This is a genomic window from Pseudoalteromonas sp. TAB23 (assembly GCF_000498075.1).
GTDB lineage: Bacteria > Pseudomonadota > Gammaproteobacteria > Enterobacterales > Alteromonadaceae > Pseudoalteromonas > Pseudoalteromonas arctica.
On the sequence record NZ_AUTP01000172.1, the window covers coordinates 1 to 40,633 of the forward strand.

A 40,633-nucleotide genomic window follows, 5' to 3' on the forward strand; every position below is an offset into this window, starting at 1 on the left:
TTATACCAATTGCATTAAATTAGTGATCTATTATAGCGATAAGAAAATAGCTCAATAACAAGGCTAAAATTATGATACATAGTTGTTCTATATAAATAATTTTTAACGTCGTTAGTGAGTTATTTAATACGCTAGAATGATCATGTTTTTAATAAAATTGGTATTATAAACCCAGCTATAGGCTGGGTTTTTACGTTTAGCCATAAGGACATTATGCTTTATCTCACGTTATTTATTAGCGCATTTATATCTGCCACATTACTGCCTAGCTCTTCTGAGGTGATAATGGTGGGGATGATTGCCCAAGGTAAAGTTAATTTATGGCTTATGTGGTGCGTAGCAACACTTGGAAATGTATTGGGAAGCTGCGTTAATTACTGGTTAGGTACACAAGTACTGCGTTTTAAAGATAAAAAATGGTTTCCGGTATCGCAAAAAGGGCTTGATAACGCACAAAAGCAATTTAATAAATATGGTGTATATAGTTTGTTATTTGCTTGGTTACCGGTTGTGGGAGACCCATTAACGGTGATTGGAGGCATATTTAAAGTGCGATTTAACACCTTTTTACTGTTAGTAACACTAGGCAAAGGCGCGCGCTATTTAGCGGTTATCGCCCTTGCCGTAGGATTCGAAAAGCTTTTTTAAATAAGTTTTTTAAGGCCTTATTTAGCCCAATCAAGCGTTAACGACACTGAGTCGGCAAAACGCAGTGCATGCGGTTTATCAACACGTGCTTTAGCGTAATGAACACTTGGGTGTGAGTGACAAACCGCAAGAATTTCAGCCACTAATTTTTCGAGCAGTAAAAAGTGGCCTTGCTCTACTAAGCTAATTACTTCTTTGGTGATCACTTTATAATTAAGTGCTTGGTCAACTTCATCCGTTTTACACGCGTCATCAGCAGGGTAGTGAATCTCTAGGTTGATCACTACATCTTGCTTTTTTTCACGCTCATCGGGGTTAAAGCCAATAAACGTACGCAGGCGCAAATTAGTAACGTTAATAATTGCATTAGCCATAGGGTTAACCTTTTATAAGCTGCAAAAATTCGTTGCGTGTTTTAGGGTCGCTTCTAAAGTTACCTAACATTACTGATGTACGCATGCTTGAATTTTGCTTTTCTACACCACGCATCATCATACACATGTGTTTTGCTTCAACAATAACGCCCACACCTTTAGCGCCAGTAACTTCTTCAACTGCTTTAGCGATTTGATGCGTTAGCTGTTCTTGAATTTGAAAACGGCGTGAAAACATATCAACAATACGTGCAAATTTAGACAAGCCCAATACTTTACCGTTTGGAATATAAGCAATATGGCAACGGCCAATAAAAGGTAGTAAATGATGCTCACACATAGAGTAAAGCTCTATGTCTTGCACTAACACCATGTCGTCAGCGTCAGATGTAAATACCGCTTTATTAGTTATTTCATCAAGCGTTTGACGATATCCTTGCGTTAAATATTCCATTGCTTTTGCAGCACGTTTTGGCGTATCAAGTAAGCCTTCGCGGTTAGCATCTTCGCCTACTGCGGTGATGATTTTTTCGTAACTTTCTTTTAATTCATTGTGCATAAATATCTCAGTTTATTTATATTTACTTTAAATGACGGCCGCCATCAACAGGCAAAGAGCGCCCTGTGATGTAGTGGCTTTGTAATAGTAAATCAATGCTATTGATAATTTCTTGGCATCCGGGTTCAATGCCCATTAATGATTTTTTAAGGGTCTTAGCTCGATATTGCTCATCGTCATGTTCATTAAAAATAATGAGTGATGGAGCAACCGAGTTCACTTTTATGTTTGGCGCATATTTAGCGCTAAACGATTTAGTTAAGTTATCGAGAGCTGCTTTACTTGCTGCATAAGCTAAGTGTTTAGGGCTGCCTGTTTCAACTACATAATCAGTAAGGTGAATTATATCAGCAGGTACTTTTTCACTTTGCTGATAGTTTATAAGCAGCTCAGCGCACATTAAATTAATTAAATACGGTGTTTTGGCGTGTATACGCATCATATTATCGAACAGTACTGCAAAGTCAGGATTGTTAGCTTCGCAGTCCCAGCTTGATGCATTGTGAACAATAGCGCGCAGCGATGTTGTATGCTCTTTAAGCGTATTTATAAATGCACTTATACCGTCATCGGTACTAAAATCGGCATAAATACATACAGCGCCTAGTTGCTCTAATTTATCAACAGCGTTGTGGCGAGTACGATACGTAATAATAACAGCCTGCCCTTGGGCTATATAATGCTGAGCGAGCGCTAAACCAATACGTTGGCCTGCGCCGGTAATTAAGATGGGCGATGTCATATAAGGCAGTGTTCTCTTTGGCGGGTAACTTATACCAATATTGTTAAAACATGATCGATCTATCGCTATTTTCTTAGGGCTATAATAGATCACTAATTTAACGCAATTGGTATTATAAAATTTAAAGCGTTAATTTACTAAAATATACGCAGTTTCTTAATCTGTCGATCAAAAAAGCAATTAATCCTCAAAGGCGTTAATTGCTTTATTTTATTTACTAAAACATTAATCGTAAATTGTCGGAATTGGTTGGCGCTTATGTTGTGTACGCATGTAAATACTTACAAGCTTTTGTTCAACGTCTTTAGAAACAGATTTACCTTCTAAAAAGTCATCAATTTGCTCATAGCTCAAACCAAGTGCTTCTTCATCTGTTAAGCCTGGGCGGTCGCTTTCTAAATCAGCTGTAGGTGCTTTATCTACTAATAAAGCTGGGGCACCGAGTGCAGTAGCAAGTGCACGCACTTGGCGTTTTGATAAACCAAATAGCGGAGCTAAATCGCACGCGCCGTCACCAAATTTAGTATAAAAACCAGTAATGTTTTCAGCACTATGATCGGTACCCACTACTAAGCCTTGGCAAAAGCCAGCAATTTCGTACTGAGCAACCATACGTTGGCGTGCTTTAACATTACCTTTAATAAAATCTATCTGAGCTTGCTCAGGCAGTGCTTCACCACAGCCAACTACAGCAGCTATCGCTTGCTCATGCAGTGCATCAGCAGCCGGTTGTACGTTTACGGTCATACGTTTACTTGGCTGGATAAAATCAACCGCCATTTNCTTGTACGCCATAAGGTAAGCGCACAGCAATAAATTGGTATTTGTCAGTATCGTGTTCTTTATTTAGCTCGTTTACGGCAAGTTGACATAAGCGGCCGCAAGTTGATGAGTCAACACCACCACTAATACCCAATATTAGTGATCGTGAGTGAGCTGCTACTAAACGTGCTTTAATAAAAGCAACCCGGCGAGTTATCTCAGCATTTACATCAATAGTTGGCTGAACCTTCATTTCAGCCATAATTTCGGCGCGCATTGCCAGCTCCTTATAAAATTTAATATGTGATACGCAATAAACTTATTATGTGATTTAGTCTTAATTAATTAAAGTTTTAAATGAGCTTTTATTTTGCGAAGCTCTACTTTTAATTCTTCCACTTCTGCCAGTAAATCACTTAATTCTTTATCTTTAATTACTTCGCTTGGTAGAGCAACAAAGGCATCGGCGGGATTATTTTGTTGTTCGCCAAATAAATGAATGTATCGGCTGTCGCGTTTACCTGCTTCTCGTTCTAATTTACGGGCGTAATCGCTTTCAATCAGTTTATTGAGCGCTGTTTCTACTTCATTTACGTTATTAAAATCAGCAAGCCTAGCACTGCGAGTTCTTAATTCACCTGGGGTTTGGGCACCACGTAAAAGTAATAAACAAACAATGGCACGTTGCTGAGCAGAAAATTGCAGATTACTAAACTCAGTGTTGCAAAAGCGGTGGTCGTATTTATTTACGCGACCAGAAAGCCCTTCATCTATAGTTACCAAACGCATGTCTATTAGTTCATCAAGTGCGTTTTGCACGTCACTATCTGTAAGATTTAACACAGGATCGCGATTAGACTTTTGGTTACATGCGTTCACTAGAGCGTTTAACGATAGCGGATAATGTTCTGGCGTTGTGCTTTGTTTTTCTAGTAAGCAACCAAGAATACGTTGTTGATTTGCTGATAACTGCATAAATAATCTCAAATTAGTAAGCGTATTTTATTAGCTTACACCTTTATTGGATACCAAGCCATTGCTGGAGTTTAGGTTTTAGTGCGGCTAAATCGAGCGGCTTACTTAAATAGTCGTTCATGCCTGCTGCTAGGCATTTTTCTTTATCGCCCTGCATGGCATTGGCTGTAAGTGCAATAATAGTAATATTTTCATTATCCTTACCTGCATCGCCTTCTCTAATGGCTTTAGTGGCTTNGCTTGGTAGCCATCCATTTCAGGCATTTGGCAATCCATTAAAACTAGCTTATATGGCTTACCTTGTTTTGCATTGAGTTTTACAATTGCCTCAAGCCCATTTTCAGCAATATCAAAAGTCACACCTGCTTGCTTTAATAGCGCCGAGGCAACTACTTGGTTTATTTTATTGTCTTCAACGAGCAGTAGTTGTGGCTCTGATGAATCGAGTACTGGTGCTTTAGTTAGTTTATTTTGTAGTTGTGCTTGTTGCTGCTGTTGTTCAATGTATTTATCGTTAGTGAGTGAGTCAAACAAATCAGAAGGTGTGAGTGGTTTGAAAATCATACAGTCGACTTCCATACCTACTTTAGACTCCTCAGGTGAATAACTCATTGGCGCCATAAGAACTAACTTGCAACTATGCATATTTATAAAGTTTTTAAGCGCAGTTATATGCGTTTGCGGCGCTTTTTCAAAAAAGTAGTAATCAACTAAAATAGCTTCAGGGTGGGTGGTTACATTATTTAAATAATCATCAACCTCAAGATAGTCATGTACGCAATTAACTTTTGCGCCCCATACTGTGAGTTGTTTACTGGCTGTATTTGCATTTAACGAACACTCATCAATAATTAAAATATGTTTGTTTTTAATTAAATGACTCGGTAAATCTTGTTCTTTACTTAAGCGAGGCTGTATTTGTATTGTGAAAGAAAATGTACTTCCTTCGCCTTGCATGCTGTTTACACTTACTTCACCGTTCATCAGCTCACACAGTTGTTTTACTATGGCAAGGCCAAGCCCTGTGCCCCCAAACTGGCGTGTAGTTGAGGCATCTGCTTGTGTAAACGAATCAAATAATGACGCTTGTTTTTTAGGGTCAATACCAATGCCAGTATCAATAATCGAACATTGTAGGAACGAGCCATCTGTTGTTTCATCCACTTTGGCGGTAATAACTACTTCACCATCAATAGTAAATTTAACGGCGTTGCCAATTAAGTTATTCAAAATTTGGCGTAAGCGGTTCGGATCACTAATTATTTCGCTAACTGTAATTTGAGTGGCATCTAAAATAAGTTTTGTATTGTTTTGCTCTACTTTTAAAGCAAACGACTCAACCACTTCTCCTAATAACCGAGGTAGGTTAAATTGCACGTTTTCAATATCGAGCTTACCGGCTTCAATTTTAGAAAAGTCTAATATGTCGTTAATTATATTAAGTAAAGATTGAGCTGATGACTGAGCAAGTTCGATATGATGCTTTTGCTGTAGGTCTAGTTGCGTTTGCTTAATTATATTAAGCATGCCTAAAACACCATTCATTGGTGTGCGAATTTCGTGGCTCATACTCGCTAAAAATTCACTTTTAGCTTCAACAGCTTGTTCTGCAGTTTCTTTGGCGGCAACCAGCTTTTGTTCAGTTTCAATTCGTTGCTGGCTCGAGTGCAAGCTGCCTATTAACGCTGCAACGGCAATTAAAAAGCTTTCTTCGTTTTTAGACCAGTGGCGCTTGGATTGACATTGCTCGGCGCAAACAACGCCTATAGCACCACTTCCCGCAGGAATAATTACGCACAGCATTGATTTAATCTCGAGTGGCATTAAATACTGCTCTTTAATTGGTGCGAGTATTGGGTGTTCTAGTGCATCGGGTGCATTAAATACTGCTTGATGATCTATTGCATTAAAAAAGCTGGGGTTGTTTTTTCTTAGCCAAATAGAGTCAATTTTGTCACTAGACGAATGTTTGCTATGTATGGCAAAGGGGCTTAGTTGAGACTTGTCTTCATTAAAAAACCAAATACTGGCACGTTTAATATCGAATGCTTGGCAGATTGCTTCAGTGATAATATCTTTCGATTGGCTAAGTTGCCCATTTAATATTAATTTATTAACGGTAAGAGAAGCTAAAATTTCGTTATGTAATGCGGTTTTATTATTTTCTAATTCAATCTTTTTACGGGTATCAATATTCTGTAATGAGCCAAAAATACGTGTGCATCGTCCATTCTTTTGTTCTGCTTCACCATGTACGAGTACCCAAACAGATCCACCTTCTGCATCCATTACTTCTAATTCAACTTCGTAGCTTTCACCATATTTTATGGCTCGTTCAATTAAAGGTTTAATTGTTTCTCTGCTAGTGCCTTTTTTAAAGTAATTTAAATCTTTAGGCCATTCTGGTTGGTTATTTAATGGGTATTTAAATAGTTTTTTGGTCATATCAGACCAATACACTTGTTTAGTTTCTAAGTTAAATGACCATGCGCCTATTTGAGCTAGATCACTCATTGCTTCAAGCATTTTTTCATTTTGTTGCTGACGATTAAGCATTTTCAAAAAGAATAAAAAGGCCCAAATTAATAATCCGCAAATAATTATAATTGATAACCGAAGTGGCCACACAGCTGAATTTGGTGGGCTCCAACCTATTCTAGGTGCTACATATAACTGCCAGCTGCCGCCTTGAAAATTTAGAGTGAACTCAAGAGGATCTTGCTGAATAATATTTTGATTGCCGAAAAAAAACTCGCCTTTTTTACCTAAACCATTACGCCCTTGAATGGCAACGTTGTACTGTTTTTCTAATTCATAAACGCCAGAATTGATATAAACTTTGTCAATATCGAGTACAACCGACAACAACCCCCAAAACTCATTATTAGGAGGGGTATACACCGGAACCCTGGCGATTAATGCTTCCCCCCCCTGAACTAATGTTAGCGGTCCTGCCATAATAATTGTGTTGGTATCGCGGGCTCTAAGTGCATCAGTACGCTGATTTTTATTATCTAAAAAATTAAGGCCAATTGCTTTTTCGTTCCCTTTTAAAGGATAGGTCATTTGAATGACCATATTGGGAGCGCCACCAATATTACGAAGTTCATTTGATGTATCAAAAAGAGGAGCTGCGATTTGTTCAAAGCGTTCTTGTTCTAAACCCGGTTCTGCGGCAACGGCAACACCTAAACCCCGTACTAGTTGAATATTAGAAACTAAGGTTGATTCGAGTTGAGCTCTATAAGTACTTACTTCTGAAAGAATTTGTAGGCGGTGAGCATCTTTTACACGATTATAGTTAATACGATCAAGAACAACACCAACTAGTACAGTTAGCGTAAGCGATAACCAAAAGGTCAGCTTAAAGTTATGAACATTCGTTTTTTTGTTATTACTAGACGGTGGCATTAGCTACATCGTGGCGTTAATTTAGGCAAATTAACTATAGCTAATTTATGACATAAATGAAAACGGCGCATTAACAAATGCGCCGTTTATTTTTTATAATTAGTAGTTTAGCGAGCTACGAATCGCTAACTTCACGTGCCCAATGATTTTGCTTTGCTACGTGTAGCTTGCGGTAACCATCAAGTAGTGCCGCATGCTTTTTAAAGCCTTCAAGCGATAAACCTGGAAAAGTTAAACCGTTAAATTGCTTTTTACCTTCGGCAATTTCTATAGCCAGCGCTACATTATTAGCACCAAACATTAAGCCTAATGCATCTTGGTAATCAGCGTATTCGCGCTCGTCATCGTATTTAATTTCAAGAATCGCTTTTAAACAGCGGAAGTGGCGCATTGCATCTTCGTTTACTTGGCCCGTATGAAGTATCCAATCAACCCAATCAATGGCTTCTTCGCTGCCTGCGGCTAAGCATAGGTGCGCTTTAAGCTCACCTATACGCAGTGTGTGCCATGGTGTGTCGGCATCAGTTGCTAAGCCAATAAATTCTGCGGCGCGGATAATATCGCTATGACCGGCTTCTTCTAGGCTGTCGTAAATTTCCATCCATTGCTCTGCATCGTACTGATCAAGCGATAGGAATGCTTCGCGAAATTTTGCGCCTTCGTTGTTGTTGCGCCAAATAAGCTCATCAACTGGATAAATGTCTGACATGCCCGGTACTAAAATACGACATGCGTATACGTTTAGGTGCGTGTAATCCATGATGTAGATATCATGATCCATGCTGTGAATCAGGTCAGTACAGAAGTTATATTCTTGCTCTGTTGTGCCGCTAAAGTCCCAGTGTACAAATTCAAAGTCAGGTTTTGCACGGAAGAAATCATGCGAAATCAAACCGCTTGAATCAATAAAGTGCAGTTCAATGTTCTCTGGTGTTGCTACTTCATCGTTATCAAATGTTGCAGGTTGGAATACATCTAGTTGATCTAAACGACGACCTTGTAGTAACTCAGTAACGGTACGCTCAAGCGCTACTTCAAATGAAGGGTGAGCACCAAAAGAGGCAAACACAGAACCATCAGTTGGGTTAATAAGCGTTACGCTCATTACTGGGTAAATCCCCCCAAGTGATGCATCGGCAATACGTAAATGAAAGCCATGGCTGCGAAGCTCTTCACACGCTTCGTGAATTTTAGGATATTGCTTAACAACGTCTTCAGGCACGATTGGTAAACAAATGCCTTCGGCGATGATGCGGTTTTTAATCGCGCGCTCAAATACTTCTGATAAACCTTGTACGCGAGCTTCAAATTTTGTGTTACCTGCGCTCATACCGTTAGATACAAAAATATTACCAATAACGTTTACCGGAATGTATACGTCTTGGTTATCGCGTTGGCGAGTGTAGGGTAGGGTACAAATGCCACGATCAATATTGCCAGAGTTAAAATCAAAAAGGTGTGATGCGTTTAGTTCGCGCTCTGGGTCAAAGTAATCCCATAAGCTTTCATCCATAATACCTTGTGGTACTTCGTCGCCTTCAACTTTAAACCATTTTTCGGTTGGGTAATGAGTAAACTCGCCATTGGCAAATTCTTCACCTAGATAAAAGTCTGCAAAAAAGTAGTTACAGCTTAAACGCTCAAAGTATTCACCGAGTGCTGAGGCAATAGAGGCTTTGTCGGTTGCGCCTTTACCATTGGTAAACATAACACCGCAGTCACTGTCTTTTATATGAACCGAATAACAGTTAGCTACAGGGTTAAGCCAAAGCGCTTCTTCAACATTAATGTGTAGGGCTTCAAGCTTGTTTTGCATGGTAGAGATTGACGATTCTAGGTCGCGGTCTTTACCTTTGATAAATGTTTTTTCAGTCATATTGATCTCAACTAGTTCTGCACGATGTGTGGAGCTGACATTATCGTGGATTTTGATGTTTATTTCACCCTTTGCGAGCAAGAACATTATTATTTAATAAAACTGTGGTTATTATATGTCCTTAACGCTTGGTCAAAACGTGCAAAGGAAAGGTTGATGTTTAAAGTAATCAAACGCTTGTTATTATTAATTGTGATTTTAGGGCTGGCAAGTACCGCCGTTGTTTATGGGGTACTTAGTTTAAGTTTACCTGCCCTTGATGGAAACGGACGTAGTAACGCGGTAGTAGATCCTGTAAAAATTTCGCGCGATGCACTAGGGCAAGCAGTAATAAATGCAAATAGCCGAAACGATGCAGCCTATGGTTTAGGTTATGTGCATGGGCAAGACCGATTTTTTCAAATGGATTTACTAAGACGTAATGCCGCAGGCGAGCTAAGTGAATTATTTGGCGAAGCCGCGTTGGGACTCGATAAAAAGATGCGTTTTCATCAATTACGTAAACGCAGCCAAATTATTTTACAAACGCTGCCTGAGACCGATAAGCAATTACTTAAAAGTTACGCTCAAGGTGTAAACGAAGGTTTAGCGCAAGTAGGGTATTCAAGCTTTGAATATTTACTAACAGGTGCAGCACAAAAGCCATGGCAAAGTGAAGACAGCTTACTTGTGATATTTAGCATGTACCTTGATTTACAAAGCGCCACATTTGAGCGCGACCAAGCACTTATTCAAATTGAGCAAGCGTACACAAAGCAAATGGTTGATTTTTTAACGCAACCGAGTAAGTACCAAGCCGCACTTGATGGCAGTAAATTAGCGCCTTATAGCGGCGGCATACCTACTTTGCCAACTCAAACACAGCATACAGTTAAAAGTATTGAAGCCAACCAAGAGCGCGGCAGTAATAACTGGGCTGTTACGGGAACGCTAACTAAAACAGGCGCCGGTATGGTGTCTGATGATATGCATTTATCGATGGCAGTACCTGTAATTTGGTACAGAGCTCAGCTAAATTATATACAAAATGGAAAACCTGCTCAGGTAACCGGTGTATCGCTGCCCGGGGCGCCGGCCATTGTTGTTGGCACTAACAACAATGTTGCATGGGGATTTACTAACGGTTATTTAGATACAGCCGATTGGATTGCATTAAACGATGATAGTAAAACATGGCAAGTAGATGAACCTATTGCATTACCCGATGGGGAGGTTGAAAACTATTCATTACTACTCAGCGAGTATGGCCCTGTAAAATACATTAACGGAAAACCTTATGCATTGAGCTGGGCTGCACATCAGCCTTACGCCGTTAATATGCAACTATTAAAGTTAGAGCAAGCCAAAACAGTAGATGATGCACTTGCCGTAGCAAGCGATGTAGGAATACCTGTGCAAAACCTAATGGTGGTAGACAGCCTTGGTAACGCCGCGTGGAAAAACATGGGCGGTATACCGGCGCGTAAAACGCCAAGTGAGCTTGGCGTAAATGCCGATGACTACTCAGCGCTTTGGCAGCAAAATGAATTAGAACGTCCCTTTATTAAAAACCCACAAAACGGTCGATTATGGACTGGTAATTCTCGCGTGGTATCGGCTGAAGATAANGCCCGTTTTGGCAATGGTGGCTATGCACTCGGTGCACGTTCGAGCCAAATTCGCGATAGATTATTTGAAAAACAAACATTTGCAGAGAGCGACTTTTACGCACTACAGCTCGATAATCAAGCTCGCTTTTTAATGCCTTGGCATGCTTTGCTATTAAAGCAATTAAAAACAGATCAAACCAAAAATCAGCAATATATAACAGCGCTCGAAAATTGGCAGCAATGTGCGTGTTCAACCTCCATAGGGTATACCTTAGTTAAGCGCTACCGCGATGAAGTGATTAATATTTTATTTAGTAATATTGAAAGCCAATTAAATAAACAACAAGGCACACTTAAATACGTAAAACGAGATTTAGAGCCCGCAGTGTGGCAGCTTATTAACAACAAACCCGACACGTGGATAAACCCACAATTTAAAAGCTGGGATGCACAATTACACGGTGCGTTTAGCCAAACTATCACTAAACTTACAGAACAATTTGGTAATAACCTTCAAAGCTGGCAGTGGGGCAAGGTAAATGAGTTAGTGATAGAGCATCCGTTTGCAAAGCAAATACCGTTACTTGCTAAGTTATTAAATATGCCCACAGCAGCGGGCTTTGGTGATAGTTATATGCCCGCAGTACAAGGGCGTAGTTTTGGTGCATCACAGCGTTTTATTGCGCAACCAGGGCATTTAGAACATGCGATTTTAGCTATTCCCGGTGGGCAATCGGGGCATCCTCTTTCTGAATTTTATAGAGCGGGGTTTAGTGATTACGTAGAGGGTAAACATACACCTTTATTGCCGCAAACACTTATGCATCAAATAGTCATAAGTCCTATTAAATAACGTTTAAGTGATAAGTGAGTGAGCTTAAATAGTGATAAAAACGTTCTATATTAATTACTTCATACAACAGAGAACAAAAATGAAAAAAATACTACCCGCATTAATAACAGGTTTATTACTAAGTACAGCAGCGCAAGCAGATGAAGGTCCAGTAACAGCACAAAAGCTAAGTGAGCATGTATACGTACTATTTGGGCAAGGCGGTAATATTGCAGCGAGTGTAGGTGATGATGGCATTTATATTATTGATGATCAGTTTGCCAAGTTATCAGACGACATAAAAAAAACGATTAGCGATTTAAAACCAGGCAGTGCAGAGTTTGTTATTAATACGCATCATCATGGCGATCATACCGGTGGCAACGAGAACTTTGCTAAAGCAGGTGCGCACGTTATAGCGCACGATAATGTACACAAACGTCTAGAAGAGCAGCACGGAGAAGGGTCAGACTTTTTACCACGCATTAGTTTTGGTCACGATTTAAAACTGCATTTTAATAACGAACACGCTCATGTAGTGCATTACGAACATGCACATACCGATGGCGACTCGGTTGTTTTTTTTAGTAACGATAACATAGTGCACATGGGCGATATTTACTTTAATTTTGGCAGCTTACCGTTTGTTGATGTAGATAGTGGCGGTAGCGTTGATGGTATTTTAGCGGCAGTAGACGATGTAGTTAAACAAATTGACGACAACACTAAAGTAATACCAGGACACGGTAAGGTAAGTGACCGTTCAGGACTGATAGCGTATGGTAAACTAGTTCAAAACGCGAAAGATGTGATGCTAAAAGCAATGCAAAATAATGCAAGCTTAGAGCAAGTACTTAAAGCCGATCCATTGGCAGAACTTGGTCTTGAATACGCAGGCTGGTTACCAAAAGAGAAAGTAACCACACTCTTTTATCGCAGTTTAAAGTAGTACATCTAAAGTAAAAAACATGATACAAAGCTGAGTGTATTCTTGATTTAATCGAGCGTACATTCGGCTTTTATTTTCTTATGCCTAAAGGAGTTGTGTATGTCGGCAGAAAAAACCCATCTTGAAATTTGTAACTTAACCAGAGAGCAATATCCGCAAATTAAAACCTTGATGGATCAAGCGTATCCCGACTTAGGTGGTGCGTGGCCAAGTCATACCATTTTTAGATTAATAGACCAATTTCCTGAAGGGCAAATCGGTATTGTAGATGACGGCGTGCTGGTGGGCTTAGCGCTGAGCGTACAAGTTGATTACACACGTTTTTCAAACCCGCATACATACGAAGACATTGCAGATGGTCACGACCGTGTATTTAGCGATACCGATGGCGATGCGCTATATGGCTTAGATGTGGCCATTAGCGAAACTCACAGAGGCATGCGCTTAGGTCGTCGCCTTTATGATGCCCGTAAAGAACTGTGCCGCCAATATAACCTACGCGCTATTTTAGCGGGTGGTCGTATTCCACGTTATTACAATCACAGTAGTGAAATGACGCCAATGGAATACATTGCAAAAGTAGATCAGAGAGAGCTATACGATCCTATTTTAAGCTTTCAGTTATCTAACGATTTTCAGGTAAAGCGTTTACTTAAAAAGTACCTACCGGAGGATCAAGAGTCAGTTGGTTACGCCACTTTACTTGAGTGGAATAACATTATGTATGAGCCAACCGACACGGTACTTGAGTCAACTAAATCAATTGTGCGTGTGGGTGCTGTGCAATGGCAAATGCGCTGTGTTGAATCAGTTGAAGAAATGCTAAAACAGGTTGAATACTTTGTAGATACCGTATCTGACTACAAAAGCGACTTTATACTATTCCCTGAATTTTTTAACGCGCCATTAATGGGCTTAGGAAATCAAAGCAACCAAACTGAAGCGATTCGTTATTTAGCGGAATATACCGAAACGTTTAAAAACGCGATGTCGCGTATGGCAATAGAATACAACGCCAATATTATTACCGGCTCTATGCCGCTTGCCGAAGACGATAAAATTTATAACGTAAGTTATTTATGCCACCGCAGCGGTAAAATAGACGAGCAACGTAAAATACATATTACCCCGCATGAACAAAACGATTGGGTTATTCAAGGCGGCGACAAAATTGCTGTATTTGAAACCGATGCTGGGCGTGTAGGTATTCAAATTTGTTATGACGTAGAGTTTCCTGAGCTTTCACGCATATTAGCAAAACAAGGGTTAGATATTTTGTTTGTCCCATTTTGGACCGACACTAAAAACAGCTACTTACGTGTGCGCCATTGTGCACAAGCGCGTGCAATAGAAAACGAATGTTATGTGGTTATTGCAGGCTCGGTAGGTAACTTACCACAAGTAGAAAGCCTTGATGTGCAGTACTCACAATCGGCTGTGTTAACGCCATCGGACTTTTCGTTCCCGCACGATGCAACACTTAACGAAGCCACACCTAATACAGAAATGCTGTTATTTAGTGACCTTGATATGGATAAGCTTAAAATCCTTCATAGCGAAGGTACAGTGCGTAACTTAAAAGATCGCCGCGAAGATTTATATGAAGTTATATTGAAAAAGAGAGATGTTTAATGGCGTGGATTTATTTGGTTATTGCCGGTTTACTTGAAATTGGCTGGCCGATAGGTTTAAAAATCTCACAAAACTCAGATACTCGCTGGCAAGGCATAGCAATAGCGGTGGCATTTTTAGTTGCTAGTGGTTTTATGTTGTGGCTTGCTCAAAGGCAAATATCAATGGGCACCTCATACGCGGTGTGGACAGGTATTGGCGCTGCGGGTACGTTTTTAGTAGGTATATTGTTTTATAACGATGCAGCTACATTTGGTCGTATTGCGGGAGTATTAATGATTATTAGCGGTGTGATAACACTTAAAATAAGCTCTTAATTGGTAATTTGAATAAACGCTTAATTATGAATAGCGCAGGTATAAAAGCCTGCGCTTTTTTATGTTGCCATTAATTCGGCAACATAACCAAAACAGCGGCAATGGCTATGAGTATTAAGCCTGCAGTATCTTGTTTTTTAAGTGGCTGCTTTAACCAAAGTACGGCAATTAGCATGGTAAAAAATACTTCAACCTGTCCAAGTGTTTTAACGTAAGCAACATGTTGTAAGCTCATTGCACTAAACCAGCNCGGCTGTAGTGCCTTTGTATTGCCACAGTTTACTGAGTGTTTGCGGTTCTTTTAATAATAAATAGCTCAGTAGTATTAGTGTTTGTAAGCTAATTACAAACAGCAAAACCCAAGCGGCTGAGTGTGGAAATAATAATCCTGAGTTTAAGCTCGCTTCACGTACCCACAGTGAGGTAAGAGCAAAGCAAGTGCCACATGCCAGTCCTAGTAATGCAGTTTTAGCATTAAAGTGTTTAACGCTTGTTATACCGCTGAGTAGCAATACGGCAATAGCGCCAAAAAACACACCAAGCCAGCCGAGTAAAGAAAGTGCCGAGCCAAAAAATAATACACCTAAAATAGCAGCTACTAATGCCTCGCTTTTGGCAAGACCAGCACCTACAGCGTAATTATTCATTTTAAATAGCTTAACCATTAAACCAGTGGCAAGTATTTGCATAACACTTGCGCCTACAATGAATCCCCAAAAGGCATTATTAAACGTAGGCATGGCTGTATCTTGATATTGATACAAACTATATAAATACACGGCAGCAATAGGACCTGCAATAATAAAGCGGGAGAGGGTTACGCCAGCAACACTCACATCGTTGCTTAATTTACTTTGCAGGGCATTACGCCATGCTTGCATGAAGGCGGCTAAAAAAGTGAAAAATATCCAGGTCATGGTCGTCATCGTTAAAATCTAAGGCAGTAAAGTTAACAAGCTTTGTGAAGTAAAGCGATGCATTAACTATGATGTTGAATATTCATCATCTGCGACATTATGTCGCATGGGTTTGAGGATATATTTAGCTATAGTAAGCCTGATGTTATTGTTAGCCGCCAGCGTTTGTCATAAAACGTATCTGGCGGCTTTTTTATTGCGCTTATGCTAAATTATCCGAAACATCAAAAGGATAAATTATGACAACATTAGTTGTATGTGCATTACTGGCGGTATTAATGCCTTACTTTGCAAAAGTGCCGGTTGCTATAGCAATGGCAAAATTAGGTCGATACGACAATAAACACCCAAGGGCGCAACAAACAAAATTAACCGGCTTTGGTGCACGGGCGCTTGCTGCTCATCAAAACTGTTTTGAATCGCTTGCTGTTTTTGCTGTCGCTATTGCAGTTGTACTGGGCACTAACTCTGTAGGTGCAGTAACCGAAATGCTAGCTGTTACGCATATTGTGTCGCGTATTTTGTATTGCGTATTTTACTATATGAACCTAGATATAATTCGCTCATTAGTGTGGTTTATTGGTTTGGGTACAGCCATTGCCATGATTGTGGTGAGTTTGTAGGTTTATATTTTAAAACCACAAAGCAAGCAGCCTAAAAGGGCGCTTGCTTTGTAGTCTTGAAGAACTCGTGGCGTTAATGCGATACTTTAATTCGCTCAATTAAATCGGTAGGTGCCACTTCACTATTAATCGCAAAATCGAGCTGTACAAGTACGTTTTGATAACCCATTGATGAGGGTTTGTATTGCCACTGTCTTAGCGCCTTTTTAGCTTCACGGTCAAATATGGCTTCAGGCTTTGCACTAACAACAGAAACATTAGCGGTTTCACCATTGGGAGTTATATCGTACTTTAATACAACAGAGCCGCTGATCCCTTGTTGAGCTGCTTGTATTGGATAAGCAGGTTCAATGCGTATTGTTGGTGAAATATGTTCCTCTTGCGTTTTATTTACTTCTGGTTGCTTTGCAATGGCTAAGCCGCTTAGCATGCTTGCGGCTACAAGTAATAAGCCACCCTTAGCAAGCTTTGAACGCTCCCCGCTGTGTTTTATATTAGTAAGTCGTTGTAACATGGTTTTTTTATCTCCGTAGTGTGAATAAGCCATAAGTCCTGTGGGCGCATTCGCCGCGCAGTTTATTAAGGCTTTGCTATATAGAATGTGTTGTTGTGTGGTTTTATTGACAAGTACCCGTTCATCACAAGTCAGCTCTTGTAGTCGGCGCATGCTTGCGTAACAAAACCAAGCTAGTGGGTTAAACCAAAGTAAAATAGTAGGCAGTAATATAAGTGCGTTTGTTAGGTTGTCTTTGCGTTTAATGTGTACGTTTTCGTGCTCTAAAATAAGGGCTAATGTGGCTTTATCAAACTGGGTATTGTAGTTACTCGGTAACACCAGCTTGCTGTTTAAAATACCGACCACCATTGGCGTGGCTACATGTTGGCTGGTATAAGTTTTAACATCAGCGGTAAGAGTGCCTTCAAATTGGGTTAACTCAGTTAACTGCAGGCTTTTAACAAAGCGGGTATGCGTAATAAAGCTAGCTATTAATAACCCTGCGGTAATAAGTACATACATGAGCGCCCAGCTAATACCCATTTCATGTGTAAAAGACTGGTTAGGGGTGATTAAGTAATGGCTAATATTGCTATTTTGCAGTGGTTTAATCGCATTTGGTAAATTAGCAATAACCAATGCTGCAGGTAATAGCCATGCTAATTTATATACAAACCGCGAGCCAAGGGCTTTTAAACCAAATCGCTCGAGTAAAATAAATCCACAAAACAAAATGCTTAATAGTAATTGCTGCTCAATCAACCAATTAAAACTAGTTTGAATAACCATGTTAATCCCTTACTTTTGGTTTTTTTCCCAGTCATCTATAACTTTTTTAAGCTCGTTTATATCTTGCTGAGAAAGCTGCTCCGATTTAGCAAAGCCGCTTACAAGTGGCGCAATACGTCCACTAAAAAAGCGCTCAATAAAGTTTTGGCTTTCTTTTAAGGTGTAGTCGGCGCGCTCCATACACGGCATATAAATATACTGACGACCTTCTTTTTCAAATGTAAGTGCGCCTTTTTTTACTAGTCGACCTAGTAGGGTTTTAATGGTTTTTTCGTGCCATTGCTTATCGTCGCTTAAGCGCTCAATTATTTGGCTCGCGGTGGCGGGGTAGTTAATCCAAAGTGCGTCGAGCACGTCAAACTCTGCTTTTGATAACTCAATCATGCTATTGCCTACAAATGTAATCTTCAATTAAAGACTACACCTGTAATCTTTAATTGCAAGTTTATTTTTAACTTTTTGAGATGTAATTAAGTGACTTGGTATTAGATTTTTGAAATATCGTTTTTATTAATTTGTATATATTGGTTTTCAGGTAGGTTTAGTTTTGAAAGGGTGAGGTCACTAAATTGCACTCTAAATAAATCAATTACTTTATATCCGCAGTAATGCGCCATTTTACGTATTTGTCTGTTTAGCCCTTGTTTTAAAACAATACTAAACTGATTGCTGGCTATTTTATTTACTTCACAAGGCAGGGTTATGTGTTTATCAACGGGTACGCCTGCTGTCATTTTTTTACAAAAAGCATCGTCTAAAGGCTTATTTACGGTGACTAAATAATGTTTAGGCTGGTGGAAGTCAGGATGTATTAGTTGATTACAAAAATCCCCATCGTTGGTCAAAATAAGCAAACCGCGAGAGTCTTTATCTAATCGACCAATAGGGTAAACACGGGTGAGTGTGGGCAAATGGTGAATAAGGCTGGCTGGGTCATCAATATTTAATTTACAGTCAATACCTACTGGTTTGTGGTACGCAAAATAAACTAAATCGGCAGCACCTTTAATTTCTTTTTCGTTCACTATTACAGTGTCTTGCTCATCAACGTGATCAATGTGATTAGCTGGGCGATTATTTACAGTCACAACGCCTTCGTCAATTAAACGCGAGGCTTGTTTGCGAGAACAAATACCTGAATGGGCAATATATTTAGCTAGTCGGATTTTTGTACTCATAACGTATGATGTCAGCGGCCAATAAAAATTTGATCGCGATTATAGCAAAGCTGCGTATCTATGAGGTTACTTTTAAAAAAGGTGGTTGTTATGGGTATGAAATTCTCAGAATTAAAAAAACATGAGCCATTACAAAAGGTGGTTGCGCATTCTCTTGAAATGGCATTATACCAAGTCTCTGTAATTATAAATAATGTTGAATATTACGTGACAGAGGAAAATGGTGAGTTTATAAAAGCACTAAGCCCACTGCATATTCAAAAGCGTTTTGAAAAAATAGCCTATGCACAAATGATGCTACGCCATACAAGTGCTTACGATGAAATGTGCGGTCAACCCGAAAAAACAGCCAGTAATATGCTTGAAGTCCCATTTGGTAAAAATAACCTGTATTGATTGAGCTAGTTTGCTAGTATCAGCTCTTTAAGGGCGGCACATGTATCAATTAACAGCAGATAATACCGATGCGTTAAACGTAGCGCTTCGCGCGCAAATGGTTGAATTTAACGCCCAGCATTTTGATGCGCAAAGAGTGCCATTAGGCTATAAATTTACTGATGAGCAAGGCGAGCTTGTTGCCGGTATTAGTGGGTGTGTGTTTGGAAATTGGCTGATGATTAGTTGGCTTTGGTGTAGCGATAGTGCGCGAGGCCAAGGGCTTGCCGATAAACTGCTAACAGCACTTGAACAAGCCGCTATTGAACTAGGTGCAACAACTGCTCAACTTGATACGCTCGATTTTCAGGCAAAACCTTTTTATGAAAAGCGCGGTTATAGTGTTAAGTATCAGCTTAATAATTATCCGCGCTCTGGAACTCGTTACTTTATGGAAAAGCCACTTTAATATTTTTGCTGGCTATTTTACTTTTAGTGGCTCGCCTTCAAAGGTAATACCTAAAAAAGGTATTGCCTCTGGCGCTAACATAAAGGTGCGAATGTTCATGTGATCATCGCCTTTTGGGTTTTGCAGCACGTCTTGTCGGTAAAACTTACCAAAGCAATCTAAGGTATTTTGTTTACTTAAATCGTTTAGTTTAGCAAATGCAAAAATTTTACACGAGCCATTGTTCTCACTTGCAGAGCTTAGTAATCCATGATTATTAAAGCCGCACGCGGTAAACGTGTAATTTGCCTCTATAACAGCAATAGTATCTGTAAATTGAATGCTTTTTGGATTTTCTGCAAGGATTGCTAAGTAGTCATTTAATGTCATGTTTTATTCTTATGTTTTATAATTATTTAGCGCTTAACTCTAGCTCATCTGTCTGCTGATTTATATTAAATTTAAATCGCGATAAAAAGTTCATTCCTAGTAAACCTTGTCCGCGTGTGTTTTCAATGCTCAACACTTCAAAACCATAAATAATTTGCGAACCTACTTTAAACGACTCAATTTGATAACGTTTTACAACAATTTGACCGTTAGCCGTATTTACCGTTACATCACCTAAATATAAAGGTTGTGGCGAAATTTGCTCAATAACATTTGTCGGTAGCGAGGTCACGCTTGCGCCTGTATCAATCATTAATTCGGTGGATAGATTATTATTTATTTCGGTGTTTATTAAGTAATGCACGCCGTAAGGCGTTAAGGCAACGAAGTCGTCTTGCGATTGCGCTTTATTGATCATAGCTTGCAGTGTTTGCACTTGGCTTTTTAGATTGTGCTGGCTTGGCATTCGATCAAGGGTTGCTTGTGCGCTAATTAAATCGCCTTGCTGATAGTAGGCGTTCGCAAGCGGATATAAAAACGGTGCGTTATCGCTTTTATAATCAAGCCAAATTTGCGTTTGCTCAATAATAGCTTGCCAATTTTGTTGATCTGTTAATGTGCGTAGCTTGTTTTGAATGAGCGTATTTAAACGTGTATTTACGTTACTTTGCTGATCAGCAGGCAGTAATGAATTCAGCTCAAATAAAGCAATAATGGCATTTTGTGTTTGCTCGCTATTTATTAAATACTCAATCTGTAAGTTAAGTAATTCTACGTTATAAGGGCTGTTATTTAATAGCGCATTGAGAGATGATTCGCTAAGTAATAAATTGCTATTTAGCCATATTTTAAGCTGCACTAGCCACGATGAATAAAGTTTTTTTGCACTTTCTGGGTTGCTGTTTTTGAGTTGTTGATAGCTACTAAGTGCGGCTTCAAATTGGTGTTGTTTAAATTGCTGCTTTGCCGTATTTAGTAACGTATCTTGCTGTTTAGGCGATATGCTTTGCTGGGCACTTTGCGTTTTTTGTGGTGTAGTTAACGCAGGCTGCGGCCATAATAAATAAGCGTTAAGGCTAAGCGAGCCAATTAATAGCAAGGTGATTAGCTTGGTATAGTGGCTCATTGTGACCTCTTATTTTTAAACGAGTAGGTTATTTAATAAAGTGCGTTAAAGCATGGATGTTGACTATTTCAATATCAGCCAGCCCTTTATAAGCATAATTGGCGCCTTGATCGTTTAACCATACCGATTGGCAACCGGCATTATTTGCGCCTTGTACATCGGTATCTAGGCTATCGCCAATGTGTAAAATATCGCTTTTAGCAACGTTTAAATGTGTGGCTGCTTTATCAAACAAGGTACTGTGAGGTTTTGCTTTACCGTGCATACCCGCTTGCAGGACGAGTTCAAATTTATCGTGTAAGTTAAAGCGTTCAATTTCAACGTTACCGTTAGTAATTGCAACAAGCGTAAAGTGTTTGGCTAGGTTATCTAGTAAGTTAAGTACGTCATCGCTTACCACTATGTTGCTGCGCGCATCGGCAAAGGCGTTATAGGCGGCATTTGCATGGCGCTCTACTTCATCTGCGGTAAACCCAAGTTTAGAAAGCGCTAAACGTAGGGTGTGTTTGCGCCATTTAGTTACATCATCCGCGAGATCTGGGTTTTGTATTACGGCAAGTTCGCGACATAGTTGCCAGTACTTTTGCCCTTGCTCTTGATAGCCAGGTAGTGCGTTTAAATAATTTTGTTGGGCTTTAACGGCTGCTTTTATAATAGGGTGATTGCTGTATAGCGTGTCGTCTAAATCAAAGCTCATGACAGAAAATGGCTTAATAGCACGATTAAATCGGATCATATTTATTTTCCTAATCAGTTCGTTTTTTTGCGCGAGGGTGAGTGTTGTCGTACACCTTGGCTAAATGTTGAAAATCTAAATGCGTATACACTTGTGTAGCCGACAAACTGCTGTGCCCTAGTAATTCTTGCACGGCGCGTAAATCACCAGACGATTCTAAAATATGTGACGCAAACGAGTGGCGCAGCTTATGCGGGTGAACCTGCGAGCTAATACCTTGTTTTATTCCCCACTCTTGCATGCGTAGGCGCACTTGGCGAATCGAAATACGGTTTTTTTGGCTACTTAAAAATACTGCTATTTCATCGGGCTTTGCAAACTGAGGGCGTATTGTGAGCCATTTTTTTAATGCGTCTAACGCTTTTTTGCCCACCGGAATTAATCGCTCTTTATTACCTTTACCACGCACTAAAATTTCACCATTGGCAGCGCTAATATCTTGCATGTTAGCGCCAACTAACTCGCTTATACGCAGCCCTGATGAATACATTAACTCCATCATTGCTTTATCTCTAATTGCGAGAGGTTCGTCGTCAGGTATTTCGAGCAAGCGTGCCATTTGATCCACATCGAGATTTTTAGGTAGGGGCTTTGCAAACTTAGGGCCTTTTATACCTATAGCCGGATTATGGTAATGCGATTGCTCGGCAATGTTTTTTGCTTTTAAAAACTTATACAAACTACGAATGCAGCTGAGCTTTAAACTAATAGTACGCCCACTTAATTGTTTTGATCGCAGTGCCATGCTGTAGCGGCGAATATGCTCGCCTTGCACGCCAAACCAGTCGTCACATAATTTGCTAAAATAAAGTGCTGCAAAGCCAAGCTGGCTTACATATTGATTAACTGTGTGCGCTGAATATTGCTTTTCAAACTTTAAATAATCGCTAAATAGCGTTATGGGTGTACGCCAATTGTCGCTTAACTGGGTAATATTAGGCGCATCGTCACTCATGCTAGTTTTTGCAACCGCAGGTGTAATGCGTTTATAAAGTCGAGCACAAACAGGTTATCTTGAGCGGGCTCAAAGTGGTTTACGTTACTGCTACCAAACGCCAAAATAGCGATAGGGTGCTTGGTGTCGCCAATTAAATAAATAGCGAAAGATTGTGTATCTTCACTAAATAATAATTCGCGCTCTTGCTGATTAATACGCCCTAAATAATGCCCAGAATGGGTAAGGCGATGTGAAATAAGTTCGTCGTATTCGGGATTATATTTCACTAATTTGCAGTCGTTAACATCTTCACTTGAGCAAATTATATTGCGTAGATTATTTGCAAGAGTGTCAAAATCGTCATGATTCCAAAGCTGGCGATGGCACTGGCTAAACAAACGATATACAAGCTCGTTTTGCGTTGCATGCTTGCTCATAGCGTCTATTTGGCTTTTTAAAAGCGTGTTGTGCTCGCGTAATTGGCGTTGCTGAATATGTACCAGCGACGTTGCACCTTGAGCTTGCTGTTGCAGCTCAAGTTGTGCGAGTAGCTCCGGGTGTTGAACCAAAAAATCAGGATGTTGATGTAAGTAATCAATAACCTGTTCTTTACTTAGCTCGCTCATAGCGCTACTTGCCCGTCGAACACATGCTCTGCGGGGCCAGTCATGCGTACTGGGTGACCTTCGCCACTCCAACGTACTTGTAGGCTACCGCCTGGTAAATCTACTTGAACAGTTGTTGATAACTTATTTTGCATATGACCAATCACCATTGCTGCACACGCACCTGTGCCACAGGCTAGGGTTTCGTTAACGCCGCGCTCCCACACTCTTAATTTAATGTGTTCATGCGATACAACTTGCATAAAGCCAATGTTCGCTTTTTGCGGAAAACGTTCGTGGTTTTCAAGTAATGGACCCAATATATCAACTTGCGCGGTGGTTACGTCGTCAACTTCTAGCACGCAATGCGGGTTACCCATAGATACCGCGCCACTAAATACAGTGTGTTCTTCGGTTCTAATAATATAAGTAAGCTCACGCTTGCTCGCTTTTAAAGGGATTTTACTTGGCTCAAAATTTGGATGACCCATGTTAACCGTTACTTGACCGTCTTTTTCTATGTAGAGCGTTAAGTTGCCCGACTTGGTCGACACAGTAATTTTATGCTTGTTAGTAAGGCCCTTCATACGTACAAAGCGGGCAAAACAGCGTGCGCCGTTACCGCATTGTTCTACTTCGGTACCATCGGCATTAAATATTCGATAATGAAAGTCGAGATCAGGAGAGTACGGCGCTTCAACCATCAGCAATTGGTCAAAGCCAATGCCAAAATGGCGATCTGCCAGTTTTTTGATTTGATCTCGCGACAAAAAAACATTTTGTGTAATGTTATCAATCACAACAAAGTCGTTGCCTAAGCCGTGCATTTTGGAAAAATTAACTAACATAGCGCTCTAATTCGGTTTTGCTCTGTGCTAATCATGCCACAGAGCAGCTAGTAGACAAAAACGTTTATGGTAAAACTTTCTCACCCTGATAAAGGCTTTCAATAGTTTCGCGTTCACGAATAAGATGATGCTGCTGACCATCTACCATTATTTCTGCAACACGCGGGCGCGAGTTGTAGTTTGAACTCATGGTAAAGCCATACGCACCAGCACTTCGCTGTGCGAGTAAGTCGCCTTGTTTAAGCGCTAGTTCACGATCTTTTCCTAAAAAGTCGCCGGTTTCGCACACCGGACCCACAATATCAAAGTTGTGAGTCGGTGTTTCGTCGTCGCGAACTGATACCGGAATGATTTTTTGCCATGCTTGATAAAGCGCAGGGCGAAGCATGTCGTTCATACCTGCATCTACAATGGCAAAAAATTTGTCTTGGTTTTGTTTAATAAATTCAACTTGAGTAACTAAAATACCTGCGTTAGCTGCAATAGCGCGCCCTGGTTCAAAAATAAGTTCAAGATGTTTGTAGTTAGCTAAGCGTTCGGTTACTTGCGCTGCATATTCACTTGGGTGTGGTGGTTGCTCATTGTTATATGGCACGCCTAAACCGCCACCAATATCTAAGTGAGTTAGCTCAATACCATTAGTTTTTAGCTCATCAATAAGCGCCATGAGTTTATCAAGGGCTTCTAAAAATGGTCTGACTTCAGTTAATTGAGAGCCAATATGGCAATCAACACCAATAATTTTTAAACCAGGTAAAGCCGCTGCTTGTTGATAAACACCTACAGCAGTTTGTATATCAATACCAAATTTATTCTCTTTTAAGCCGGTAGAAATATACGGATGTGTTTTTGCATCTATGTCGGGGTTTACGCGAATAGAAATAGGCGCTTCTAAGTTAAGCTCGCAAGCCACTTCAGAAATACGCTCAAGCTCAGAGGCTGATTCAACGTTAAAACATTTAATGCCCAGTTTTAATGCGTAAGCTATTTCGTCTGCTGTTTTCGCCACGCCCGAAAAAACAACTTTAGAAGCATCGCCTCCCGCTTTAATTACACGCGCAAGTTCGCCTTTGGATACAATATCGAAACCCGAACCTAGGCGCGCTAATATATTAAGCACGGCTATATTTGAGTTTGCTTTTACGGCGTAACATACCAAGCTTTTATGATTTTTAGTGGCGTTAGCAAACGCTAAGTAATGGCGTTCAAATGTAGCGCGCGAGTACACATAACACGGCGTACCGTATTGCTGCGCTATGCTTGCCACACTGACGTCTTCGGCAAATAATTGGTTGTTTTTGTAGTTAAAATAATCCATTTATTGCTCCTGACTTTGCGATGTTTTGGCTTGCTCAGCGGTAGTGGCTGGTTTAGCTGTATTTTGAGGTTGGTTTTGCTCTGTTTGTTGCTCTGGTAAATATAACGGACCGCTTTGTCCGCAGCCAGCTAAGGCGCTTAACAGTACAGTGCTTATTAATAGTTTTTTTAATTGTAAGGTATGTGTCGCTTTCATTAGATTAATACGGTTGCTGGCTTTATAATCGCAGAGTAACAGAATATCTAAAAAATGCAGCTATTCGCGGATGATTTTATTCCTGTTACACTAGGACTTGTTTATCTCTCGAGGTTGAATTTGCGCTGCCCGTTGGGTTCGTCCTAGGAACGATTTACTCTTTGTTGCTCGGTTTTAACTTAGTCCACTAGGTTACAAACCTCGCGCCGCGATTAAATCGCCCCTAGATAGAACAAATTTCAATCCTGAAAGGTTAACAGGCCCTAGCTGCACATTTTTAAAGCTAATTCAAAGCTAAAACGTACCCAATATTAGGCGGCTCGCCTGCAAAGGAAATAACAATGACTGAACACGAATATCACCAATTAGCCGAAGCTCTTATGTTCACTATTGAAGAGCAGGTTGATGATTGCGAAGCTGATTTAGATTACGAATCGGCACAAGGTATTTTAGAAATTATTTTTCCTGATAAAAGTAAAATAGTGATTAATAAGCAAGCACCTCTTCATCAAGTATGGGTTGCGACTAAGTTTAACGGACATCATTTTGAAATGCGTGATGGGTTATGGATTGATAACCGCTCTGGCGCTGAATTTTGGGCGTTTATAAATGAAGCCTCAACTCGCCAAGCAGGCCAAGAAGTTAAGTGGCAATCATCACTATGAGTTTAGAATTTGTAGAATATGCAGCCCAAAGTGAGCACAAAGCAACGGTTATTTGGTTACATGGTTTAGGTGACTCTGGGGATGGTTTTGCGCCAGTAGCTCCGCAGCTTAATTTACCAAGTGAGCTTGGTATACGGTTTGTTTTTCCGCATGCGCCAGTACAACCGGTCACCATAAATGGTGGTATGGAAATGCGCTCTTGGTACGATATTAAATCTATAGAATTAGATAAGCGTGCCGATGAACAAGGCGTAAGGGATTCGGCTGCAAAGGTAGAAGAGTTAATTAATAAAGAAATTGCTAATGGCATACCTGCTAATAAAATTATTTTAGCTGGTTTTTCTCAAGGTGGTGTTGTGTCTCTGCATTTAGCACCGCGCTTTGAGCAAAAGCTTGGGGGTGTTATGGCGCTTTCTACTTATATGTGTGTGCCGCAAAAATTTACTGATGAAGCAAAGCATACTGATTTAAACGTATTTATGGCTCATGGTAGCCAAGATAACGTTGTACCGCATAGTGCGGGAAGAAGTGCGTTTGAAGTATTAACAGCACATAACATGGATGTAAGCTGGCAAGAATATCCAATGGCCCACCAAGTTTGCGCAGAAGAATTGCAAGCTATTCGCCAATGGTTAATTGCTCGTTTAAGCTAATTTTGGAACCGCTGAGGTCAATATGAGTCAAAAAATAGTTATTAAAGCAAATGTTAAACGCGAACTACAAGAGAGTGTACCAACGGTAAGCTACGAGTGGAATTGGCGTCGTATTGTGAGTATTGCTATGTTGGTATTAATGACCTCTGCAGCAGTTGTGTATGGCTTAACAACGTCAGCCAGTGCAGAGCAAGGTGAGCATCCAAATGAGCAGGAGCAATTTTTAAGCTTTAGTAGTAACGCTCAAAACCAGACAAGCGTTGAAGTAACGGATGTTGAGCCTCAATCATCAGTAAACAACACTCCTAACGAGCCCGCAGAGATAACGCAACCGAGCATTGAACCGTTATTATTTGCGCAGAATGAGGTTGAGCAAAGCATATCAATTAATGCACCTGATAAAGCGGATCTTGTAAATACTGATACAGTTTTATTAGCTAACAACGATATTGTGATTGATCAAAGTGAGAGTATTAATACAGAGTTAAACTCAAACCTTGATAATGATGTGCAAGAAGAAACCGCAGAAGCTCAAAACGTAGCTGAGCCAGCCAGTCAAAGCGACTTACTTTTAGATTTAGAAAGTGATGATGGTGCATTGAGTGGCACTGAAGGTTTTTCACCTACAGCACAAGTGGCAAGTGTGGCATTGGGGGCGCAAATAGATACAGGTAAAATTAGCCGTGCAGTACTTACTCGCAAAGTAAGTAAGCGTGAACCTACTAATGTGTTTGCTGCTGATATTAGATTAAGTCAGTTTGATGAAGGACTATCGTTTTTTAGTGAGATTAAAAATCTTCAAGGCCAGCAAGTTAAGCATGTTTGGTCGTTTGAGGGTGAGACTATGGCTGAAATTACACTTAATGTTACTTCGCCTCGCTACAGAACGTACTCAACAAAAAATATCATGGACACACAGGCAGGCCATTGGCGTGTTGATGTAGTTGATGAGCAAGGCAATTTAATTGCCCAAAAAGAATTTAGAATTTTAGCTGACTAAAACTAGCTAAACGCAGTAATTAATTGGATACCCTTATGACAGAAAAAACAAAATTAGTACGCATCGCAACGCGCAAAAGCGCCTTAGCACTTTGGCAGGCCGAATTTGTAAAAGCAGAGCTTGAGCGTTTTCATGCAGATGTGCGCGTAGAATTAGTCCCAATGTCGACGCAAGGGGATATAATTTTAGATACGCCATTGGCTAAAATTGGCGGTAAAGGCTTATTTGTTAAAGAGCTAGAGCAAGCCATGTTAGATGGCCGAGCTGATATTGCCGTGCATTCTATGAAGGACGTGCCAGTAGAGTTCCCAGAAGGATTAGAGCTGTATACTATTTGTGAGCGTGAAGATCCGCGTGATGCGTTTGTATCAAACAATTTTGCAAATTTAAACGAGCTACCACAGGGCGCTATTGTCGGTACTTCAAGCTTACGCCGCCAGTGCCAAATTAAGGCACTTCGCCCTGATTTAGATATTCGTGATTTGCGCGGTAATGTAAATACGCGTTTAGGTAAATTAGATGACGGCCAATATGATGCTATTATTTTAGCGGCTGCAGGGCTTATTCGTTTAGAAATGGAGTCGCGTATTGCTGACTACATTGAGCCAGAAGTGTCATTACCGGCAAATGGTCAAGGCGCTGTAGGTATCGAATGTCGTATTGATGATGAAGTAACAAAGGCATTACTTGTACCACTTGAGCATACCCAAACACGTATTCGCGTAAACGCAGAGCGTTCGATGAACCGCTATTTAGAAGGTGGTTGCCAAGTTCCTATTGGTGCTTATGCATTAGTTGATGGCGAGCAGGTACATTTGCGTGGTTTAGTTGGTGCTGTTGATGGCAGCGAAATTTTACGTGACGAAGTAACAGGTCATGTAAATGACGCAGAAGAACTAGGTATTGAGCTTGCTAAAAAATTACTAGCTCAAGGCGCAGACAAAATATTAGCTGAAGTTTATAGAGACGCATAAATGACACATATTCTGATAACTCGGCCCGAAGGAAAAGGCGCAGCCCTTGCACAGCAACTTGAGCAAGCGGGTTATCAGGCGTCTTTATTTCCGGTATTAAAAATAACGCATTTAACACCCTCCAGCACTGAACTTAGTCCGCTGTTAAATGCAGATAAAATAATATTTATATCGCAAGATGCAGTTAGTGCACTTTCGCAATTAAAACCCGATATAAATACCAAAGCGCAGTTTTATGCGGTTGGACAACAAACAGCCGATATTATATATGAGCAATTTGGTGTGCGCGCAGCAGTACCAAAGCAGTATGATTCAGAAGGGTTACTTGCGCTCAAATCACTCGCCGAGGTTGATGGCAGTAATATAGTGTTAGTTAAGGGGCAAGGTGGCCGCCCTGAGTTAGCTAAAACGCTAAAAGAGCGCGGTGCTTTTTTAAATAATTGTGTTGTGTACAAACGTGAACCCACAGAGAGTATCACCCCCAACTGGACAGACCACTGGAAAAGCCAGAATGTACACGGTATAGTCATAACAAGTAATGCAGCAGTTGATGCTATATTTAAAAGCCTTACTGCACACCAACTACAATGGTTACAACAGTGCCGATTTTATGTTGCAAGCGAGCGGATAGCCGCTTATTTAAAGTTGCAACAGGTAAGTTCGGCTAATATACACATTGCAGCAGGGGCTAGCGATAATGCTATGTTTACCTGCATAAATCAGCAAGGTAGCAACATGAGCGAACAGTCAAAGCCAGTTACGGCAGAAAAAGCCACACCAACAATAGCTAACACGGCCTCAGCTAAATCAGCTAAGCAAGAGCCAGCAGCTACAAAAAATACGACAGAAAAAAACAAACAAAAGGTAAGTAAGGTTGCAGCACTTGCGCTTCTTATTTCGTTAATTGTGGCCTCTGGTGTTGGATACGAGTTTTATCAAAAATTAAATGCTGGTAAGGCGCAAAACCTAGCCGTTAATGAGTTAAGCGAGCAAAATAAGTTACTCGTTCAAGAGCTGCAAGCACTTAAATCGGCGCAATCTAATTTGCAGCAAGCGCTGTTTAATAGTGAGAAAAAAGTAGCCGCAACCCTAAGTGAAAGTGCAGTTCAAAATCAGCAAGAGCTAAAAGCAGCCTTGCAAAAAGCGCAGCAACAAGGCTCGTCTTTAAACCCACAAGAAGTAACCAGCTTACAGCGTATGGCTGAATTTAAACTATGGGCTGAAAAAGATTACCAAGGCACTAGTGCTGTTTTAAAGCGCTTAGATGCATTACTTAGCGAACACCCAGGAACAGTTGAAGTTCGCCAAGCTATTATGCAAGACATACAAACACTTGATAGCCTTAAACCTATAGCAACCGAGGCTATTTATTTACAGTTAAACAGTGCACTTAATAGCGTTGATGATTTAGTTTTTAATGCGGTTAACTTGCCAGAAGAAGCGGCTGCAATAGATGAAAATGCTTTAAGTGATGACGTGAGTGATTGGCAGCAAAACCTGAGTAATAGCTGGAATAAGATTGTGGATAGCTTTATTACTATTCGCCAGCACGAAGGTGTTTCTATTGAGCCATTACTTACAGATCAAGAGCGCCATTTAATTAATCAACGTATAAAGCTTAATATAACTCAGGCACAAGATGCACTTATGAGTAAGCAGGCGAGTATTTTCTTTAGCGCCTTAAGTGAAGCAAAGCGTTTAGTTGGTGAGTACTTTAAGCAAGACGATGATGCAACCAAAACGGTACTTAAAGCGTTGTCTAAACTCGAAAAAGAGCAGCTTAATTTTAATCCAAAAATAACCTTAAATAGTACACAAAAGGTTAAGGAGTGGGCGCAATGATAGGGCTAATTATTTTAATTGTAGCTATTGTTGTTGTACTAGCGGTTACTCCATTTGTGCTAGATGAAAAAGGTTATGTACTTATTTCATTTAACAATACGACGATAGAAGGCACGATAGTATCGTTTTGTATAATGGCAGTCATTACCGCTGTTGTTTTATATTTAACATACAAGCTAATCCGCTACTTATTATCGATTTATCATAATACTAAACATGGCTTTTTTGCACGTAGCCAAGAGCGCAAACAAGCAGCTATTGAGCAGGCTCTGTGGAGTGCTATTAATGATGATTACGAGCACGTAGAACAGGCTTTATCGGGTAATAGCGTACCAGATAAGTTTGAAGATATTCGCTTAGCATTACTTGCAAAAGCAGCGCTTGCTAATAATCAAACAGATAAAGCACTTGAGCGTTTATTTGAAATAAGCCCAGAGCATCAATTAAAAGTAGCAAAGCTATGGTTGGCAAGTGGCGACAGTAGCGCGATTGAGTCACAAATGCGTATTAGTGCAGAAGCTAAAAAAGTCACCGCACTTGAGTTAAAACTTTATGCAGAAGTATTAGTACAGCAACAACACTTTAGTGCGCTGGAAGACTTTTTGCCGCGTTTACTGCGCAAAAAAGCACTTACTGATGCACAGTGGACGCAGTTATTTAGTGCCTACTTTAATGCGTTAGATGCAGACAAACTGAGCGAAAAATATAAACAGCTACCTAAAAAGCTGCAAGCTCATGCCCACACCGCATATTTAATGCAAATGGCGCAAGCAGGTCAATTGGCTGTTATTGAAAGTGACTTAATTAAAATGGTTAAGCACAATGAGCAACACTTAGAGCTTGCCAATATATTAAGTAAATCAACAGCAGCCGATGCGCCTAAGTTGCAAATAAACATACAAGAACGCCTTAAAAAGGATGATTCAAATAATTCACTATTACTTGCGCTGGCTTGCCTTGCTAATGCTAAAGGTGATTATGACTTAGCAGCTAGAATTTTTGATAAAGCACTGAATAGTGACAATAAAAAACAGTTCTCTGAACAAGCTGTTTTGAGTTATAAAAATAGTGCACAAGCAGAAAAGGCGCTCGTTTTATATCAATAAATGACTACACTATAACTACTTAGCATTTTTTGTAGTTCAGGAGCACAAGCATTGAGAAAGTTTTTAATATTAACCCTTAGCTTGGCTTGTGCTTACTTCTTTACTGGGTATTTTAGCAACTCACTTCTTTCTGTAGATGGCTATGCGGTCGCCTCTTGGCCGCCCTCAGGAATTGCTTTAGCGAGCTTTTTAATTTGGGGACGTAAGTCATTTATTGGCCTTATTCTTGGTGCTTTCTGTACTAACTTAATTCACCTTGATAACACCGTAGATATTCTTCATTTTAATGTGCTTTTACAAGCTATTTGCGTCACTTTAGCCTCTGTTTTACAGGCTTGGATTGGTCGTCAAATTATAGTAAATGTTATAAAGGCTCCGCTAGATTTATCTTCTTTAAAACACAGTGTTCAAAGCTTAATAGTAGCGGGGCCAATATGTTGTGTTATTGCTGCAGGTGTGGGAACTAGCTTATTAGCATTGAATAATGTGATTCCGACCAATGCTATTTTTGATAACTTTATAGCATGGTGGATTGGCGACAGTATTGGCGTACTTATATTTACACCTTTAGTACTCGCAGCCTTTAATTACACGCAAGTACGCCACCGTATGTTGGTAATTTTACCCTCGCTATTAATTTACATACTGATTAGCGTTAGTTTTTATGGCGCTGCTAGTGTTAAAAAAGAAAAAGATATTCAAAAGCAAGAAGCCAAAATACTTGTTGTGCAAAATGCTATAAGCCAAAAGCTTGATGGTATTACTGCTCATTTAGGCTTATTAGCTACATTTTTTGCTAGTAGTAGTGACGTGGATTTCAAAGAGTTTAAACAATTTACTTCAAAGCAGTTGGGCTACAGCCAAGAAATTCTAGCATTTGAATGGATACCTTATATACCAGCAAATAAACTCGCAGATTTTGAAACACATGAAAATACAGCCTCCGGCCAACCTCTATATATAAAAGAAAAGTCACTAGATGGAGCTTGGCAACCTGCAGGTACTCGTAGTAATTACTTTCCAGTAAAGTACGTATATCCCTTAAAAGGTAATGAAGATGTTTTAGGGTTTGATTTAGCTTCTAGTAAAGTAAGAGGTGCAGCGCTTAGCAAAGCGAAAGAGCTTAATGAACTTGCACTAAGTGAGCCAATTAACTTGGTCCAAAATACAGCCGAACACGGTGTACTTTTTTTATATCCTGTTTTTGGAGAGTCCTCTACCGAAGATGATTTTCAAGGCTTTGTGGCAGCGATTATCAGCCTGAAACGCTTATCGCAAACACTATTATTTGATCACAACAACTCAATTTCAGCCAGTTTTTTTGATACAACGATACCAGGGAAAAAGCAGGCAATTTATATTGCCGATACCGATAACTCGCAGGCGCTATTTAAAGAATATCAATTGTTGATTGGCAAGCGCATGTGGCAGGTCGAGTTATATGAACCAATAGTTAGAACGTCTTGGTTAATGTATTGGCTTGCACAAATAGTAGGTATGTTGTTTGTGTGGTTACTGATTACATTTTTGATTTCAGTTACAGGTACAAACATACAAATTCGCGAACAAGTGGCCAAGCAAACACATACACTACGCAAAGAAAAACAAAAAGCAGATGAAGCGAGTCATATTAAAGGACAGTTTTTAGCAAACATGAGTCACGAAGTCCGCACCCCTATTAACGGTATAAAAGGGCTGCATTATTTAGCGCTGCAGCAGAATGATTGGCAACAAGCAAGAAGTTACATTGAACAAGCAGATGGAGCACTTGGTGTTTTACTGCGGGTATTAAACGATGTGCTCGACTTTTCAAAAATGGAAGCAGGCAAGCTAGACTTAATGCAAGAGCCTATTAATGTAGCGAGTTTAGCGGATGAAATGCTTAATTTACTTCAGTTTGAAGCTGACATTAAATCAATAAAGTTAAGTCTCGATTTTGATAAAACATCAAATTTGGTCATTAATACCGATCCAATCCGCTTAAAACAAGTGCTGCTGAATCTGCTCAATAATGCGGTTAAATTTACAGGGGAAGGTGAGATCACTCTGAAAATTTGGCAGTCGAAAAAAATGACTTACTTTAGTATTAACGATACGGGTATTGGTATTAGTAGCGAAGCACAAAAACAATTGTTTAAACCGTTTGCGCAAGCCGATAGCTCAACCTCACGTCAATATGGTGGTACAGGCTTAGGGTTAAGTATTTGCAGAAAGCTGGTTGAGTTAATGGGTGGTGCAATTGATTTAGTCAGTTATGAAGGTAAAGGTTCTACATTTACATTTAGTTTGCCGCTTATATCGCCTTTACCAAAGGCAGAGAAAATTCAACAGCAATACGACGAAATAGATGTAAGTACCTTATCATTCGCAAACTATAAGTTACTTTTAGTCGAAGATAATCCACTTAACCAGCATGTTGCCAGTGCCATTTTAAAAACAAAAGGGTGTATTGCCGACATTGCTAATGATGGTTTTGAAGCCATAGAAAAGCTAACCGAAAATAGCTACGACATTGTTCTTATGGATATTCAGATGCCAAAAATGGATGGACTCCAAGCAACAAAAGTAATTCGTTGTGATTTAGGGTTAATTGATTTACCCATAATAGGGCTATCGGCGAACGCCCATGACGATGACGTTAAAAAGGCATTAGCCTCTGGAATGAATAGTTATATTACCAAACCTATTGATGCAAATACGCTTTTTAAAACTCTTTGGCATTATTTATCAAATAAATAAGTAACGTTATTTTTTGCACAAAAAGCAGACATATGACCGCTTAAACTTAACGCAAACCATATAGACTTGAAAAATAACTATATCTGCGTATCATGCGCGCAAATTTAACTAAACTGGGTTGCTATTATGATCAATAGAAAATTACCTTTGCTAGATATTCACCGTCATTTAGATGGTAATGTACGTGCGCAAACCATATTAGAACTTGGTCGTCAGTTTAATATAGAGTTACCTGTAGATAACGTTGAGGCATTAATTCCTCATGTTCAAGTTATTGACCCTGAGCCAAACCTTATGGCTTTTTTACAAAAGTTAGATTGGGGTGTCACTGTACTTGGCGACTACGATGCGTGTAGACGCATAGCGATTGAAAACATTGAAGATGCACAAGCACAAGGCCTTGATTATGTAGAGCTTCGATTTAGCCCTTACTACATGGCACAAAGCCAAGGTTTACACCCAGAAGGGGTTGTAGAGGCGGTTGTTGATGGTATTAAATCAGCAACAAAGGGTGCAAATATAAAAGCTAACTTGATTGGTATTTTATCGCGTACTTATGGCGTAAAAACATGTCAAAAAGAGCTTGATGCTTTACTCGCATTTAAAAATGATTTAGTCGCTGTTGATTTAGCTGGTGACGAAATTGGCTTTCCTGGTGAGTTGTTTGTAGAGCACTTTAAACAAGTACGAAATGCTTATTTAGCTTCGACTATTCATGCTGGAGAGGCACTCGGTGCTCCAAGTATTTGGCAAGCAATTAATGAGCTAGGTGCAAGCCGAATAGGGCATGGCGTTAAAGCTATTGAAGATCCAAAACTAATGGATTACTTACGCGATAACCGTATTGGTATTGAGTCGTGCTTAACAAGTAATATTCAAACCAGTACAGTAAACGATTTAGCTAAGCACCCACTTAAACAGTTTTTAGATCACGGTATTTTAGCGTGTATTAATACTGATGACCCTGCGGTTGAAGGCATTGAAATTGAGTACGAATATACCGTTGCAGCACCTAAAGCGGGCTTATCTCAAGCTGATATGGAAAAAGCCCAAAAAAATGCATTAGAAATAGCATTTTTAAGCGATGGCGATAAAAAAGAACTTTCAGCAATCGTTAGCGCACGTTAATTTAAGAATATTAAAAATGCCGCTTTATATAAGCGGCATTTTTGTATTTGTAATGTCAGTTTAATTAACGCGTTTGGCAACTTATATAATTATCGTAAAGTGCTTTAAGTACGTCAGCTCGGCTGATCATGCCGATTACTTTAACACCCTCTACAACAGGGTAGTTTTTTGGTTTACCGGGCTGCATTTGCTCTGCAAGCTCAATAATATTGGTATCGCCGCTAACGGTCACTACCTTTGTTTGCATAAGTTGCGATACTTTAACCATCCCATCACAAAAATAACTGCTTTGCGTAAGTGGTTTTAATAGTTCTTGCTCAGATATAAATCCGACTAGGCATTTATCTTTATCAAATACTGGTGCGCCAAGTAGTTTAAATTTTTGTAGTTCTGCTATGGCTGTCGTCATTTCTGTATCTGGTGTGATATTTGGCAACTTGCGTTGCATAAAATCTTTTACTTTTGTATTTAGCATTTGGGTCTCTCCCGCTGATGTTCTATACAAAGTATGGTTTATAGATAGGGATTTAGGAAATTGTTTATGTTGATGAGATTGATAGGTTTTAACTATTAAGTATTTGTTGTTATATAAAATAAAAGCACCGATTAGGTGCCTTTATTCATAACTGAAAGTTAATTTCAATTATTTGATAAATGCGAATGCATCGGCGTACATGTTTTCACGAATTGCACCATGAGTAATAAAGTCATCACGGACAATACCTATCATGTCAAAACGACCGGCCATATAAATATCGTATGGTTCAAGTGATACAATATCTTGCATTACCGCTTTATGTACATAGCCAGTGTGACCTTGCCAATTAGCAGATGGATTTTCTACCACAGGGATAAACTCAAAGTTTTTGTGGCTATCGGCCCATGTTTGCATTTCTGTATGTGCGTATAAAGCTGACTCTTCTTTTACACCCCAGTAAAATAATACAGGACGGTCGCACTTAATTTCAGCTAAGTGATCAGCCATTGATTTTGCGTATGAAAAACCAGTGCCACCAGCAAGTAAAATAATAGGGCGCTCACATTGCAGGCGCAACTGTGAAATACCCAAGCCAGCTTCAATGTCTACTAACTGCCCAGTGGTATGGGCGTTTCGTAAATGTTCCAGCGATTGCATTGCATACGAATCGGCACCTGACGCGCCAATATGCAGTTCTATTGCATCGCACTGTGAAGGGCGACTAGCTATAGAAAAAGCACGTTTGTCTTTTTCGCCCAATACGAGTTGCATGTATTGGCCAGCTTCAAAGGTCACAGGTTGTTGTGGCTTTAAAATTACTTTGTGAACAAATTCTGTAAGTGGGCTGATAGCTACAACTTCAGCTTTTAATGTTTGCATTTTTTACCTTTTAGCAGCGCTTTAAACAGCAGATACGCAATCGAATGACTCGATTCTAGCATATCTGCAGGGTTATTTTATAGCCTGTTATGTACTTACATATAAACACTTAAAGAATATTAAGGCTTTCCCAAATATCATCTACGCGGTCTTTGGTGTCTTTATCCATAACAATAGGCTCGCCCCATTCGCGGGTGGTTTCGCCAGGCCATTTATTGGTGGCATCCATTCCCATTTTTGAACCAAGGCCAGAGACTGGCGATGCAAAATCGAGATAATCAATAGGTGTGTTTTCTATTAATGTTGTATCGCGAGCAGGATCCATCCGGGTTGTTATAGCCCAAATAACATCTTCCCAATCACGGGCATTAATATCGTCATCGCACACAATTACAAACTTGGTATACATAAACTGACGTAAGAACGACCAAACCCCCATCATCACGCGCTTGGCATGGCCAGGATATTGTTTTTTCATTGTTACAATCGCCATACGGTATGAGCACCCTTCAGGCGGCAGGTAAAAGTCGACTATTTCAGGAAACTGCTTTTGTAATATCGGCACAAACACTTCATTAAGTGCTACACCTAAAATAGCAGGTTCATCAGGCGGACGACCAGTAAATGTGCTGTGATAAATAGGATATTTACGATGTGTTAAGTGAGTCACCGTCATAACTGGAAAGTCATCCACTTCATTATAGTAACCAGTATGATCGCCATAAGGGCCTTCAGGCGCCATTTCACCTGGCATAATGTAACCTTCAAGGATTATTTCTGCACTGGCAGGAACTTGCAAGTCATTGGAAATAGATTTTACAACTTCGGTTCTGCTACCACGTAATAAACCCGCAAATGCATATTCGCTTAACGTGTCAGGGACCGGCGTTACAGCGCCGAGTATTGTGGCCGGATCGGCACCTAATGCGACTGAAACTGGGTAAGGTTGCCCTGGGTTTTCTTTACACCATTCTTGAAAATCAAGCGCGCCACCACGATGAGATAACCAGCGCATAATTATTTTATTTTTACTTAATAGTTGTTGGCGATAAATACCTAAATTTTGGCGCTTTTTATAAGGCCCTTTAGTAACTGTAAGGCCCCAAGTAATTAATGGCGCTGCATCACCTGGCCAACAATGTTGAATAGGTAATTTAGTTAAGTCTACATCATCACCTTCTAAAACTACTTGTTGGCAAGGCGCTTTTTTAACTTCTTTTGCTGGCATATTAAGCACTTGCTTAAAAATAGGTATAGCGCTTAAAGCTTCTTTAATACCCTTTGGTGGATCAGGCTCTTTTAAAAAAGCGAGTAGTTTACCTACTTCGCGCAGCTCGCTAACGTCTGTTTGGCCCATGCCCATTGCTACGCGTTTTGGTGTACCAAATAAGTTGGTAAGCACCGGCATATCGTAGCCTTTTGGATTTTCGAATAATAACGCAGGACCTTTAGCACGCAATGTGCGATCAGATATTTCGGTCATTTCAAGATACGGGTCGATTTCTTGGGTGATACGTTTAAGTTCGCCTTTTTTTTCAAGCAAATCGATAAAATCACGTAGATCTTTATATTTCATTGTGGGCCGCTATTAAGCAAAAGAGTTGAAGTATTATACCCATTTCATGCAAGCCAAGTCATTACTTGCACTTAAAACTTAAAGCGCTCTACGGCACTTGTTAAGGAGTGTGCAAGTTGATTTACGTCTTCACTTTCGCTTGCTAGGGTTGTCGCGTTTTTGGCATTCAAGGTTGCTTGCTCTGTCACCTTGGCCATTATTTGTTGAATGTCGCTACTGTTAGTCAATTGCTCATGTGATGCATGAGCAATTTGCTCACTCATCTGATTAACAGACAACAATGTGCTTTTAATACGCTCTACGGCTTTATTTAGTTCAGTGCTGTTTTTGACACATTGCTTGGCTTGGTGTTGGCCATCAGTAATGTGTTCTTGAGTTGTTTTAGTGTGTTGTTGCAATGTTTGGATCATGGTGTTTATTTCGCTAGTCGAGGTCTGTGTACGTGCAGCTAATGATCGAACCTCATCAGCAACTACAGCAAACCCGCGTCCGTTTTCACCCGCTCGCGCTGCTTCAATTGCAGCATTGAGTGCCAATAAGTTGGTCTGCTCGGCAATGCTGCTAATTGTTTCAACAATGGCTTCAATAAGCTGAGTGTGTTGGGCTAGTTCCTCAGTGCTGCCTACTGCTTTATCAAGGCGCTGTAATAAAGTTTCTATACTTAGACTATTTTGATTAGCAATGACGTGGTCAACTAAATTCAGTCACCCTAGTTAAGAAACCATATCTAATGTTTCGGTTCGTTCTTCAAAGTCATTTGGGCTTTGATAATTTAAGTACGAATGTAAGCGACGACTGTTGTACCACATGCAGATGTAATTCATTACATCCTGTTGAGCTTCATAACGCGTTGGGTAATTTTTCCAATGCACGCGCTCTTGCTTCAAACTACCGAAGAAGCTTTCTGCAACAGCATTATCCCAGCAACAACCTTTCTTACTCATGCTACCAATGAAGTCGTTTGACTTGAGCAATCTACGATATTGATGGCTTGCATATTGAACCCCTTGATCTGAATGGATAATCAACCCTGCTTTGGGTTGGCGTTGCCACATCGCCATAGTCAGTGCGTCACAGACAAGCTGCGCTTTCATTCGTGAGCCCATGCTCCAACCAACGACTTTACGCGAATATAAATCAATCACTACCGCCAGATATAACCAACCTTCTGCAGTCCAAACATAAGTGATATCTTGTACCCAAGCTTGATCAGCGGCTTCAACGTTGAAGTTTTGCTCAAGTACATTGGGATAAATAGGCTTGTTATGGTCACTATTCGTTGTTACTTTGTATTTCTTTTTATAACGCACCCAGACATTTGCCTCTTTCATTAACTGTGCTGTTTTGTGACGGCTCACCGGAAAACCGAGTGCATTTAAGACTTTCTGAATACGCCTTTCACCGTAAGTATTATCACTGAAGTGCGCTATGTCCTTGACCCAATCAATCATTTCTTGATGTGTTGGATCCTCTGATTTAGTTGAATATCGCTTTTGATAACTATAGTAATTGTTACTTTTTACACCCAGTATTCGGCACATTACCGCCACAGGCCAGGTCTTCTTGTATTGGGTTATGAACGAGTATTTCACTTCGTTTCTTTGGCAAAGAAGACCGTCGCTTTTTTTAATATTTCACGCTCCATTTCTAGGCGTTTCACTTGCGCTTTTAGCTCTCTGATCTCTTCTTGCTCAGGGGTCAAATTACCATTCCCTCTAAAAGCCTGCCCATCATCATTTTCAGCTTCTTTTATCCACCGACCAAGCATGTTGGGATTTACCCCTAAATTTCTAGAGGCTTCTGCTTGAGAGTAGTTTTGCTCAACAACTAATGCGATGGCATCAAGTTTAAATTCTTTGGAATACTTTTTACGTTTTGTCATTATCGATCTCCAGTTAAGTTGATTATCTCTTAACTGGGGTAGTCGAATCCATTAAACCACGTCA

36 protein-coding genes and 4 pseudogenes are annotated in these 40,633 nt (G+C 40.0%); 16 read left to right on the plus strand and 24 right to left on the minus strand.

What is annotated here, in order from left to right; genetic code table 11:
* Positions 1 to 213: 213 nt before the first annotated feature.
* The gene (locus tag L654_RS0107890) at positions 214 to 648 is read left to right on the plus strand and encodes a YqaA family protein (protein WP_024607729.1); all 435 of its coding nucleotides are present in this window, start codon (positions 214 to 216) and stop codon (positions 646 to 648) included.
* 17 nt (positions 649 to 665) lie between these two features.
* Here the strand turns inward: L654_RS0107890 and folX are convergent, their stop codons facing one another.
* From folX to ycaO, 7 genes and pseudogenes are all read right to left on the minus strand, one after another.
* On the minus strand, positions 666 to 1,022 hold the full coding sequence (gene folX / locus L654_RS0107895; protein ID WP_007377309.1) for a dihydroneopterin triphosphate 2'-epimerase: 357 nt from the start codon (positions 1,020 to 1,022) through the stop codon (positions 666 to 668).
* Positions 1,023 to 1,026: 4 nt separating this feature from the next.
* Positions 1,027 to 1,581, minus strand: a complete 555-nt coding sequence (folE, locus tag L654_RS0107900) for a GTP cyclohydrolase I FolE (protein WP_002962341.1) — start codon at positions 1,579 to 1,581, stop codon at positions 1,027 to 1,029.
* A 22-nt stretch (positions 1,582 to 1,603) separates the two neighbouring features.
* A complete protein-coding gene (folM, locus tag L654_RS0107905) occupies positions 1,604 to 2,323 on the minus strand; it encodes a dihydromonapterin reductase (protein WP_007580509.1) in 720 nt (239 codons plus the stop codon).
* 225 nt (positions 2,324 to 2,548) lie between these two features.
* A pseudogene (gene nadE, locus L654_RS01000000125730) lies at positions 2,549 to 3,362 on the minus strand (ammonia-dependent NAD(+) synthetase).
* 68 nt (positions 3,363 to 3,430) lie between these two features.
* On the minus strand, positions 3,431 to 4,060 hold the full coding sequence (locus tag L654_RS0107915; protein ID WP_007580511.1) for a YceH family protein: 630 nt from the start codon (positions 4,058 to 4,060) through the stop codon (positions 3,431 to 3,433).
* Between the two features lie 43 nt (positions 4,061 to 4,103).
* A pseudogene (locus L654_RS01000000125735) lies at positions 4,104 to 7,471 on the minus strand (ATP-binding protein).
* Positions 7,472 to 7,586: 115 nt separating this feature from the next.
* Positions 7,587 to 9,347 (minus strand): 30S ribosomal protein S12 methylthiotransferase accessory factor YcaO, encoded by a 1,761-nt coding sequence (gene ycaO, locus L654_RS0107925; RefSeq protein ID WP_024589636.1) that lies wholly within the window; start codon positions 9,345 to 9,347, stop codon positions 7,587 to 7,589.
* A gap of 156 nt (positions 9,348 to 9,503) precedes the next feature.
* On the opposite strand from ycaO, the gene L654_RS0107930 reads away from it, so the two are divergent.
* The 4 genes from L654_RS0107930 (at position 9,504) to L654_RS0107945 (ending at position 14,666) form a co-directional block, all read left to right on the plus strand.
* Complete coding sequence (locus tag L654_RS0107930) at positions 9,504 to 11,789, plus strand: penicillin acylase family protein (RefSeq protein WP_024607730.1); 2,286 nt, start codon at positions 9,504 to 9,506, stop codon at positions 11,787 to 11,789.
* Between the two features lie 79 nt (positions 11,790 to 11,868).
* Complete coding sequence (locus L654_RS0107935) at positions 11,869 to 12,717, plus strand: MBL fold metallo-hydrolase (protein ID WP_007580517.1); 849 nt, start codon at positions 11,869 to 11,871, stop codon at positions 12,715 to 12,717.
* Between the two features lie 99 nt (positions 12,718 to 12,816).
* Complete coding sequence (locus L654_RS0107940) at positions 12,817 to 14,349, plus strand: bifunctional GNAT family N-acetyltransferase/carbon-nitrogen hydrolase family protein (RefSeq protein ID WP_010554553.1); 1,533 nt, start codon at positions 12,817 to 12,819, stop codon at positions 14,347 to 14,349.
* A complete protein-coding gene (locus tag L654_RS0107945) occupies positions 14,349 to 14,666 on the plus strand; it encodes a multidrug efflux SMR transporter (protein ID WP_007580521.1) in 318 nt (105 codons plus the stop codon). The genes L654_RS0107940 and L654_RS0107945 overlap by 1 nt, the downstream gene beginning before the upstream one ends.
* 70 nt (positions 14,667 to 14,736) lie before the next feature.
* Here the strand turns inward: L654_RS0107945 and L654_RS01000000125740 are convergent.
* Positions 14,737 to 15,583 (minus strand): annotated as a pseudogene (locus tag L654_RS01000000125740) (DMT family transporter).
* A gap of 239 nt (positions 15,584 to 15,822) precedes the next feature.
* Between L654_RS01000000125740 and L654_RS0107955 the strand changes: the two are divergent.
* On the plus strand, positions 15,823 to 16,206 hold the full coding sequence (locus tag L654_RS0107955; protein ID WP_002961011.1) for an MAPEG family protein: 384 nt from the start codon (positions 15,823 to 15,825) through the stop codon (positions 16,204 to 16,206).
* 73 nt (positions 16,207 to 16,279) lie between these two features.
* On the opposite strand, the gene L654_RS0107960 is transcribed toward L654_RS0107955, so the two are convergent.
* The 3 genes from L654_RS0107960 to L654_RS0107970 form a co-directional block, all read right to left on the minus strand.
* The gene (locus tag L654_RS0107960) at positions 16,280 to 17,491 is read right to left on the minus strand and encodes a M56 family metallopeptidase (RefSeq protein WP_024607731.1); all 1,212 of its coding nucleotides are present in this window, start codon (positions 17,489 to 17,491) and stop codon (positions 16,280 to 16,282) included.
* Positions 17,492 to 17,500: 9 nt separating this feature from the next.
* Positions 17,501 to 17,875, minus strand: a complete 375-nt coding sequence (locus L654_RS0107965) for a BlaI/MecI/CopY family transcriptional regulator (RefSeq protein ID WP_007580531.1) — start codon at positions 17,873 to 17,875, stop codon at positions 17,501 to 17,503.
* 101 nt (positions 17,876 to 17,976) lie between these two features.
* Positions 17,977 to 18,669 (minus strand): pseudouridine synthase, encoded by a 693-nt coding sequence (locus tag L654_RS0107970; protein ID WP_024607732.1) that lies wholly within the window; start codon positions 18,667 to 18,669, stop codon positions 17,977 to 17,979.
* Between the two features lie 90 nt (positions 18,670 to 18,759).
* Between L654_RS0107970 and L654_RS0107975 the strand changes: the two genes are divergently transcribed.
* On the plus strand, positions 18,760 to 19,065 hold the full coding sequence (locus tag L654_RS0107975; protein ID WP_024607733.1) for a DUF6482 family protein: 306 nt from the start codon (positions 18,760 to 18,762) through the stop codon (positions 19,063 to 19,065).
* 40 nt (positions 19,066 to 19,105) lie between these two features.
* Entirely contained in the window at positions 19,106 to 19,513 is a 408-nt protein-coding gene (locus L654_RS0107980; protein ID WP_024607734.1) for a GNAT family N-acetyltransferase, read from the plus strand.
* 12 nt (positions 19,514 to 19,525) lie between these two features.
* Here the strand turns inward: L654_RS0107980 and L654_RS0107985 are convergent, their stop codons facing one another.
* From L654_RS0107985 to L654_RS0108020, 8 genes are all read right to left on the minus strand, one after another.
* A complete protein-coding gene (locus tag L654_RS0107985) occupies positions 19,526 to 19,882 on the minus strand; it encodes a HopJ type III effector protein (protein ID WP_024607735.1) in 357 nt (118 codons plus the stop codon).
* Between the two features lie 22 nt (positions 19,883 to 19,904).
* Positions 19,905 to 21,008: a retroviral-like aspartic protease family protein gene (locus L654_RS0107990; protein WP_024607736.1), complete on the minus strand. Its 1,104-nt coding sequence runs from the start codon at positions 21,006 to 21,008 to the stop codon at positions 19,905 to 19,907.
* A 28-nt stretch (positions 21,009 to 21,036) separates the two neighbouring features.
* Positions 21,037 to 21,744 carry an HAD-IA family hydrolase gene (locus tag L654_RS0107995; RefSeq protein WP_024607737.1) on the minus strand — a complete coding sequence of 236 codons (708 nt, stop codon included), beginning with the start codon at positions 21,742 to 21,744 and terminating at the stop codon, positions 21,037 to 21,039.
* Positions 21,745 to 21,754: 10 nt separating this feature from the next.
* Complete coding sequence (locus L654_RS0108000; protein WP_024607738.1) at positions 21,755 to 22,699, minus strand: tyrosine recombinase XerC; 945 nt, start codon at positions 22,697 to 22,699, stop codon at positions 21,755 to 21,757.
* Positions 22,696 to 23,307 (minus strand): DUF484 family protein, encoded by a 612-nt coding sequence (locus tag L654_RS0108005; RefSeq protein WP_024607739.1) that lies wholly within the window; start codon positions 23,305 to 23,307, stop codon positions 22,696 to 22,698. The genes L654_RS0108000 and L654_RS0108005 overlap by 4 nt, the downstream gene beginning before the upstream one ends.
* Positions 23,304 to 24,134 (minus strand): diaminopimelate epimerase, encoded by an 831-nt coding sequence (dapF, locus tag L654_RS0108010; RefSeq protein ID WP_007580548.1) that lies wholly within the window; start codon positions 24,132 to 24,134, stop codon positions 23,304 to 23,306. The genes L654_RS0108005 and dapF overlap by 4 nt, the downstream gene beginning before the upstream one ends.
* 64 nt (positions 24,135 to 24,198) lie before the next feature.
* A complete protein-coding gene (gene lysA, locus L654_RS0108015; protein ID WP_024607740.1) occupies positions 24,199 to 25,452 on the minus strand; it encodes a diaminopimelate decarboxylase in 1,254 nt (417 codons plus the stop codon).
* Entirely contained in the window at positions 25,453 to 25,647 is a 195-nt protein-coding gene (locus L654_RS0108020; RefSeq protein ID WP_024589651.1) for a lipoprotein, read from the minus strand.
* A 341-nt stretch (positions 25,648 to 25,988) separates the two neighbouring features.
* On the opposite strand from L654_RS0108020, the gene cyaY reads away from it, so the two are divergent.
* The 8 genes from cyaY (at position 25,989) to add (ending at position 35,754) form a co-directional block, all read left to right on the plus strand.
* Positions 25,989 to 26,312, plus strand: coding sequence for an iron donor protein CyaY (gene cyaY, locus L654_RS0108025; RefSeq protein WP_002960979.1), 324 nt, complete (start codon positions 25,989 to 25,991; stop codon positions 26,310 to 26,312).
* Positions 26,309 to 26,965 carry a dienelactone hydrolase family protein gene (locus tag L654_RS0108030; protein ID WP_024589652.1) on the plus strand — a complete coding sequence of 219 codons (657 nt, stop codon included), beginning with the start codon at positions 26,309 to 26,311 and terminating at the stop codon, positions 26,963 to 26,965. Before cyaY ends, L654_RS0108030 begins: the two co-directional genes overlap by 4 nt.
* Positions 26,966 to 26,987: 22 nt before the next feature.
* The gene (locus tag L654_RS0108035) at positions 26,988 to 27,965 is read left to right on the plus strand and encodes a DUF2914 domain-containing protein (RefSeq protein WP_024607741.1); all 978 of its coding nucleotides are present in this window, start codon (positions 26,988 to 26,990) and stop codon (positions 27,963 to 27,965) included.
* 35 nt (positions 27,966 to 28,000) lie between these two features.
* On the plus strand, positions 28,001 to 28,939 hold the full coding sequence (gene hemC, locus L654_RS0108040; RefSeq protein ID WP_024607742.1) for a hydroxymethylbilane synthase: 939 nt from the start codon (positions 28,001 to 28,003) through the stop codon (positions 28,937 to 28,939).
* Positions 28,940 to 30,781, plus strand: a complete 1,842-nt coding sequence (locus tag L654_RS0108045) for a uroporphyrinogen-III C-methyltransferase (RefSeq protein WP_024607743.1) — start codon at positions 28,940 to 28,942, stop codon at positions 30,779 to 30,781.
* Positions 30,778 to 31,887, plus strand: a complete 1,110-nt coding sequence (locus L654_RS0108050) for a heme biosynthesis HemY N-terminal domain-containing protein (RefSeq protein WP_024607744.1) — start codon at positions 30,778 to 30,780, stop codon at positions 31,885 to 31,887. Before L654_RS0108045 ends, L654_RS0108050 begins: the two co-directional genes overlap by 4 nt.
* Positions 31,888 to 31,938: 51 nt before the next feature.
* Positions 31,939 to 34,626 (plus strand): CHASE domain-containing protein, encoded by a 2,688-nt coding sequence (locus tag L654_RS0108055; protein ID WP_024607745.1) that lies wholly within the window; start codon positions 31,939 to 31,941, stop codon positions 34,624 to 34,626.
* Between the two features lie 126 nt (positions 34,627 to 34,752).
* Complete coding sequence (gene add / locus L654_RS0108060) at positions 34,753 to 35,754, plus strand: adenosine deaminase (RefSeq protein WP_024607746.1); 1,002 nt, start codon at positions 34,753 to 34,755, stop codon at positions 35,752 to 35,754.
* 64 nt (positions 35,755 to 35,818) lie between these two features.
* Here the strand turns inward: add and L654_RS0108065 are convergent, their stop codons facing one another.
* The 5 genes and pseudogenes from L654_RS0108065 to L654_RS0108085 form a co-directional block, all read right to left on the minus strand.
* Complete coding sequence (locus L654_RS0108065) at positions 35,819 to 36,229, minus strand: CBS domain-containing protein (protein WP_024592608.1); 411 nt, start codon at positions 36,227 to 36,229, stop codon at positions 35,819 to 35,821.
* A 168-nt stretch (positions 36,230 to 36,397) separates the two neighbouring features.
* The gene (gene fre / locus L654_RS0108070; RefSeq protein ID WP_024589658.1) at positions 36,398 to 37,111 is read right to left on the minus strand and encodes an NAD(P)H-flavin reductase; all 714 of its coding nucleotides are present in this window, start codon (positions 37,109 to 37,111) and stop codon (positions 36,398 to 36,400) included.
* Between the two features lie 109 nt (positions 37,112 to 37,220).
* Positions 37,221 to 38,687 carry a 4-hydroxy-3-polyprenylbenzoate decarboxylase gene (ubiD, locus tag L654_RS0108075; RefSeq protein WP_024607747.1) on the minus strand — a complete coding sequence of 489 codons (1,467 nt, stop codon included), beginning with the start codon at positions 38,685 to 38,687 and terminating at the stop codon, positions 37,221 to 37,223.
* 71 nt (positions 38,688 to 38,758) lie between these two features.
* Positions 38,759 to 39,376, minus strand: a pseudogene (locus L654_RS0108080) (methyl-accepting chemotaxis protein); the annotation flags it as partial.
* Between the two features lie 24 nt (positions 39,377 to 39,400).
* A protein-coding gene (locus tag L654_RS0108085) for an IS3 family transposase (RefSeq protein WP_139016089.1) occupies positions 39,401 to 40,569 on the minus strand; the annotation gives its coding sequence in 2 pieces (ribosomal slippage) (positions 39,401 to 40,293 and positions 40,293 to 40,569; 1,170 coding nt in all).
* Between the last annotated feature and the right edge of the window lie 64 nt (positions 40,570 to 40,633).

What these genes read in the sequence shown, in the direction of transcription:
- L654_RS0107890 (WP_024607729.1), top strand. Translation starts at nt 214, where the DNA reads ATGCTTTATCTCACGTTATTTATTAGCGCATTTATATCTGCCACATTA.
- folX (WP_007377309.1), bottom strand. Translation starts at nt 1,022, where the DNA reads ATGGCTAATGCAATTATTAACGTTACTAATTTGCGCCTGCGTACGTTT.
- folE (WP_002962341.1), bottom strand. Translation starts at nt 1,581, where the DNA reads ATGCACAATGAATTAAAAGAAAGTTACGAAAAAATCATCACCGCAGTA.
- folM (WP_007580509.1), bottom strand. Translation starts at nt 2,323, where the DNA reads ATGACATCGCCCATCTTAATTACCGGCGCAGGCCAACGTATTGGTTTA.
- L654_RS0107915 (WP_007580511.1), bottom strand. Translation starts at nt 4,060, where the DNA reads ATGCAGTTATCAGCAAATCAACAACGTATTCTTGGTTGCTTACTAGAA.
- ycaO (WP_024589636.1), bottom strand. Translation starts at nt 9,347, where the DNA reads ATGACTGAAAAAACATTTATCAAAGGTAAAGACCGCGACCTAGAATCG.
- L654_RS0107935 (WP_007580517.1), top strand. Translation starts at nt 11,869, where the DNA reads ATGAAAAAAATACTACCCGCATTAATAACAGGTTTATTACTAAGTACA.
- L654_RS0107940 (WP_010554553.1), top strand. Translation starts at nt 12,817, where the DNA reads ATGTCGGCAGAAAAAACCCATCTTGAAATTTGTAACTTAACCAGAGAG.
- L654_RS0107945 (WP_007580521.1), top strand. Translation starts at nt 14,349, where the DNA reads ATGGCGTGGATTTATTTGGTTATTGCCGGTTTACTTGAAATTGGCTGG.
- L654_RS0107955 (WP_002961011.1), top strand. Translation starts at nt 15,823, where the DNA reads ATGACAACATTAGTTGTATGTGCATTACTGGCGGTATTAATGCCTTAC.
- L654_RS0107960 (WP_024607731.1), bottom strand. Translation starts at nt 17,491, where the DNA reads ATGGTTATTCAAACTAGTTTTAATTGGTTGATTGAGCAGCAATTACTA.
- L654_RS0107965 (WP_007580531.1), bottom strand. Translation starts at nt 17,875, where the DNA reads ATGATTGAGTTATCAAAAGCAGAGTTTGACGTGCTCGACGCACTTTGG.
- L654_RS0107970 (WP_024607732.1), bottom strand. Translation starts at nt 18,669, where the DNA reads ATGAGTACAAAAATCCGACTAGCTAAATATATTGCCCATTCAGGTATT.
- L654_RS0107975 (WP_024607733.1), top strand. Translation starts at nt 18,760, where the DNA reads ATGGGTATGAAATTCTCAGAATTAAAAAAACATGAGCCATTACAAAAG.
- L654_RS0107980 (WP_024607734.1), top strand. Translation starts at nt 19,106, where the DNA reads ATGTATCAATTAACAGCAGATAATACCGATGCGTTAAACGTAGCGCTT.
- L654_RS0107985 (WP_024607735.1), bottom strand. Translation starts at nt 19,882, where the DNA reads ATGACATTAAATGACTACTTAGCAATCCTTGCAGAAAATCCAAAAAGC.
- L654_RS0107990 (WP_024607736.1), bottom strand. Translation starts at nt 21,008, where the DNA reads ATGAGCCACTATACCAAGCTAATCACCTTGCTATTAATTGGCTCGCTT.
- L654_RS0107995 (WP_024607737.1), bottom strand. Translation starts at nt 21,744, where the DNA reads ATGATCCGATTTAATCGTGCTATTAAGCCATTTTCTGTCATGAGCTTT.
- L654_RS0108000 (WP_024607738.1), bottom strand. Translation starts at nt 22,699, where the DNA reads ATGAGTGACGATGCGCCTAATATTACCCAGTTAAGCGACAATTGGCGT.
- L654_RS0108005 (WP_024607739.1), bottom strand. Translation starts at nt 23,307, where the DNA reads ATGAGCGAGCTAAGTAAAGAACAGGTTATTGATTACTTACATCAACAT.
- dapF (WP_007580548.1), bottom strand. Translation starts at nt 24,134, where the DNA reads ATGTTAGTTAATTTTTCCAAAATGCACGGCTTAGGCAACGACTTTGTT.
- lysA (WP_024607740.1), bottom strand. Translation starts at nt 25,452, where the DNA reads ATGGATTATTTTAACTACAAAAACAACCAATTATTTGCCGAAGACGTC.
- L654_RS0108020 (WP_024589651.1), bottom strand. Translation starts at nt 25,647, where the DNA reads ATGAAAGCGACACATACCTTACAATTAAAAAAACTATTAATAAGCACT.
- cyaY (WP_002960979.1), top strand. Translation starts at nt 25,989, where the DNA reads ATGACTGAACACGAATATCACCAATTAGCCGAAGCTCTTATGTTCACT.
- L654_RS0108030 (WP_024589652.1), top strand. Translation starts at nt 26,309, where the DNA reads ATGAGTTTAGAATTTGTAGAATATGCAGCCCAAAGTGAGCACAAAGCA.
- L654_RS0108035 (WP_024607741.1), top strand. Translation starts at nt 26,988, where the DNA reads ATGAGTCAAAAAATAGTTATTAAAGCAAATGTTAAACGCGAACTACAA.
- hemC (WP_024607742.1), top strand. Translation starts at nt 28,001, where the DNA reads ATGACAGAAAAAACAAAATTAGTACGCATCGCAACGCGCAAAAGCGCC.
- L654_RS0108045 (WP_024607743.1), top strand. Translation starts at nt 28,940, where the DNA reads ATGACACATATTCTGATAACTCGGCCCGAAGGAAAAGGCGCAGCCCTT.
- L654_RS0108050 (WP_024607744.1), top strand. Translation starts at nt 30,778, where the DNA reads ATGATAGGGCTAATTATTTTAATTGTAGCTATTGTTGTTGTACTAGCG.
- add (WP_024607746.1), top strand. Translation starts at nt 34,753, where the DNA reads ATGATCAATAGAAAATTACCTTTGCTAGATATTCACCGTCATTTAGAT.
- L654_RS0108065 (WP_024592608.1), bottom strand. Translation starts at nt 36,229, where the DNA reads ATGCTAAATACAAAAGTAAAAGATTTTATGCAACGCAAGTTGCCAAAT.
- fre (WP_024589658.1), bottom strand. Translation starts at nt 37,111, where the DNA reads ATGCAAACATTAAAAGCTGAAGTTGTAGCTATCAGCCCACTTACAGAA.
- ubiD (WP_024607747.1), bottom strand. Translation starts at nt 38,687, where the DNA reads ATGAAATATAAAGATCTACGTGATTTTATCGATTTGCTTGAAAAAAAA.